We start from the raw sequence: 57671 nt of genomic DNA, 5'->3' as shown, positions 1-57671 counted from the left end.
GGCGGCGCGCGCATCGCCGAGCTGCTGGCGGCGCGATCCATGGACGACGGGTCCGTCGTCCATGGCGGTGAGCCACCGGCTCCGCGGTTCCGCGGCCGGATCCTCGGTGCTCTGCCCATCCGTATCCCGCCGCAGTCCCGATACGAGCCCTGACGGGCTCCGGCGGACTCCGGCCGATCGTGAACGGGAGCGTCTACGAGCCGGTGGTCCGTCCGCGTCGTCCGCCGACCCCGTGCCGTCGGCCGCCGCCCCGTTCCGCCCCCGCACCGGTGCCCGACGCGGGGGCGCTGAATCCACCGGGGACGAGACGCGGTGGCCCCACGGTCGGCGTCGCCGGCGCGGAGGGGGCCGGACGGTCGTGCGCCTCCCGCCCTCCACCCGCACCGGATCCCGCGGCCCGGCCCGGCTCGTGACCCGTGTCCGGCGCCGGGTCCGCGACGCGGGGCGGGGGCGGCGCCGCGCGGTTCAGCACGCGGGCGTGGGGCAGCAACGGGGCGCAGGCGGCGCAGACTTCGCTGAGGGTCCACACCTGGCCGACCACCGGGTCGTGCCGCAGGACGAGGACGACCGAGCCCGCGCAGGCGACCCGGGTGCCCTCGTGCAGCGCGCACCGCTGGCGACGGCACCAGCAGGCGGCGTCGGGATGCACCGCCGCCGCTCTGGCGTGCGCGGCCGCGTGGGCCACCGCGAAGCGGCGCAGGGCCGCGAGGTCCCGGGAGCGCGGCGGCATCACGCACGGCGAGGAGCAGGTGACCGACGCGGTGCGGTCCCGGTGCCCGACCACACGGATCGTCCAGCAGCGGCCCGGACGGCGGGCCGAAGGGGCGTCAAGGTACATAAGAGCCAAAGCACATGTCCTTCGTGGGGGAGGGCGATGAGCGGGTGAGCGGTCCGGGACGGGTCCCGCACGGCCCGGCGGAAGTGACCTCGCTCACAGCATGCCCGTGGCCCCCGCAGACCATTCGCGCCGTGCCCTCTCCGGCCGACGCACCGCCTGTCGGTCCGTACCCCTAAGCTCCCTCCATGAGCACAGCGGAACCCCACAGACGCGTCGTCGACGGCCGTTTCGAGCTGGTCGGGCGACTCGGCGGCGGAGGCATGGGCCTGGTGTGGCGGGCCCACGACCTGGCGCTGCGTCGGGACGTGGCCGTGAAGGAGGTGCGGCCCCCGGACCCGGATCTCGCCGAGTACGACCCCGAGGGCGCCCGGACGCTGCGCGAGCGCGTGCTGCGGGAGGCCCGCGCGCTGGCCCGCGTGCACCACCCCAACGTCGTCACGATCCACCACATCGTCGACGGTGGCGAGAACACGTATCCGTGGATCGTGATGGAGCTGGTCGAGGGCGGCTCCCTCCAGGACCGGCTCGACCGGGGCGTGATGACACCGGCCGAGGCCGCCCGCCTGGGCCGCGAGGTGCTGTCCGCGCTGCGCGCCGCGCACGCCGTCGGCATCGAGCACCGCGACGTGAAACCCGCCAACGTCCTGCTCCGCCCCGACGGGCGGCCCGTGCTCACCGACTTCGGCATCGCCGCCGTCCGGGAGTCCGCCGCCCTCACGGCCACCGGGGCCGTCATCGGCTCGCCCGACTTCATGGCGCCGGAACGGGTCAGCGGCAAGGAGGGCGGCCCCGCCGCCGACCTCTGGTCGCTGGGGATGCTGCTGTACGTCGCGGTGGAGGGCCACCATCCGCTGCGCAGGGCGAGCACGCTCGCCACGCTGGCCGCCGTGCTCGGCGAGGACGTGCCCGCGCCGCGCCGGGCCGGACCGCTGACGGGTGTCCTCACGGCGCTGCTCGTCCGGGACCCGCAGGCCCGTCCCGACGCGGCGGAGGTCGACCGGATGCTCGCGGCCGTGACCGGGGACGCACCCGATCCGTCGCCCTCGGCGTCGGTCCTGCACGCCCCGCAGACCTCCTACCCCCTCGCCCCGCCCGCGGCCGCCGACGTCACCCCCGCCCCGCCGCACACCACCGCCCCGGCCCGAGGGCGCCGCGCCCGGAGCCGGGCCGTCTCCGGGGCCGTCCTCGGCACGGCCCTGACGGGCGTTCTGGTGTGGACGCTGCTCCCGAACACGGACGACGGCGACACCGGAGGCGCGGCGACACCGACTCCGTCCGTGTCGCGGAGCGCCCGGCAGACGTCCTCCGGCGGCTCGTCCGGCGGGGTCGCCGCCGCGGAGAAGGTCGACCTGCTGAGCCAGGAGGGCCTCAAGACGACCGTGGCGAAGCTGACCACCGCCATGGGCGGGGCGAAGGTCACCAGCCTGGTGGTGTACGGGGAGTACGCCATCGCCGACGCCTCCGTCGTCGGCCACCCGAAGCTCTACGACCGGTACATGTACCGGGGCGGCGACGTGGCGGTGAAGGACGGGCCGGGCGGCACCGTCATGACCGGCGCGATCCCCGTCGACCTCGACGTCTACGACTGGGACGCCGTGCCCGCGCTGCTCGCCAGGGCCACCGAGCTCCTGGGCGTCGCCGAGCCGACGAGCCGCTACCTGATCGTCAACCCGGGCTCCACCATCTTCGACAGCGAGCCGACCATCAGCGTCTATCTCTCCGACGACTACGGCAGCGCCTACCTCCGGGCCGATGTGCGGGCCAGGGTGATCGAGACCCACCCGCGCGACGACGGCTGACCCCCGGCCCCCTATTCGCGGGTGAAGGTGCCGAGGCCGGTCTCGTCGAACGCCTCCACGGTGACCCGGGTGGCCTTGCCGTCCCGGTCGCCGTGGAAGGTGACGCCGGACAGTCCGACGGCGTTCTCGCCGACGGTCCGGAAGCTGAACGTGTCGCCGTCGTAGTGGGTCAGCCGGAACGTCGTCGGCATGGGGCCCAGCCGCATGGTCAGTTCGCCGCCGGACGTGGAGACGGTCAGCGGACCGTAGAAGTTGTTGGCGTACGTCCCGGTGTACGCGGCGTCGGGGCGGGCGGCGGCCGCGTCCGCGGGCGGCGCGGTGTAGTCGGTGGGCGAGATGGCCGCCTGGTCCTGCTGTGCGTAGATCTTCCCGATCAGGTTGAGCCAGTCGGCCGTGGCCTTCCCGTGTTCGGCGGTGTCGAAGAAGCTCTCCGCGATGGCGTCGGGGAGTCCGAGCGGCTTGCCGTTGGTGAGGACCACGATGCCCAGTTGCTCCGCGGGAAGCATGGTGACGTTGGTGTTCGCGCCGAGGGCGAAGGCGCCCGAGTGGCTCAGACGCAGGCGGCCCAGGTCGTCGTAACTCACGTTCCAGCCGAGGCCGTAGAAGCCCGTGCGGCCGGCCGGCGTCTGCGGAGGATTGGAGACGATCGCGGGGACGTGGGTGCGCTCGAGCTGCTGGGCCGGGATGATCTGCTCGCCGTCGAGCTTGCCGTTCGCCAGTTGGAGGCGCAGCCAGCGGGACATGTCGCGGGCGGTGGAGCTGGCGCCGCCCGCCGGGGCCTGGGCGTCGGCGTCGCGCACGTACTGGGCCCGCCAGGTGCCGTCGGGGGCCTTCACATGCAGGTCGGCCCGGTTCCGCGCGGCCTGGTAGTCGGCGAAGAGGGAGCTGGTGGAGTCCATGCCGGCGGGCTTGTAGAGAGTGTCCTCGGAGAGCTTCTCCCAGGTGGTGCCCTCGGCGTCCGCGACTGCCTGACCGGCCGCCGTGGGGCCGTAGTTGGTGTAGGCGTAGGAGGCGCGGAACGGGGCCAGTGGCTCGTACCGGAGGTGATTGAGGATGTACGTGCGGTCGTAGCCGAGGTCCTCCAGCAGATCGCCCGCGTGGTCGGGCAGGCCGCTGCGGTGCGCGAACAGGTCGGCCACCGTGACGTTCCGCGTCACCCACGGGTCCTTGAGGGCGAAGCCGGGCAGATGGGCGGCCACGGGATCGTCCCAGCCGATCTTCTCGTCGCCCTCGCCCACCGCTCCGGCGACGACGGTCGACGCCAGCGGCTTGGACAGCGACGCCAGCTCGAACACCGTGTCGGGGTCGATCGGGGCGGACCGGCCCTCGTGCCGGACGCCGAAACCCTTCAGGTAGACGACCCGGTCCTTGTACACGACGGCGACGGCGACCCCGGGCACGCCCGTCCGCTCCATCCCGTCCCGCACGATCCCGTCGAGCTTCCCGACGGCCGCGTTCACCTCCGCCGCCGTCAGCTGCGTGGGCGGCGCGGGCGGGGGAGCGGCGGCGAGGACACCGGGGACGAGCAGGAGCGCGGCCACCGCGAGGGCCGCCCGGGCCTTCCCTCGGTGGCGTGTCGTCGTCTGGCGAACACCCATGCAGACCATTGAACGCCTCGCCGGGGACGGTGTCCTGCCGAGTCGTGCGCGTGTGACTCGGGGTCCCGCCGCGCGGGATGTCGCCGACCAGCCCCGGCACGGCCACGGCATCCCGCGCGAGAGGCGGCCGGGCCTGCTGACGCCCTGCGCACCGCCGCCCGCACGGCGTCGCGGTGCGCGCGTCAGTGCGGTGCGCGTCAGTGCGGGAAGGCGCGCGGCTGCCGCAGCAGGGGGAGTTCGTCGCGGAACTCCTCGATGCGGGAGCTGATCTGCCGCATCAGGACCGTGCCGTCCAGGCGGTCGAGGTAGAGGTTGCGCCGGGCCAGACCGGGCGCGTCGACGCAGAAGTACAGCGCCATGAGCGGATTGACGAACAGCTTGCTGTCCTTCGTCCGCTTGGTGAACCGGACGTCGCCGAAGGCGCCGCGTACGGCGGCGGCGACGGATCCGTTGACGATGCTCGGGTGGCTCGGGGTGCAGGCCTGGGCGTCGGCCACGGCGTCCAGGTAGAGGGCCCCCTCGGGGCTCCGGTGCGACAGGGAGAACGCGCCGAGGTAGGCGTCCTCGCGGTCCAGCGCGGCCAGGTTCTCCAGGACCAGGGAGTGGTTCACCCCGTGGTGGGCGTCCACGCCGAAGCCCAGACAGGCCACCAGCCTCTGGGGGACGTCGTCGAGGTCGCGCACGGCGGCCAGACTGGCCATGTCCTCCTCAGGCGTGCCCAGCCCGTGCTCGTCGCCGCGCATCAGGATGTCCGTCCCGCCGTCCACCAGGACGACGGCGTCCACCCCGCCCAGGTGGTCGAGGAGCGCCCGGTAGGCGGCCCGCAGGGGTTCCACTCCGGTGCGCGGGAAGGCGTACACCGTCGAGGGGAGGTCGTGCCGGTCGAGCCAGCGGGCCAGGGTGTGCTCGGGGAAGTAGTCGCCGCGGGCGGGGAGGTCGGGGCGGACGGCCGCGACGTCCGGCTGGATCCAGACCTCGGAGGGCAGCCCGTACAGGTCGGCGAAGGAGAGGTTGGCCAGATGGACCTCCTTGCCCGCCGCACGCAGGGCGAACGCCAGCGGCAGGCCCGCGTACACGTCGAAACCGCCGCCCGCACCGGCGACGAGCACCCGGCGCGCGTCGCGCAGCCGGGTGAAGAGGGGAGGCTCGTGGAGGGAGAACACCCCGGGACGCTAACAGGCGTCGATCACGCGGCCCAACGGAAATAACGCCAACGGAAAATAACGACAACAGAGCTGAGCCGTAGGCGAGATGGGGTCCGGTCGCCGAGCACCGTGGCCGGAGTGGCCCGACGGTGCTCGGCGACCGAATCCCACGCCGGGACTACGCGCCGCTCTCCCGCAGCATGTCCTCACGCTCGACGATCTTCACGCGCTCGCGGCCCTGCGGCTCGCCCAGCGCCTTCTCCGCGGCGTCCAGCTTGTACCAGCCCTCCCAGGTGGTGAAGCGGACGTCGCGCTCGGCGAGGAACGCCTCCACTGCCGTCGGCTCGGGCGAGGCGGGCGCGTGCAGACGGCCGGCGGCGTGGTCGGCCAGCAGGTTCGACACCGTCTCGTTGGCGTCGCCCTTGGTGTGGCCGATGAGGCCGACCGGGCCGCGGCGGATCCAGCCGGTGACGTAGGTCGACTGGAGGTGGTCGCCGGACTCCTCTATGACGCGGCCGCCCTCGTCCGGGACCGTGCCCGAGTCGAGGTCCCAGGGCAGCTTCGGGAGCTTGTCGGAGAGGTAGCCGACGGCGCGGTAGATCGCCGTGACGTCCCAGTCCTTGAACTCGCCGGTGCCCTTGACGTTGCCGGTGCCGTCGAGGGCGGTGCGCTCGGTGCGCAGACCGACGACCTTGCCGTCGTCGCCGAGGATCTCGGTCGGCGACTCGAAGAAGTGCAGGAACAGCTTGTGCGGGCGGTTCCCGACGTCGCGGATCGCCCAGTTCTCCAGCGTCTTGGCGACCATGTCGGCCTGCTTGTTGCCGCGCCGCGTCGCGATCGAGCCGTCGTCGTAGTCGATGTCCTCGGGGTCGACGATGACCTCGATGTTGGGGGAGTGGTCGAGCTCGCGCAGCTCCATCGGGGAGAACTTCGCCTGCGCCGGGCCGCGGCGGCCGAAGACGTGGACCTCCAGCGCCTTGTTGGCCTTCAGGCCCTCGTGGACGTTGGCCGGGATCTCCGTCGGCAGCAGCTCGTCCGCCGTCTTGGCCAGGATGCGGGCCACGTCGAGGGCGACGTTGCCGACTCCCAGGACCGCGACCTTCTCGGCCTCGAGCGGCCAGGTGCGCGGGACGTCCGGGTGACCGTCGTACCAGGAGACGAAGTCCGCGGCGCCGTAGGAGCCGTCGAGCTCGATGCCGGGGATCGACAGCTCGCGGTCGGCCGTCGCGCCGGTCGAGAAGATCACCGCGTCGTAGAAGGCGCGCAGGTCGTCCAGGCTGATGTCGGTGGGGTAGTCGACGTTGCCGAAGAGGCGGACCTGCGGCTTGTCGAGGACCTGGTGCAGGGCGTTGACGATGCCCTTGATGCGGGGGTGGTCCGGGGCGACGCCGTAACGGATCAGGCCGAACGGGGCCGGCATGCGCTCGAAGAGGTCGATGGAGACACCCGGGTCGGCGGCCACATCGGACTTGAGCAGCGCGTCGGCGGCGTAGATCCCGGCGGGGCCGGCTCCGACAATGGCTACCCGCAGGGGGCGGGGCATGATCAGGTTCCCTTCGAGTGGCGACAGATCGACTCGGGGGAAGCCTAAACTAAGGCAAACCTTACCCGGTACGCGGGTCCGGTCTATGGACTCATAAGCATCATTTATGAGTGGAACGGCGGCCGACTCACCTCACGGCAGCGGCTGTTCGGCCCAGATGACCTTGCCCTTGGCGGTGTAGCGGGTGCCCCAGCGTTCGGTCAGCTGCGCCACGAGGAACAGGCCGCGCCCGCCCTCGTCGGTCATGGCCGCGTACCGCAGGTGCGGCGAGGTGCTGCTGCTGTCGGCGACCTCGCAGATCAGGGTGCGGTCGCGCAGCAGACGGACGCGCACCGGGGCGCTGCCGTAGCGGATCGCGTTGGTGACCAGTTCGCTCAGGATCAGTTCCGTCGTGAAGGACAGGTCCTCCAGGTCCCAGCGCGCCAGCTGCCGCACCACGGCCGCCCGCACCTCGCCGACCGCCGCGGGGTCCACCGGCACGTCCCACTCGGCGACCCGGTCGGCGCCCAGCGCCCGGGTCCGCGCGACGATCAGCGCGATGTCGTCGCCCGGGCGGGGCGGCAGAAGGGCGTCCAGGACCGCCTGGCAGGTCCCCTCCGGCGGCCCGTCGGAGCCCTGCGCCAGGGCGGTGCGCAGCAGCTCCAGACCGGTGTCGATGTCCCGTTCCCGGTCCTCCACCAGCCCGTCGGTGTACAGCACCAGCGAGCTGCCCTCGGCCAGCTCCAGCTCGACCGTCTCGAACGGCAGCCCGCCCAGACCGAGCGGGAGCCCGGCGGGCACCTCGAGGTACTCGACCCGGCCGTCGGGGTGCACCAGCGCGGGCGGCGGATGCCCGGCACGGGCGATCGTGCAGCGCCGCGAGACCGGGTCGTAGATGGCGTACAGACAGGTCGCCCCGGAAACGGCCGCGTCGGTGCCGTCGTCCGCCTCGTCCTGGTCGATGCGGGCCACCAGCTCGTCCAGCAGAGCGAGGAGCTCCTCCGGGGCCAGGTCCAGGGCGGAGAAGTTGTGCACCGCGGTGCGCAGCCGGCCCATGGTGGCCGCCGCGTGCAGGCCGTGGCCGACCACGTCGCCCACGACGAGGGCGACCCGGGCCCCGGACAGGGGCAGCACGTCGAACCAGTCGCCGCCCACACCCGCCTGCGCCGGCAGATAGCGGTAGGCGATGTCCAGGGCGTTCTGTTCGGGCAGGGTCCGCGGCAGCAGGCTGCGCTGGAGGGTGACCGCCATGCCGTGCTCGCGGGTGAACCGGCGCGCGTTGTCGATGGAGATCGCGGCCCGCGCCACCAGCTCCTCCGCGAGCACCACCTCGTCCGGGTCGAACGGGTCGGGCCGCTCCGAACGCCAGAAACTGACCACGCCCAGGATCAGGGACCCGGCCCGCACGGGCACGGTGATCAGCGAGTGGATGCCGAACTCCACGACCTGCTCGGTCCGTTCGAGGTCCTGGGCGCGCCAGCCCGTCGCCTGGGCGAGATGCGCCTCCAGCACCGCCCGCGCCTCGCCGAGACTGCGGCCCTGCGGGGCGGAGTCCACGAACCGGATCCGCTCGCCCACCGCGTACAGCGGCGCGCCCTTGCGGATCGCGCTCACCGCCGTGCGCCGCAGCGTGCCCCGTGCCCCCGGCTCCTCGCCCTCCAGGACGGCGTCGAACAGGTCCACGCTCGCGAAGTCCGCGAACCTCGGCACGGCCAGTTCCGTGAGCTCCTCGGCGGTGCGGGTGACGTCCAGGCTGGTCCCGATGGCCACGCCGGCCGCGTACAGCATGTCGAGACGCTCACGGGTCGCCTCCGCCCGGCCCGACAGGGCGCGCAGCTCGGTCGAGTCGCGCAGGGTGGCGACGCTGCCCGCCGGTCCGCCCGCCAGGTCCGTGGGCCGCTGGTTGATCGCCAGCAGCCGCTCCCCGACCAGGTGCACCTCGTCGGTGACCATCCGCCCGGAGGCCAGCAGTTCGGCGGTGTCCCGGTCGAGCCCCAGCTCGAGGACCTGGCGCCGTTCGGCGTCCGGGGGCAGGTCGAGCAGGCGCTGCGCCTCGTCGTTGGCGAGCAGCAGGTCGCCCTCGCCGCCGACGATGATCACCCCTTCCCGTACGGAGTGCAGGACCGCGTCGTGGTGCTCGTACATCCGGGTCATCTCGCGCGGGCCCAGGCCGTGGGTCTGGCGCAGCAGACGCCGGCTGACCAGCGCCGTGCTCGCCGTGGCCAGGAGGAGGGCCACCGCGGCGCTGCCGAGGACGAGCGGCAGCTGCCGGTCGGCGTTGCCGCCGACGTGCGCGGTGGTGATCCCGGACGACACGAGCCCGACCACGGTCCCGTCGGCCGTCTTCACCGGCACCACCGCCTGGACGAGCCGGCCGATGGTCCCGTCGACCTCCTCGACCACGATCCCGCCGTCCAGCGCCGGCTGGATGTTCCCGACGAACTTCTTGCCGATGCGGTCCGGTTTGGGATGCGTGTAGCGGATGCCGTCGGTGTTCATGACGACGAGGAAGTCCATGTCGGACGCCTTGCGGGCGGCCTCGGCCTTGGGCTGGAGCACGGCTGTCGGGTTGGGGGCGTTCAGCGCCTCGACGATGCCCGGCGAGTTGGCGAAGGTCTGCGCGACCGCGACGGAGCGGTTGCGGGCCTCCTGGGTGGTGTCGTGACGCACCTGGAGCAACAGCGCCACCACGGCGGCCACGACCACCAGCAGCACGATGACCACTTGGAGGACGAACACCTGTGCGGCGAGACTACGCCCGCCCATTGCGGACTCAGGCGTACGCCGGACCCGTGGGCCCCGGGGACGACGGGCCGGCCGGGCATCCGAGCGCCCCAGGAGTCGGACCATGTGCCATGTCTACACTGCCGGGCCGCGCGAGGCGAGAGGCGTCACGCACGGTCACGGGCCGTGTCCCGCACGCTTGCCGTGGGTGACTTCCGCCGCCCGCCGGGTGGCCAGCAGCAGCGCGATGTCGTCCGCCCGGTCCGCGGCCTGCCGGGCCGTCGCGGTGAGCCGGTCGGCGACGTCCGCGAGGGTACGGCCGGGAGGATGGCCGGCCGCGGGCCCACCGGCGTCGGTATCGGCCGCCGGACGCCCGTCCCCGGCCCCCGCCAGGGCCAGGCGCAGCGTCGTGATGCCTTCGTCGATGTCATGGCCGGGCCGCTCGACCAGCCCGTCCGTGTAGAGGGCGAGGATCGCCCCCGGCTCCAGGCGCAGCTCCGTCACCGGATAGTGGGCGCCCGGGTCCACCCCGAGCACCACGCCGCCGGCCAGTTCCACGACCTCGGTTCGGCCGTCGGGGTGGCGCAGCAGCGGCGGCAGGTGCCCGGCGCGGACCGCCCGGGCCAGACCGGTGGCCGGGTCGAGCCGGACGTAGCAGCAACTGGCGAACTGGCCGGGGTCCAGATCGATGAGGAGGTGGTTCGTGCCGCCCATGACCTCCTCGGGCGGCCGGTCGCCCAGCGCGAACGCCCGCACCGCGCTGCGCAGCTGACCCATGGTGGCCGCCGCCTGCACGCCGTGCCCCTGCACGTCCCCGATGACCAGGGCCAGTCCGTCCCCGGCCTCCACGACGTCGTACCAGTCGCCGCCCACGTCCATGCCCTCGGTGCCCGGCAGATAGCGTCCCGCGGTCTCCACGCGCGCGTGCTGCGACAGCCGGCGGGGGAGGAGCGCCTGCTGGAGCCCTCGGGCGAGGGCCGCCTCGGTGTCGTAGCGCTGGGCCTTCTCCATCGCGTGGGCGATCAGCCCGGCGAGCGCGGTCAGCACCGTGCGCTCCTCGGAGCCGAAGCTGCGTGGACGGTCGAAGCCGAGGATGCACGAGCCGACCGGGCGCCCCGAGGCGATCAGCGGGAGGAAGGCGCGGGCGCCCTCCGACGCGTCGAGCTCGATGCCCGGATAGGCGTCCGCCAGCTGCTCCATCGAGTCGAAGAAGAGCGGCCGGCCCGTGGTGAGGGTCTCCACGCCGGGCAGCCGGGTGTTCAGCCCCACCCCTTCGAAGGGGGCCAGGAAGCCGTCGGGGAAACCGGACTCCCACGCCAGGTACAGGTGCCGCTCCTGGAGCAGGTAGATGGCGAGCCGACGGCCGCCGAACGCGGGCAGCAGCTCCTGCATCACCACCGCCGACACCTGGCGGGCGGTCACCGCCTCCGTCAGCGCAATGGCCAGGACGATGGGCCGGTAGAACGGTGTGGTCGGGGTGGTGGTGTCGGGGGCGGGGGCGTCCGTCTCCGAGGGCTCGCGGGCCGTGTCGTCGGGCACGCGGTGCGCGGGGACCGCCTTGCAGGTGACGAGATCCGCGCCCGGGTAGAGGGACATGCGCAGCCAGTCGCCCTCGTACGGCCGGGGGATGGAGGAGGGGTCGGTGGTGACCGGCAGCCGCACATGGAAGTGCGCGGGCTCCGGCGACAGCAGGGCGCCGCGCAGATGCTCCTCGACCGTGGGCTGGTTCAGCCACGGCACGGCCTCCCACAGCGACCGGCCGACCAGCCGGTCCCGCGGCACGCCCAGAAGGTGCCCGGCCCGCGCGTTGGCGTAGACGACGAGCCCCAGCCGGTCGAGACAGAACACCCCCTCGGGGAGGAGGTCGGCGGCTCCGTCGGCGAGGGCGCCCGGGCCCGGATCGAGGAGCACGCCGGCGATGGGGCGGGGCATGTCGGCGGACTCGGCGGAGGCGTCGCCCGGCCGGGCCGCCACGCCCGTCGCGTCCCACAGCTCGAGGAGCCGCAGGCCGCCCTCGGTGGTGCGCACCTGGAGCGGCAGCGGCGGCGGACGGCCCCGGGCCGTCCGGTGCAGCAGACCCGGCAGCCGGTGGGCGTCCGTCGGGTCGACGGCCCGGGCCAGGGCGTCCAGCGTGCCCGGGAACTCGTCCGGCGGCAGACCGAGCAGGGTGCGGGCCTGTTCGTCGAGCGTGACGACGTCGGTCGCCGGATCCCAGGAGAACCGTCCGACGCGCCCGGGGGCCGGTCCGGCGGCCGGCGGCCGTACGCACAGCGGCTCTTTGTCCCAGGTGACGTCCACGCCGTCCGCCCCGAGCCGCAGCAGGGCCACGGCCAGGGCGTCCGCCACCGTCGTCAGCCGCTCACGCTCCGCCTGCACCTCCGCCGCGTCGGCCGTCGCCGGGCGAAGGACGGACAGCACTCCGAAGGACCGCCCGTCCGCCACGACGGGCACGTACAGCGAACCGAACTGGAAGGGCAGGCCCGCCGCGAGCTGTGCGTAGTGGCGCATCATCTCGGTGGCGTTGGCCAGTACCACCGGCACGCCCGTGCGGTACACGTCGGCCACCGGGAACGGCCGGTCCATGTGCACCCGCCACCAGGGGCGGAACAGCGGACCGGGCAGCCCCGCGAGGACCGCGAGGCGCAGCAGCCGGGACGTGGCCGAGCACAGGTAGACGCCGCCGGTGTGGCCGCCCGTCGCCCGCAGTGCGTCCGCCACGGCTCCGGTCAGCAGCGCGGGCGGTGGCCCGGACGTCTTCCGCTCGTTTCCGGCGCTCCCAGTCATTCGGCCCTACCTCGTCCGTGCGCCGCCGCTTGGGTGACACAGCAAGAATGCGCCACACCTGGCCGGATGTGCATCCGCGCGACCTCGGGGAGAACGGCCCCGGGCGGGGTAACCGGCACGCCATGAGCGAGATTCTGGTGGGCGCCTGCTCCTGGACGGACCGGGCGCTGGTCGCCGGCGGCTGGTATCCGGCCGGGCGGCGCGACGCGGAGGGACGGTTACGCCACTATGCCGAACGCTTCCCGGTCGTCGAGGTCGACGCGACCTATTACGCGCTGCCCGGTGAGCGCAACGCCCGGCTGTGGGCGGAGCGCACCCCCGACGGCTTCGTCTTCGACGTGAAGGCCTTCTCCCTGCTGACCGGCCATCCCACCCGGCCGGCCGTGCTGCCGCCGGGTCTGCCCGCCGACGTCCGTGGCCCGAAGGCCCTGGACGAGGTGTGGCGGAGGTTCACGGACGGGATCCTGCCGTTGCGGGACGCGGGACGGCTGGGCGCCGTCCTCTTCCAGTTCCCGCCGTGGTTCCGCCCCGGCGCCCGGGCCCACGCGTTCCTCGACCAGTGCGCCGAGCGCACCGCCGGGTGGCCGGTCAGCGTCGAGTTCCGGCACCCGGACTGGTGGCGGGGCGAGCGGGAGCACACGACGGCCGACCTGCTGCGGTCGTACGGCTTCGCCGCGGTCGCCGTCGACATGGACCAGTCCCTGCCGTCCGCCGTGCCACCCGTCACGCCCGTCACCTGCGCGCGGCTGGCGGTCGTCCGCCTGCACGGCCGCAGCCCGGCCTGGGGCACCGGCAGCAAGGAGGACCGCTTCCGGCACGAGTACACCGACGCCGAGCTCCGCGAGTGGGTGCCGAGGGTTCACGCGCTGGCCCGGCGGGCCGAGCGGGTGCACGTGCTCTTCAACACCTGCTGCGGCGACTCCGCCGTACGCGCCGCCGAACGCATGACCACCCTGCTCGCCCCCTGACCGGCCCGGCCCCGACCCACCCGGCCCCGACCGACCCGGCCCCGACCGACCCCGCCGACCTCCCCGCCGACAAACGGCTCACGGGCCTCACGGGAGCCCGAGCCCCACGGCGGGCGGCGCCCGGCTCGGGGTGTGGCCCGGTCGGGGCCGGGCCGGTGGCCGGCCTCGGCGAGCTGTCCGCCGACGAGCGGGCATCGAGGCGCGCGAGCACGCCGGCCGCGCCCGCCTCGGGGTGTGGCCCCGGCCGGGTCCGTCAGCCGGTGGTGGTGTGCAGGGTGCTCTTGGCCAGCTCGTAGGCCGGGAGCATCGCCTCGTGCTCCGCGGTGTCCATGCCGCCCAGATGCAGGACGACGGGACCCTCGGACGTGGTGACGGCGAACGCGTGCTCCTGCTTCGTCTCCTCGAGGAGCTCGCTCGTGGTCACGTACGCGACCTCGGTGCCGGTGATGTCGCCCGCCTTCACCGTGCTGTACCGCGCCCCGCTCGCCCCCTGCTCGGCGGCCACGAAATCCTCGAGCACGGCACGCGCGTCGGTGTCGCCCGGATCGCCGGTCCACACCCGCAGGAACCCGATCTTCCCCGCGGGCTTGGCGTCGACCTCGCAGGCCATGGTGACCGGGCCCTGGCGCAGGAAGGCGTCGGCGAGGTCGGCCAGGTCCCCGGTGGCGGCGGACGCCTCCTCGGCGTCGACGCCCTTGGCCTTCCAGAACTCGGCGATGTCGAAGGTGACGGGAAGCTCGCAGGCGGACCCGGAGGCCCCGACGGACCCTCCGCGCTTCGCGACCTTCGCGGTCGTCGTCGCCGATGCCCCGGACGCCCCGGTCGCGCCGTCCGTGTCGGCCTTCTCAGCCGCGCATCCCGTCATCAGCCCCGTCACCAGGGCAGCCAGCGTCAGTCCCTGCCCCACGTTCCCCACGGTCCCCGCCCCAAAGCGCACTGCTGTGTCTCCTCTCGGCGCCGGCGCGATACCGGCGGAGCACTGTAACCGAGGGGTGCGCGGCCCCCGCCACCGAGATTCGCCGACCAGGCGGCCGCGGCCGGGGAATGTCCCGGTCCCGCCCCGTGTTGTACCCCCTGACTGGCATGCACCGATCAGAGAGTGCGCGTCGGTATTGAGGAGGTCCCCATGGCCCGCAGCACGGCGCGCCCCGTCATCACCCTCAGGTCCACCGCCGGTACCGGTGTCACCTACGTGACGCGCAAGAACCGTCGCAACGACGCCGACCGGCTGGTCCTGCGCAAGTACGACCCCGTCGCCGGACGGCACGTCTCCTTCCGAGAGGCACGCTGAGGTCGGCGCCGGCCCGACAGGGCTGAGCGGCGCCGACCCGAGACGGCGGAGCGGCCGGGGTCCCGGACAAGGACCCCGGCCGCTCTCGCGCGCCCGTCGCGCGGACGAGTGACGTGCCGTCATATTCACGCGCGGCTGGGAACCCATAGCGGCATGAGCAAGACCGCGCTGATCGTCATCGACATGATCAACACCTACGACCACCCGGACGCCGAGCTGCTCCTGCCGTCGGCCCGCAAGGTGGTCCCGGTGGCCGCCGGTCTCCTCGACCGGGCCCGCCGCGCCGACGAAACCGTCGTCTACGTCAACGACAACTTCGGCCAGTGGCGCTCCCACCACGGCGAACTCCTCGACAAGGCACTCTCCGGCCCGCACGCCGGGCTCGTCGAACCGCTGGTGCCCGAGGAGGACTCGCTCTTCGTCGTCAAGGCACGGCATTCGATCTTCTTCGAGACCCCGCTGTCCTATCTGCTCCACCAGGAGGGCATCGACCACCTCGTCCTGTGCGGACAGGTCACCGAGCAGTGCGTCCTGTACTCGGCCCTCGACGCCCACATCCGCCACCTCGACGTGACCGTCCCCCGGGACGCCGTCGCCCATATCCACGCCGATCTCGCGGACGCGGCGCTGGCGATGATGGAGCGCAACATGGGGGCGCGCGTGTGCGACGGCGGGGATCTGTGGACCTGAACGACCGCCCGCCGCGAGCCGTCTGACGGACGGTCGGTTCGGCGCCGTACCCGCGATCTCCGGGTTCGGGCCCGGCCGGGGAGCGAACGGGGCCGTTCCGCAGGGGCACGGGCACGGGCGCACCCTTCCTCCGCTTCCCCGCTTCCCCGCTTCCGCGCTTTCGCGCTTCCTCCGCTCACTCCACGTCCTCCGTTCACCAAGGGGCACACCGCACATGGCCGAGTTGACCCGTCGCAGGCTCCTGGGCTCGACCGCGGGCGCGCTGGGCGCCGCCGCGGCCCTCTCCCTCCTCCCGCCGAGCGTGCAGAAGGCCGTCGCGGCCGGACCGTCCCGCCGCGGCTCGCTCGCCGACGTCGAACACGTCGTCCTGCTGATGCAGGAGAACCGGTCCTTCGACCACTACTTCGGCACCCTGTCCGGCGTGCGCGGCTTCGCCGACCCCGACGCGCTCACCCTCGACACCGGGCGCTCCGTCTTCTACCAGCCCGACGCCGAGAACCCCGCGGGCCACCTGCTGCCCTTCCACCTCGACACGCGTACCTCCAGCGCCCAGGCCATCCCGTCCACGAGCCACGCCTGGTCGGTGCAGCACGAGGTGTGGAACGGCGGCCGGATGGACCGCTGGCTGTCGGCCCACCGCACGGCCGACGGCGCCAACGCCCCCTACGTCATGGGCTACTACACCCGTGAGGACATCCCGTTCCAGTTCGCCCTCGCCGAGACCTTCACCGTCTGCGACCACTACTTCTGCTCGGTCCTCGGCCCGACCTGGCCGAACCGCCTGATGTGGATGACCGGCACCATCGACCCCGACGGCGCGCAGGGCGGGCCCGTCGTCCGCAACTCCGCCCCGACGCCGTTCAGCTGGACGACCTACGCCGAACGGCTCCAGGCGGCCGGGGTCGACTGGAGGGTGTACCAGCAGGAGGACGACTACGGCTGCAACATGCTGGAGCAGTTCGACACGTTCCGGAACGCGCGACCGGGCTCCGAGCTGTACGAGCGGGGCGTCCGGCCGCAGCCGGAGGGCACCTTCGAGGACGACGCCCGGGCCGACCGGCTGCCGACCGTGTCCTGGCTGGTGCCGCCGGGGCACCAGTCGGAGCACCCGGACTACCTGCCGGCGGCCGGCGCGGACTTCGTTGCGTCGAAGCTCGAGGCCATCGCGTCCCGCCCCGAGGTCTGGCGCAAGACCGCGTTCATCCTCAACTACGACGAGAACGACGGCCTGTTCGACCATGTTCCCCCGCCGACCCCGCCCGTGGACACGCCCGGCGAGTTCGTCGGCGGGCTGCCGATCGGCGGCGGCTTCCGGGTCCCCGCCATCGTCGTCTCGCCGTGGACCGTGGGCGGCTGGGTGGCCACGGAGCCCTTCGACCACACCTCGACCCTGCGGTTCCTGGAGAGACTCACGGGGGTCATGGAGCCCAACATCAGCGGATGGCGGCGCAGCGCCTTCGGCGATCTCACCTCCGCCTTCCGCTTCGCGTCCACCAGCGCGCTCGCGCCGGCGCTCCCCGACGACACGGCGGAGCAGCTGCTGAGGGCGAAGGAGGAGGTCGCCACCCTGCCCAGGCCCACGCTGCCGGGCGCCGAGCAGTCGTTCCCGGTCCAGGAGACGGGCCCCCGGCCGCAGCTCTGAGCCGACGAGCACGCCGCGCGTCGGCGCTACGCGACCAGGTCGGGCGGTTCTGCGCGCGTAGACAGCGGGCTGTCCTGCGGAAGGAAGAAGAGGGCGCAGATGCGCAGCGGTTCCGGCTCCCGGTTCTCCGCCATGTGCACGCCCCGCGGCCCCACCGGTTCGACGATGCATCCGCCGGTGCGCGTCACGCACTCGGATCCGTCCGCCAGGGTCCGGGTCAGGACGCCCGCCGTCACCACGGCGACGACCCGGCCCACGTGGTAGTGCCAGGGGAGCGAGTGGCCCGGCGGGATCTCGTAGTCGGCGACCACGACCCTGGTGTTCTCCGGCGCGGCCAGGGCGAGCCGTTCGGTGAGCAGGCCGTCGGCGAGCAGGGTCGGCACGGGTTCGGCGGTGGGGCGGGCCTCGACGGGCGACGGTCGGTTCACGCGGCGGTCGTCCGGGGCGGGCGGGGGCCGGGGGCGCCGGGGCCGGTCCGGCCCGCTGTGCGACCTAACCCGGCCGGGGTCATGTTCCGCTGGTCAGTGCGTTCCACGGCAGTGACATTAACCCACTTGAGTCACGGCGACGTGACCGGGTGTCATCGACCGCGCGGGTGACCTGCCGTCCCGCGCGCCTCCCCCGATCTCCGCAGGCAGGGCATCCGGCCGGAGGCGGGTCGCCATGTGAGGTAGACGGCTTCAGCGGGACTGATCCTGGCAGGCCTCCCTTGCGTCCTTCAGGGCGTGGATCGTAAGAGACATCGTGCGACGAGTGTTTGGGGGAGACCTTGAGCATCCTGCGTCCGGACGTGGAACGGCCCCGCGAAAGCCGCGCCGAGGACGAGCCGCGCCCCGGCCGTGCCGAGGGAGGGCAACGCGCCGGCCGTGCCGAGGACGAGCCGCGCGCCGGCCGCGAAGAGCGAGGGCGGCGCCCCGGCCGTGCCGAGGGCGGGCCGCGCCGCGGCGCGCTCGTCCGCACCGCCGCTTTCGTCGCCCGGACGCTGCGCGGCGAGTGGTACGGCATCGTCGTCGACCCCCTGCGGCAGTTGCGCCGCCGCGGGCCCGCGGCGCTGCTGCTGGCGTTCGTGGCCTGCGCGGGCGTGATCTTCTTCCACGCCATCGCCCAGCACCCCACGGGCGGGACGGTGGTGCGCATCCTCGGCGGGGTCCAGGGCGACCTTCCGCTGTGGCTGGCCCTGCTGCGCACCCCGGTCTCCCTGTACGTCCCGGCCCTCGATCTGCCGGTGTGGGCCGGCATCACCCAGCTGTTCCTCGCCTTCGCCCTGGCCGAACTCGCCCTCGGCCGCCGCAGGACCCTGCTGATCGCCTACGCGTCCACCCTGGCCGGCACCCTCACCGTGCGGGTGATGATGGCGATGGGGCCGGGATGGTGGGGGCTCGGACTGCCGCCGGAGATCGGCCAGGTGCTCGACACCGGCCCGTCCGCGGCGGTCGTCGGACTGTTCACCTATCTCTCGGTCGTCCGCCGGGCGCCCATCGTGTTCACGCTCACCGGCGGTTCGATGGTGTTCGAGTCGATCGCCAAGCCCAACCTCGCCGGCCGCGAACACCTCATAGCGGTGGCCGCCGCCGTCGTCCTCGGACTGCTGCACGAGCGGGGCCGACGTCGACGCCGGACCGCCACGAAGGTGCGGGACACGGCGTCCGCCTGAGATCTTGCTATGAATTCGTGGTGCGGTTGAACGCTCCTGAGTTCCCTTGCGTATAGGGCCGGGGGATCTCATGCCCATGGCCGCCGACGACGCGTAGGAGCACTCCTTGGTACAGAACAGGCGCAGACGCCAGACGGGCGGGCGACGCGCGACTTTCGCGGCGCTGGCGCTCATCATCGGCGGCGGTGGGCTGATGGGGGTGAACGTCTACGCATCGGCCACCGAAGACGGTTCCGACGGCAACTCCGCACAGGGCGGCAACAGCGCCGTCACCATCGACTGTCCGGACGTCGGCAGCAAGCTGACCGACGTCCCGGAGCAGGCCTCGCCCGAGGTCGCCCGCGAACTCGCCCTGCTGGACGAGCAGATCGCCGCCGCCTACCGCCGACTCCAGGAGTCCGCGGAGTCGGTGCGGCAGGACGCCGACTTCGCCGACAACGAGGTCATGAACCCGTTGAAGGAGACGCGCGGCGCGACGATCCAGCGCATCGCGGACTCCATCGACCGGGCCGGCGACCGCCCCGAGGGTCTCGAGGACCTCGCCGGCTGCACCCTGCGCGCCAACGACGACCAGGCCGACGAAGGCGCCGACGGCAGCGGCGACGAGAACCAGAACGGCGATCAGCAGGGCGACGACCAGAACGGCGACGGAGACCAGCAGGGCGACGAGGGCCAGCAGGGCAACGGCGGCCAGGCCGGAAACGGCCCCGTCGCAGCGGACTACGCCGACATCAACGCCGTCCAGCCGACGCAGCAGACCCCGGACCCCAGTTCCGGCCCCTCGCGCGGCACCTTCGTCACCAGCTGCGGAGTGAACGCGAACGGCGTGTTCAACTCCGACAACGTGATCGTCGCCCCGGGTGTCACCAACGGCGCCCACCACTTCCACGACTACGTCGGCAACCAGTCCAACGACGCCTTCGCCTCCGACGACGACCTGGCGAACGCGGGCACGAGCTGCGTCGACCAGGGCGACAAGTCCACCTACTACTGGCCCGTGCTGCGCCTTCAGAACGGCAACCAGGAGCAGGACGCGCAGAAGCCCGGCGGTGGCATCGAGGGCAACGCCGGCGAGATCGTGACCCCCAAGGAGGTCACGCTCACCTTCGTCGGCAACCCGCGTGAGAAGGTCACCGCCATGCCCCGGCTGCTCCGGGTCATCACCGGCGACGCCAAGGCGTTCGTCAACGGCACGGCCAACGCCAACGCGTCCTGGAGCTGCACCGGCTTCGAGGACCGGCAGCTCAAGGACAAGTACCCGCTCTGCCCGTCCGGCAGCGACGTGGTGCGCAGCTTCCGTTTCCAGAGCTGCTGGGACGGCAGCAACATCGACAGCGCCAACCACCGCACCCACGTGGCCTTCGCCGCCGCCGACGGCACCTGCCCGAACGGCTTCAAGGCCGTTCCGCAGCTCGTGCAGCGCATCGTGTACGACGTCGACGCGCCGAGCCTCCAGGACGGCGGCAAGACCACTCCGCTGTTCGCGGTGGACTCCTTCCCGGAGCAGCTGCACAAGCCGGTGACCGACCACGGTGACTTCATCAACGTCTTCGACGAGGGCCTGATGCGCGACATGGTCGACTGCATCAACGACGGCCGTACCTGCGGCGCCGGCACCGGTGGCGGCGACAACGGTGGTGCCGACAACGGTGGTGCCGACAACGGTGGCGGCGACAACGGTGGCGGCGACAACGGTGGTGCCGACAACGGTGGTGCCGACAACGGTGGCGGCGACAACGGCGGTGCCGACAACGGCGGTGCTGGCAACGGCGGTGCCGACAATGGTGGCGGCGACAATGGCGGCGGCGAGGGCACGCAGGAGCCGTCGCAGGCCCCCGAGGCGCCCGCGACCACCGAGCCCGACAAGGGCGGCAACGGTTCCGGCGGCGCCTCCGCGACCACCGAACCCCGCGTCTACACCAAGCCCTCCGCCAAGCCCTCCGCCAAGGCGGCCACCTCGGCGCCCGCCGTCGGCTCGGGCGGCGAGATCGGCTCCCCGGCGACCGCGGCCCCCGCGGCAAGCCCGGAGCAGTCGCAGACCCCGGCCGGCACGGGAGACGACACCGTCACCCCGGGCGGGACCGAGCCCCAGGCGGTGCAGGGCGGCCTCGCCGAGACCGGCGCCAACCTCTGGCCCGCGGCCGCGGGAGGGCTGCTGGTGATCGCCGGCTTCGGCGTCCTGTTCCGCAACGCACGCCGTAAGTACTGAGATCCCGTAGGGAGATCCAGCCACTCCACCGAGGGCCCGTCGGACTGCCGACGGGCCCTCCGTGCGACCCAGGAGTCCCCGCGCCCTCGTACGGGTGCTCCCGCACACGAGCCATCGCCCCCGCGCCGACCCGCGCGGTATACGTCGTCCGAAGTGCGCGCGACGATGGGAGACCCATGGAGCACACGGCGTCCACGCAGCACACGGCGTCCACGCAGCACACGACGTCCGGGGACTACTACGACCTCGGCACCCACGGCCGGTCCGTGACGACCTCGTCCGCCGAGGCCCAACTGTGGTTCGACCGCGGACTGGTCTGGTCGTACGCCTTTCACCACGAGGAGGCCGTCGCCTGTTTCGAGGCCGCGGTCCGCGCCGACCCCGACTGCGCCATGGCCCACTGGGGCATCGCCTACGCGCTCGGCCCCAACTACAACAAACCGTGGGAGTTCTTCGACGAGCAGGACCTCGCCCGGACCGTCGCCCGTACGCACGAGGCCGTCGAGCTCGCCCACCGGAAGGCCGGGGCCGCCACCGCCGTCGAACGGGCCCTGATCGGCGCGCTGCGCGCCCGCTATCCGCAGACCCGCCCCGCCGAGGACTGCTCGGTGTGGAACGAGCCCTACGCCGACGCCATGCGGGCCGTCCACGAACTGGCCCCCGACGACCTGGACGTCGCCGCCCTGTACGCCGACGCGCTGATGAACCTGACCCCCTGGCAGCTGTGGGACCTGCGCACGGGCCGGCCCGCCGAGGGCGCCCGCACCGCGGAGGCGAAGGCGGTGCTCGACCGCGCGCTGGCCGACGGGGCAGCGGCCGCGCATCCGGGCGTCCTGCACTTCTACATCCACCTCATGGAGATGTCACCGACCCCCGAGGCCGCCCTTCAGGTCGCCGACCGGCTGCGCGGCCTGGTCCCCGACGCCGGGCACCTCCAGCACATGCCCTCGCACCTCGACGTGCTGTGCGGCGACTACCGGCGCGTCGTCACGGACAACAGCGCCGCGATCACCGCCGACGAGAAGTACCGGGCGCGCTCCGGCGCGATGAACTTCTACACGCTGTACCGCGCGCACGACTACCACTTCAAGATCTACGGCGCGATGTTCCTGGGCCGGTACCGGACCGCGCTGGAGACCGCGGAACGGCTGGAAGCCTCCATCCCGGAGGAGCTGCTGCGGGTGCAGAGCCCGCCCATGGCCGACTGGCTGGAGGCGTTCCGCACCATCCGCTTCCATGTGCTGATCCGCTTCGGCCGCTGGCAGGACGTCCTCGACGTGCCGCCGCCCGCGGACCCGGTCCTGCACAGCGTGACCACCGCGATGCGCCACTACGCCCGTGGCGTCGCGCTCTCCGCCACCGGCCGGGTCCCCGAGGCCGAGGCGGAGCGTTCCCTGTTCCGCTCGGCGGCCGACCGGGTGCCCGAGACCCGGATGCTGTTCAACAACACCTGCCGGGACATCCTCGCGATCGCGTCCGCGATGCTCGACGGCGAACTGGAGTACCGCAGGGGCGACCACGACCTCGCGTTCGCCGCCCTGGAGCGGTCCGTCGAACTGGACGACCGCCTCCCCTACGACGAACCCTGGGGCTGGATGCAGCCCACCCGGCACGCGTACGGCGCCCTGCTGCTGGAACAGGGACGGATCGAGGAGGCCGAGGCGGTCTACCGCGCCGACCTCGGGCTGGACGACACGCTGCCCCGCCCGTCCCAGCACCCCGGCAACGTGTGGTCACTGCACGGCTACCACGAGTGCCTGGTCCGGCTGGGCAGGACGGGCGAGGCGCGGATCGTGGCCCAGCAGCTGAAGTTCGCCACCGCCCTGGCCGACGTACCCGTCCGGTCGTCCTGCTTCTGTCGCCTCGACGCCGACCCGGACGACGTCCCGGGCACCGGCACGGACGACGACACGGGCGCCGGCACCGGGACCTCGCTCACATCAGGGTGCTGCAACATGGACAATTGATCGAGATCGTCGGCGCTGTCGACGCGACTGAGGGGGCCTCGGAGCATGGCGGGCGCACGGTGAACGAGACGCGTGGGAAGAAATGGCCGCTGCCGCACGTCGGCCCGGCGCAGCGGGACGCCGTCGCCCGCGCGCGGGGCTGGGCCCGGCTCGCCCTGGTGCTGGTCGCCGCGTGTGTCGCGGTGGTGATGGCGGGTGCGGGATCCGGCGGCTGGCTGGTCCTGTTCATCGGGTTCGTCTTCCTCGCGCTGGCGGGGGCGGGCGTGTGGTGGATGCTGGCGCACCGGGGCGGAGCCCGGCTGCTCGGCGGGCTGGTGGCCGTCACCGCGCCGGTCGGCGTGGTGGTGCTGTACGCCCTGTCCGGCCTGTGGCCGGTCGCGGTGGGCGCGCTCGGGCTGTGGGCGGGGGCCCTGGCCTCGGCCCGGGCGTCGCTGCGCAGCGTGCGCCGTCCCAAGGGCATGCACGGCCGGAAGACCCCGCCGCCGCGCCGCCCGGTCCTGATCATGAACGTGCGCTCGGGCGGCGGCAAGGTCGTCAAGCACGGCCTGATCGAGCGCGCCGAGGCGCTCGGCGCCCGGGTGGTCGTGCTCGGGGCCGAGGACATCTACACCGATCCGGAGGCGGAGGCCCGCCAGGCCGTCGCCGAGGGCGCGGACCTGCTCGGCGTCGCGGGCGGCGACGGCACCCAGGCGCTGGTGGCGGCCGTCGCCGCCGAACACGACGTGCCCTTCCTGGTGATCGCCGCCGGCACCCGCAACCACTTCGCCATGGACCTCGGCCTCGACCGCACCGACCCCACCCGCAGCCTCGACGCCCTCACCAACGGCGTCGAACTCCGCGTGGACCTCGGGGACGTCGGCGGCCGGGCCTTCGTCAACACCGTCTCCTTCGGGGCGTACGCGGAGATAGTGCAGAGCCCCGACTACCGCGACGCCAAGGCCGCCACCGCACTCGACCACCTGCCCGACCTGCTCCAGGGCGAGGCCGGCCCGATCCTGGACGTCCAGACGGACGACACCCATGTGCACGCGCCGCAGGCACTCCTGGTCAGCAACAACGCCTACGCGCGCGCCGACCCGCTCGGCGGCGGACGCCGGCCCCGGCTGGACGCCGGACTGCTCGGGGTGATCGGCGTCCGGGTGGAGGGCGCCGCCCAGGCCGCCGAACTCGCGCTGCTCGGCGAGCGCGCGGGCAGCATCACCTCGGTGACGTCCCGGCGCGTCGTCGTCGACGCGGACCGCAGGCGCATCGCGGTGGCCGTCGACGGCGAGGCACTCGAACTGGCCACCCCTGTCGTGTGCACGGTACGGCCGGCCGTGCTGCGGGTCCGGGTGCCCCGGCACCGCCCCGGCGCGGCCTACGCGCCCCCCACGGTCGACTGGCGGCGCATCGTCCGCCTCGCGCTCGGCCATACCGACTCTCGTACGATCAAGGAGGCCTACGATGTCTGACAGCCTGCCGAAGCTCCCCGCCTCGCATCTGGTCCGTGACCTCGCGACCATGGACCAGGCGCTGTACGAGACGGTCACCGTGACCAGAACGCCCACTCTGGACAGCGCGCTGCGCCGGCTGTCCGCGGCCGCCGACCACTCCAAGCTGTCCTTCGGGGTCGCCGCCGGGCTCGCCCTGTGCGGCCGCCGCCCGCGCCGTGCCGCCGTGCTCGGGGTCGCGGCGATCGGGGTCGCCTCGGCCACCGCCAACCTGCTCGGCAAGAAGCTCGTACGCCGGCCGCGACCGCACCGCGCCGAGGACTCGCCGTTCCCGGGGCGGCACGTGCCGATGCCGCAGTCGGCGTCCTTCCCGTCCGGGCACACCGCCTCGGCCGTCGCCTTCGCGGCCGCGGTCGGCCCGACCCTGCCGGTCTCCGCGGTGCCGCTGGGCCTGCTCGCCTGCGCGGTGGGCTACTCACGGGTCCACACCGGGGTGCACTACCCGGGCGACGTCGTGGCCGGAGCGCTGCTGGGCACGGGCTCGGCGGCGCTGGTCCTGGCGCTCACCGCCCGTAAGGGCGCCTGAGAGCGCCGGGAGGCCTGAGCGGGCCTTACTCCCTGGCGCAGTGGAGGAACAGGTGGGGTTCCGGCACGGCCTCGGGATGGTCGGGGGTGAACAGCACGTTCTCCTCGGCCAGCACGGTCAGGCCGGCCCCGGTGACCATGTCGACGAGATCCGGGCCGGCGAAGCTGGTCACCCGCACGGGCTGCCCCATGAACACGGCGTCGACGCCCGCCACGTCCAGCGGCACGGTGGCGAGCGCGAGACTGCCTCCCGGCCGCAGGGCCCGAGCCAGCCGCGCGACCAGCTCGGACTGCTGCGCCCGGTCCAGTTGCAGCAGCGAGAAGTAGACGCAGACAGCGTCGAACGAGCCTTCCTCCAGCGGAAGTTCACGTGCGTCGAGGCAGCGGAACTCCGCCTCGGGCACCTGCCGGGCGGCCAGCTCCACCATGACAGGGGAGACGTCGACGCCGAGGACATGATGGCCCGCCCGGGCCAGGGTCTCGGCCGTCGGCCGCCCCGTCCCGCTGCCGACGTCCAGCACCCGGCCGCCCGGGGTGAGCCGCCCCAGCAGCCACTCCAGGGATCTGCGGTGCGCCTCCGAGTGCGCGAACGCCTTCTCGTACACGGGCCCCAGCGCGTCGAACACCCGCGCCGCACGCTGCCCGCCGTCCTCGCCTACCAAGCCGGTTCCCTTCGTGGGGGTGTGTGAGTCCCGCGCCGTCATGGTGCACCGGTCAGGGTCTCGCGTTCCGGGAAACGGCCGGAATCGTATTTTCCACTACCGTAAGTAACATGATGCAATCCTCTCGACGCGGGCCCTACTGGTGAGTAGCCAAGCCCCCGGGTAACCGTCGCTTCGTTCGGAGGACCCCCATGCCCTCGCTTGAGGACGCCCTGCAAGAGTCCCGTACCGCCTATGAGGAGCACGTACGCACCTGCCGTCAGTGCCATTTCGACATGTCGCCGTGCGCCGTCTCCAAGCACCTCCTGCGCGCCTACAACAACGCCCGGCGGGCTCAGTCGCGCACGAACTCCGTGATGCGCTGAGGGCGTCGGCGGCTCACCCCGCCGACCTGGGCACGGTCACTGTCAGTTCCCGGATCTCGTAGCCGCCGATCTCGTCCTTGAACGACACCCGCGGCCTGCCGGACATCCGCAGACCGTCCAGCGCGAAGAGCCGGCTGAGCAGGACGTCCGCCTCCAGGACGGCGACAGCGGCGCCCGGACAGCGGTGCGCGCCGTCGCCGAAGGCAAGCCCCGCCGGCCCCGGCCCGGGCCCCGGGTTCCACGACCGGCCGGGCCGCAGCAGGTCCGGGTCGCGGCCCACGGCGTCCGGGTCCGCGTTGGCCTCGTCGACGAAGACGGTGAGCAGCTCACCGGGGCCGATCGACGCCTCCCCGACCCGCATCGGCGCGGTGGCCCGGCGGGACAGGCGCCCCACGACGGGTTCCAGCCGCAGGATCTCCCGGAGCAGTTCCAGCCGCTCCGGCTCCTCGGCCGAGCGGTACCGGCCGAGGAGCTCCGGGTCGTCGAACAGGTGCCAGGCGGCGACGCAGATGAACTCACGGGTGGTGACCATGCCCGCAGCCGCGTACGTCAGGCACTCGCCGAGGATCTCCGCGCCCGAGCAGCCCTCGGCCAGCAGATGGGAGATCAGGTCGTCCCGCTCCCCTTCCCGCTTCCGGTGGGCGTGGATCGCCGGGCGGACGTCGGCGAGATGGATGCGCAGCCAGTTGGTGTTCTGGCGCAGCAGCCAGTAGAGACCCCGTGGGCTCGTGAACCCGGGCTGCCCGAACTCCTCGGGGAAGAAGCGCTCCAGCCGGGACTTCAGACCCGGGCGGCTGTGGGTGAGCCCGAGGATGTCCCTCACCACCTCGATCGCCATGGTGAAGCTCAGGTCGGACAGCTGCGCCGTGCCGGCGGCCCGGAGCACCGCCGTCTGCTCCTCGGCGACCCGTGTCATCAGCTCGCGGTAGTGCTCGTCCACGTGCCGGGGCGTGAAGAACCGGGCGGTCTGCCGCCGCTGTTCGCGGTGTCCGGGACCGTCCTGGTAGAGCACGGGACGGCGGACGCGCGCCGGCAGCTTCTCCACCGTCTCGACGCCGAGTCCGGCCTGCACCGTGTCCGTGGCGCGCAGCACCTCACGGGCAGCCTCGTACCCACGGACCTCCCATGTCCCGTCCGCGCCACGGTGAACCGGACAGCCCGGCCGGCCGGGCCCCCGCTCGACCTTGCGCACACTCTTCCGCGCGTCCCCCATCGGGCCCCCTTCGCCGCACCGGACGACAGTGTCGCCGCGACGACCGCCCGCGCGATGCGCCTTTACCGGCCATGCGCGGGCGGGAGGGGCGCGGGCCCCTCCCGCCCGGCAGGTGTCGCCGGAAACTCAGGCGGGCCGGACGGCGCCGCGCAGGGCGCCCTCCCCGAACGGCAGGATCGCCTCCTCGCGGATGTACGTGCCCGGACCCGGGGCGTGGATCATCATGCCGTTGCCCGTGCACAGGCCGGTGTGGCTGAGGTCGTCGAAGAAGAAGACGAGGTCGCCGGGGCGGAGTTCGGCCAGGCTGATCCGGGTGAAGGCTTTCGCCTGGTCGATGGCGGAGCGCGGCAGCGTCACCCCGGCGGCGCGCCACGCGGCCTGCGTGAGGCTGGAGCAGTCGTAGGACTCCGGTCCGGTCGCCCCCCACACGCACGGTCGGCCGATCTGCGCCCGGGCGAAGGCGAGCGCCTTGTCCGCCTTCCCCAGGTATGCCGTACCGGTGGTGCTGACCGTGACATCGGTCGGGGCGACCGCCGGGAGGACGGCCTCGGGCAGCGGGGCGGCCGGGGCCGCTGGACCGGGGGAGGCGGGGTATCCGGCGCCTGCGGTCAGTACGTCGGCCGCGGGGGCCTGGTAGCTCGGCATGGGCGCGGAGGGAGCGAGAGCGGATGTCGCGTAACCCGAGGTCGTGTACCCCGAAGTCGCGTAACCCGACGCCGCTGTGGTGAAGTCGAGTTCGGACGGCGGATAACCGGGTGCGGGCGCGACCGGGGCGGCGGCGCCGGTCGCCATGAAGCCGGACTCCGGTGCGGGCAGACCGAGTTCGGGCACCGGATAGCCGGACGGCGGTGTGGTGAAGCCGAGTTCCGAGCTCAGGTGGTCCGGAGCGGGCGTCGCGGAGGGCATGGGGAAGGCGAAGGCGGCTTCGGGTGTCGTGAACCCCGACACCGGTGCGGCGAAGCCGAGTTCACCTGTCGTGAGGAGCCCGTCCGCGCCCAGGGGTGACGTCGTGTCGGGAGCGGCGGCGGACGGCCGTCCCGCCCACGCGGCGGTGATCTCCGCGCGGAAGGCCTGCTGCTCCGCGGTGTCCCAGGGCTGCTGGACCGGCTGCGACCCGGCCGGCTGCGTCCCGACCGTGGGCAGGACGGTCGTGGGCTGAACGGATGGAGGCAGGGCGGGCGCGGGCAGGGAGGGCGCGGGGGCGGCCGGCGCGGGCAGGGACGGCATGGGCAGGGACGGCATGGGCTGGGCGAGAGCCCGGGCCAGCACCTCCCGCGCGGTGACGAGCTTCCGTCCGATCTGCTCCTTGGCGTTCTTGAGCGAGGTCTGCCGGTCCGTGGGGGCGGAGGCGGGGGAAGCGGCCTGAGCGGGGACGACGGCCTGGGTGGGCACGGCGGCCTGGGTGGGGACGGCGGGCAGCAGGGCCCTGGGCGCTTCCTGGCGCGGCTCGGGGGCCGCGGGGAGAGCGGCGACGGCACGCGTGGTCAGTTCCGGGACGCGTCGGGTGGCCGCTTCCAACTCCCGTACGCCAGGGCTGTCGGCGGGCCGCTCCGGAGCGCTCGCCGGACGGGCGGGCCGGGCGGGGCGGGCAGGCCGGCGGTCGGCCGGCAGTACGGCGGGCGTCACCGGACCGACCCTGCCGCGTGCCATGTCGAACCACTGCTTGGCCACCGCGTCGAGCGACGGATCGGAGGACCCGCGCCCGCTGTTGGCGACGGACGTGACCGTCCCCCGGGTCCGGCTCGACTGGGCGCGGGTGATGTTGTAGGAGCCCGTGTCGGACTCGGCCCGGTCGTAGAGCGAGTTGACCCGCTGCTGGATCTCCGCCCGACTCGGCTCATCGGTGTTGCTGCCTGGGGAGCGCGGGCTGCGATCCGTCGCCATGGAAGACGTACTCCTTCCGTCCTCCGCCTGCCACTAGGCGGCGGAATCCGGGCGACCTTGTTGCCAGGTGCCCCCAAGCCCCCTGCCCTGACGGGCAGTCGTACGGCTTGGGCGTCAACTTAACCAACTTGTGAGGCTGGCGTGAAGATTGAAGCGCCAAATGTCCGATACGTATTCGTGACCTTCGTCTCTTGCGGCCGTCACCAGGTTTGCTCGCCGCACGGACCGTCGTGGGCCGGTCACGAACGGGGGTCGGCCGCCTCGGCCTCCGGACGCCGGGCGTGGCCCGCGTCGTCCTGGGCCAGCAGTGACAGCAGGGCCGCCACGCTCAGGCCCGCCTCGGCCGGGTGGCGCAGCACCTTGTCGGACTCGACCCGGTAGGCGTTGCCGCGCCCCTCCCTGGTATGGGAGAGGTAGCCGTCCTGCTCCAGGTCCGCGATGATCTTCTGAACGGCCCGCTCGGTGAGCCGGCAGTGGGCTGCCAGGTCCCGGATGCGGGCGCTGTGATTGTCGGCGATGGCGGCCAACACGCGGGCGTGGTTGGTGAGAAACGTCCATCCGTTGTGTGACTCGGGCACTCCGTCCATGGGGCGATTATACGGCTGGGTATTCACGTATTCAAAGGCCGGAACTTTATTTCGTGTATCTGTTGACGTGTGACGGGTGGCGGGGTGAGTCTGGAGGAGACCAGTGGACTGACCGGGGAGGCGGTCATGCCGGAACGAGCTTGTGACGCGAACGCCGAAGGCGGAGACGCCCTCGCCGGCGCGGAGGTGAGCGGTGGGCTTCCGTTTCGGCCCGGTCCCGTCCCCGAGATCGCCGTCCGTCCCGACGGCGACCGTGTCGTCGTGGCGGTGCGGGGCGAACTGGACCTCGATGCGGCCGAGCGGCTGGCACAGGCTCTGCACGCGGCGCTCGGCGCGTCGGTGGGCGGCGTGGAGCTGGAACTCGGCGGCGTCGAGTTCTGCGACTGCTCCGCCCTGAACGTGTTGCTCGATCTGCACGAGCGGAGCCTGGAGCTGGGCAAGGCGGTCGCCCTGCGCACGCTGAGCCCCGCGGTCGAACGGCTGCTGCTCCTCACCGGCACCCGGATGCTGTTCGACGCCCCCGGCGGCGCTCCCGGCTCCCGCGGCCACGGGGACGGCGGGGGCGAGGCGGACCGTGGTGACGTGCCGGCCCGAGCCCCGGACCACAGCGCCCTGGAGGACCTGCGCATCGAGGTCGTCCAGCTGCGGCGCGCCATGCAGACCCGTCCGGTGATCGACCTGGCCCGGGGCATCCTCATGGCGTCCTTCGGACTGGGCGTCGAGGAGGCATGGCGGGTGCTGGTCCTGGCCTCCCAGAACACCAACACCAAGCTGTACCACCTCGCCCGCGACCTGGTCGCCGCCGTACGGGGCGAGCCGCCCGCGGACGCCGTACAGGAGCAGGTGGCCGCGGCGGTGGCCAAGGTCAGGTCCGAGGCCCCCTCGACCTGACCGGACGAGGGGACCGAGCGTGCCCACCTCTGGGCCCGCGCCTCCGGGAGGCGGCCCGGTCGACGGCTCGATTCCGCTTCCGGGGGCGCGGTCGGGTAGAACTGGCCGACATGCGCGTTGACTACGAACCCGGGTCCATGGGCGCGGGAGCCTTCTACCGACTGCTCACCGCCGTCGTCGTACCCCGGCCGATCGCCTGGGTGTCGACCCTGGCGGCGGACGGCACCACCGCCAACCTCGCCCCGCACTCCTTCTTCACCGTCGCCTGTACCGACCCGCCGATCGTCCAGTTCACCTCCGTCGGACGCAAGGACTCGCTGCGCAACGTCGAGGCCACCGGCGAGTTCGTGGTCAACTTCGCGTCCGAGCCGCTCTTCGACCGGATCAACGCCACCGGCACCGACTTTCCCGCGCACGAGGGCGAGTTCGACGCGGTGGGCATCGAGCGGGAGTCCTCGCTGCGGGTGAAGCCGCCCCGCGTGGCCGCCTCCCCGGTGGCGCTGGAGTGCCGGCTGCACTCCACGCTCGGCATCGGCAACTCCACGCTCGTCCTCGGCGAGGTCGTGCACGCCGCCGTGCACGAGGACGTCATCGTCGACGGACACCCCGACATCCGGCTTCTGCGGCCGCTGGCCCGGCTGGGCCGCAACGAGTGGGGCACCGTCGGAGAGATCCACGACCGGGCCCGTATCGCCTACCGCGACTGGCCGCCCTCCTGACCCGTCCGCTCCTATGATCGAAGCATGACCAGATCCAGTGAGGGATCCAGCACGAGATCCGCGACGAAGGCCGCGACACGAGCCGTGATCGAGGGTGCCGACGCCGACGGTTCCTGGCGTTCGCTGTGGTCGAGGAACTCGGCGCTGTCGATCGGCTCCGTCGACTCGTTCCTCTCCATCGGTTCCGTGGGCAGTTCGCTGTCCGTCGCCTCGATCGGCAGTTTCCTGTCCGTGGGATCCGTGGGCTCCGCCGCGTCCTTCGTCTCCGCGGGCTCCTGGCTGAGCGCGGGTTCGGTGCTGTCCGCCCGGTCGACCGGCTCGGTACTGTCCTGGCGCTCCCGTGGCGGCCTGTGCGCCGTCGGCACGGCGGCGGTCACGGTCGCCGGGGCGGCCCTGCTGTACACCCGGGCGTCCGGCCGGAGCCGTACCCCGTGCTGACGTGAGCCGTTCCTGATCGCGCACGAGGCCGGCCGGCTGACCCGGTCGGCGACCCGGCCGGGTCAGCCGGCCGCCGGCAGCTCGTCCCGCGCCCCGCGCCACTCACGTGGGGAGCGCCCGTAGGCCGTGCGGAAGACCCGGCTGAAATGGGCCGGGTTCGCGAAACCCCAGCGCTGGGCGACCGCCGACACCGTGGGAGCCGTCGCGTCGGGCCGGCGCAGTTCCCGGGCGCACCGCTCCAGACGGCGCTTCTGGATCAGCCGGGCGACCGTGATGCCCTCGCCCTCGAACAGCCGGTGCAGGTAGCGCACGGAGATGTGGTGCGCCGCCGCGACGGTCGCCGGGGAGAGGTCCGGATCGCCGAGGTTGCGGTCGATGTGGTCGCGGACGCGCAGGACGAGATGGTCTCCCGGGTTCGGGTCCGGCGACGCGTCGTCCTGGGTCCGCTCCTCGACCAGGGTGGCGAAGAGGCCCACGACCCCCGTGGCCAGCCGGGTGGCGACGGCCGGGGCGCAGGGCGGGACCGAGGCGGTCAGCGAGGTCAGGAAGTTCACCAGCAGGGCGCCGAAGCCCGCCGTCCCGGCGATCGCGGTCCCGGTCACCCGGCGCAGGTCCTCCTCCGGCAGGCCGAGCGCCCGCCGCGGCAGATGGACGACCCGGGCGGCGAAGCGTCCCGGGAAGTCCAGGGAGTACGGCCGTCCCGTGTCGTAGACCATGAGGTCGCCCTCGTCCACGAAGGCCCGCCGGCCGTCCTGGACCAGGGTCGCCGTGCCCGCCGTCTGGACGCCGACCGCCACGCAGGCGACGGCCGGGGCCGCGACGGTGAGGTGTGCCGGTGTGCGGCTCATGCGCTGCGCGTCGGCCTCGATCGTGGCGATGCGCAGGTATCCCAGCCGCTCGATGGAGACCCGGCCCTCGAACGGGCCGTCGTGCCGTGCGGTGACGGCCATCGGCACCAGCGCTCTGCCCAGCGCGTCCCGCCAGTGGGCGAGCCGCTCCCCGTCGGGCACCGCAGCAGTCGTCAGCACCAGGGCCACCTGGCTCTCCTCTCCACCTGGGCGAAACCGGCGGAGAGCGGGCGGACGGCGGCCCGTTCTCCCCGCGGTCATCAGCCAACCAGTGGTCCCCGGCGGGCTCCAGGCAGGAAGCAGGCAGAAACGCGGACCGCGCCGGTGCGGTCGTCCGCTGTGCGCTGAGAGAACAGCGCGGTGCACTCCGGGACAAGACACGGGGAGTCCCCGGGAGCAGGATGGGCGGCACGGCGAGGGGCCTCGTCCGTCGACGGCGCGCGCCGCCCCCGCCCCTGTCCCCGTGTCGCGGCGGACCGGGGACGGGGCGCGGGGTCAGGGCGCGTCGAGACGGGCGAGGAGGTCGCGGGCCTCGGCGACCGACCGCGGGTCGGCATGGACACCGAGGGAGACACAGCGCGCGAAGGCCGCGTGGGCCTGTGCCGTACGTCCGGCGGACAGCAGCGCGTTGCCGAGGTGGACGAGCTGACGGCTCTCCAGGGCGGTGTTGCCGCTGGCCCGGCAGATCGTGACGGCGGTGGTCAGCTGCTCCACCGCCTCCGTCCAGCGCTCCAGCACGCCGAAGCTGCTGCCCAGGCCCGCGTGCAGCCCGATCCGGGTGATGTCGGCGATGTGCGGTTCCAGCCGGTCGCTGACCTGCTCCAGGAAGGCCAGCGTGTCCTGGTAGAACGCGTGCGCCTCCTCGGTGAGGCCTTGTTTCGCCAGGACGATGGCACGCCCGTGCCGGGCCTGGAGGCCACCGTGCAGGTCACCGACGGTTTCGAACAGGTGGGCGGCGCGCTGCATGTGGTCGGCGGCCGGACCGAGGTCGTCGATCTGCTGAAGCGCCCAGCCCTGGTACATGTGGGCCCAGGCCTGCTGGCCTGCGTCGCCCGCCCGTTCCGCCGCGGCGAGGGCCTCGGCGGAGCGCAGCAGACTGTCCTGATGGCGGCGCTCGCACACCAGGAGCGCCCAGGCGTGGTAGTTGAGCTGGGTCGCTTCCAGGACCGGATCGCCCAGCGCCTGCGCGCAGCGGGCGGCCGTGCCGAAGACCTCGGGCCAGTGTCCCCAGAAGATCCACTGGTCGGAGAACCAGTGCAGGGCCTCGGCCACCTCCACCACGGTCGCGTGTTCACCGGCGGCCTCGGCCGCGCGCAGAGCGGCCGGCCAGTTGTCGCCCTCCGCCTGAAGCCACGCGCGGGCCAGGCTCGCGGTCGACAGGTCCACCGTTCCCCGCCAGGTGGACGGCGGAGCCCCGTGGCCCGGCTCGAACCAGCGACCCGCGACGACCGCGGTCTCCAGCAGCCAGCGGAACAGCTCCGTGCGGGCCCGGTCCACGTCCTGCGCGCTCTCCTCGGCCTCCAGCCGGGTACGGGCGTACAGCCGCAGCAGGTCGTGCATCCGGTAGCGGTCCCCGTCCGTCCCCAGCAGCCCGGTCTCGACCAGCTCCTCCAAGGTGTCCTCGGCGTCGAACACCGACTGACCGGTGAGCCGGGCGGCGCCGGGTGCCGCCGTGTCCTGGCCGGGTACCAGGGCGAGACGCCGGAACAGCCGGGCGGCCGCGGGAGTCAGCTGGCGGTAGGACAGGTCGAAGGCGGCGGCCACCCGTACGTCCCCGGCGGCCAGCGCGTCCAGCCGCCGCTCCTCGACGGCGAGCCGGTCCGCGAGCCGGCGAACGCTCCAACCGGTGCGGGTGGCGAGCCAGTTGCCCGCCACCCGCAGGGCGAGCGGCAGGTGCCCGCAGCGCTCGGCGACCGCGCGCAGGGCGGCCGGATCGGCGGCCGCCCGATCGGCTCCGACGAGGGAGGTCAGAAGCTCGTCGGCCGCCGAAGGGTCCAGTTCGCCGAGCGGCAGCCGGTGCACACTGTCCAGCCCGGTCAGCATGCGACGGCTCGTCACCACCACCATGCCCGCCCCCGCGGCCGGCAGCAGCGGACGCACCTGCCCCTCGTCGCGCGCGTCGTCCAGGACCAGCAGGCAGCGTCGTTCGGCCAACAGCTGCCGGTACAGCGCCGGGTGGCCCTGCGGGCCGGCCTGGGCGAGGTCCCGGTCGGCCACCTGAAGTGCCTTCAGCACCCGCAGGACCAGTTCGGCGGGACCGGGCGGATCGTCGTCGGTGCCGCGCAGGTCCAGGACCAACTGCCCGTGCGGGAACCGGTCGGCGAGACCGCGGGCCGCGTGCAGCGCCAGCGTCGTCTTGCCGGTGCCGGGCGGCCCGGACACCGCCACCACCACCGGCTGGGCGGCGGCTTCGTGCTCCGCGAGCGCCGCCAGCCGCGCCAGTTCCCCTTCGCGGCCCACGAAGTCGTCGACGCCTCGCGGGAACGCCCGCACCCCCACCGGGCGGTAGCCTCCGTCGCGCCCGGACCGCGCGGCCGCGAGGAGTCGCTCCCGCGGCGCCTCGGCCAGGCCCAGACCGTCCGCGAGCGCGGCGACCGTCCGCCGCTGCGGGGCCGCCCGCCGCCCGCGCTCCAGGTCTCCGATGCCCCGCACGCTGACGCCCGACGCCTCCGCCAGGCCCTCGATGGTCTGCGACGCGGCCAGCCGAAACTCCCGCAGCAGCGCCCCGAACGCCGCCTGCTCCCCGCTCAACCCCGCCCCTTCGTACCGATCCACACCGACATGCCCCCGCCGTCGCCCCCGGGCATGATCATCGGAATTCTAGAAGAGCCGGGACGCCCGGGCCCGCGCCGACCGGCATGCGGACGGGGCCCTGCCGTGGTCGCGCACGGCGTTGTGCCGTCCTTCCCCCGACGCGGACGGCGTTGTCAGTGGTCGCCGGTAGGTTCGTCTTCGTCGCCGCCGATCCGGCGCGACAACCCCCCTGTGCCGCGCCGATTACGGCGTGCGGAGCCCTGTGCCGCAAAGGAGCTGGTGCGTTGTCCGACTGGGAGAATTCGAGTACGGCCCGGGTGGTGCCGCCCGCACGGCCCCGCAAGCTCGCCAAGGTCCCCTTCGTCGAACTGGCCGACGGACGCCTCCAGGGTGTGGTCTCCAGCGGCTCGGACATCGAGCGGGTGTACGTCTCGTCGGTCGCCGCCGGCACCTACGCCTTCGCGTGCAGCACCAACAACAACCGTCCCTGCGGCGGCGCGCGAGGCTCGTTCTGCAACCACATCCGCGCGCTGATCACCGAGGCCGTGCTCCAGTACGGCGTCGCCCGCGTCGCCCGCTACCTGCGCGTCGAACCCACGGGCGCGGAGCCCGACGCCGCCGCCCTCACCGCCGCGATGACCGCCGCCCACCCACCGCAGGCGGACGGCAAGGCGGCCGCCGCACCCGTCTTCAGCCGGTTCCTGCGCCACCTGGCCTACCTGGAGCTCCCGCCGGTCACCGTCCCGCTCCCGGAGCTCCAGTGGTTCCCGCCGACCCGGGCGACGGACGGCCCGCAGGCCGCCCCGAGCGAGCGCGGTACGGGCGCGGGGGAGCGCGCAGGCCTGCTCACGGCGCCCGTCGAGGGACTGGACGAAGCCCTGGCGGCGGTCGACGCCTTCGACCGGACCCTGGCCGCCGGCCTGCTGCGCCCCCGCCCCGAACGGGTGGACGATCTCACCGTGCTCGCCCGCGCCGTCGCCGGCAGCCCGCTGGCCGCCCGGGTCACCGAGGCCGCCGAGAAGGCCGCGGGCGGCGCGGCGGGCGAGGACCACTTCGTCACCCTCGCCGCCGCCCGTACCGCCCTGCTCGGTGCCGTCCACGACGCGCTCACGGCCGGCGTTGACGAGGTGACCGGCCGCACACGCGAGGAGCGGACGGCCGAGGCGCCCGCCGCACGAGCGTCGGTGAACCTGCCGGCAGCTGCCCGCACCTGGCTGTCGGACCTCGCCCGCGCCGGCTGGCAGGGCATCGACCACGAGCTGGCCGGCGGAGCCGCCCCCATCGTCTCCGCGATGCTGCCCGACCCCGGGCTGCGCCGCCTGGCCACCCTGCTGGACGGATTCGCCGCCGAACTCGCCGCCTCCTGCCCCGGCGCGGCCCTGGACAGGATCCCCGCGCGCCGCTGGGGCGACCTGTGGTCCCGCGCCCTGCTGCTGACCCTGCCCGGCGCCGCCGACCGGCCCGCCCTCGCGGCCGCCACCGGCCGTCTGCTGCCGCTCGGCCTCGACCTGCACGAACACGCCACCGCCGCGCAGGCCCAGGTCCACGCGGTGTTCGAACCCGCCGACGGCGCCGCGCCCCGACTGGTCCGCGCGAGCGTCTCGATGCCCAAGCCGGACACCGTCGTCGCGGCGGGCGTCTGGCAGCTGCTGCGGCCGCACCTGTCGCTGCTCACCGCCCTCGGCGAAGGCCGGGCCATGCACCTCGACGCCATGCCCCTCACCGACGAGGGCGACCTCATCTGGGACGACGCCCTGGCCCGTGCGGGCGAGCCCGCCGATGCCCTCGCCACCGCACGGGTCGTCCTGCCGACCGCCACCGCCCTGCCCACCGCGCCCCTGGACCGCCACCCCGCGCGCATCGCCGAGCCGGTGTTCCTGGAGGGCTACGACCGCCAACAGGACGGTGACGCGATGACCTTCACCGTCGCCGGACACACGCTTCCCGTCGACACCGACCGCATCCCGACCGCGAGCCCGCTCACGCCCGAGGCCGTCGCGGCCTCCCGCGCCTGCGTCGGCCTGCTGCGCTGGGACGGCGGCGGCTTCCGTCTCCAGCCGCTCGCCGTGGAGACCACGGTGCGCAAGAAGGCCGTCGCCCTCCACGCGGGCGCGTGGGCCGGCGGCACCACCGACAAGAGCGGCGTCCGGGCCGAGAAGGCCGCCACCGACGCCGTGACCGTCCTGCGCGAGCGAGCGGGAAGGCTGCTGCGGAAATGAGCGACCCCATGTCGGAAGCCGTTCCCGACGACAACCGCCGCCAGGTCCTCTACTGGCGGCTGCTGGCCCGCCTCTTCGACCCCGAGGAGCAGGCCGGTCTGGAATCGGCGAGCCTCGCCGTCGTCGAGGACATCGGACTGCCGTCCGCGCTGCTGGACCCGCAGACCTCCGTCGACTCGATCGTCCAGCGCCACCCGGAGCTGGCCGCGGAGTTCGACGGATTGATGGTTCCCGACGCGAACGCGCACGCCGACGCCGACGCCGAGACTGTGGCCGACGGCGACGCGCGTGATCGTGCGGCGGAGGTGCGGCGCGCGGCACTCGTGTCCAAGGTGCTGCTGAACGTCTTCTCCACCGGCTTCGGAGCCGTCAGCGCCGGACAGCTGTCCCGCTGGCAGAGCGACACCGGCTGGCTGGAGCGCGCGCTCGGCAGCCGGCCCGGGGAATTGCGCGGCGGTCGTGGCCCGGGAGCCGGGGCCGGCGAGCTCGTCCCCGGTCTCGGCCCGGAGCTCGGCGGCATCGAAGCGGACCTCGTCCGGCGCATGCATCTGCGCGAAGTGCTCGCCGACCCCGAGCTCGCCGCGCGGCTCACCCCGAGCATGTCGCTGATCGAGCAGTTGCTGCGCGACAAGAGCAACCTCTCCGGGGTCGCCCTCGCCAACGCCAAGTCGCTGATCCGCCGCTTCGTCGACGAGGTCGCCGAAGTGCTGCGCACCCAGGTGGAGAAGGCCACCGTCGGCGCCGTCGACCGCTCGGTCCCGCCCAAGCGCGTCTTCCGCAACCTCGACCTCGACCGCACGATCTGGAAGAACCTCACCAACTACAGCCCAGCGGAGGAACGCCTCTACGTCGACCGCCTCTACTACCGCCACACCGCGCGCAGGACGACACCGCAGCGGCTCGTCGTGGTCGTGGACCAGTCGGGCTCGATGGTCGACTCCATGGTCAACTGCACCATCCTGGCGTCGATCTTCGCCGGACTGCCCAAGGTGGACGTGCACCTCATCGCGTACGACACCCGTGCCATCGACCTCACCCCCTGGGTGAACGAGCCGTTCGAGGTGCTGCTGCGGACCAAGCTGGGCGGCGGCAACGACGGCCCCGTGGCCATGGCCATGGCCCGCCCGAAGATCGCCGAGCCCAAGAACACCGTGCTGGTGTGGATCTCGGACTTCTACGAGTTCGACCGCTCCCAGCCGCTGTTCGAGGGTATCGAGGAAGTCCACCGCTCCGGCGTGAGGTTCATCCCCGTCGGCTCGGTGACCAGCTCCGGCCGGCAGGAGGTCAACCCCTGGTTCCGGGAGCGGTTCAAGACCCTCGGCACACCGGTGATCTCCGGCCACATCGACAAGCTCGTCCACGAACTCAAGACGTTCCTCACCTGATCCGCCCGCCCCCCGACACACGCACCTCCTGGAAAGGCCCTCGATGACCGACCTGCTGCGCGCCCCCGCCGAGCTCAAGTACGCCGAGGAACTCGACTGGCTGGAGTCGATCGACGACAACCCCAAACCGTTCTCCTGGCGGCTGTCCCCGAAGATGGTCCGGCTGTTCGTCCTGGGCTCCGAGCGCGCCGACGGCCTCGACCGGGAGATCGCCCCGAAGTGGTTCGGCGACCGCAGCTTCGTGGAGCGCTCCATCGTCACCCTCGCCTCCGACCGGGGCCTGCTCCTCATCGGCGACCCGGGCACCGGGAAGAGCTGGCTGGCCGAGCTGCTGTCCGCGGCGATCTCCCGCAACTCCACGCTGGTCGTGCAGGGCACGGCGGGCACCACCGAGGACCACATCAAGTACTCGTGGAACGTCTCGATGGTCATCGCCAAGGGCCAGTCACGCGAGTCGATGATCCCCTCGCCGATCATGACCGCGATGGAGGCCGGCTCGATCGGCCGCTTCGAGGAGCTCACCCGCTCCACCAGCGACGTCCAGGACGCGCTGATCTCGATCCTCTCCGAGAAGTACATCTCGGTCCCGGAGCTGGGCAGCGACCAGGACAGCGACAACATCGTGTTCGCCAAGCCGGGCTTCTCGGTCATCGCCACCGCCAACAGCCGGGACCGGGGCGTCAACGACCTCTCCTCGGCACTCAAGCGCCGCTTCAACTTCGTGCGCATCCCGGTGGTGACGAACAAGAAGAGCGAGGCGGAGATCGTCCGCTTCCGCACCGAGGAACTGCTGCGCCGCCACCGGATCGAGCTGGACGTCCCGCCGACCCTGCTGGACGTGCTGCTGCGGAGCTTCGCCGACCTGAGGGCCTCCTCGGCCGCCGCCGGCAGCGACGACGAGAAGCTGGAGTCAGCACTGTCCACGGCCGAGCAGATCGGTGTCCTCGAGGACGCCGTCCTGCACAGCAACTTCTTCGGCGAACGCGCCCTCACCGCCCACACCCTCGCCTCCTCCCTCGTCGGTTCCCTGGCCCGGCGCGCGCCGGAGGACCTCGCCATCCTCAACAAGTACCTGCACGGCGTCGTCGAACCGCGCAGCAAGGAGGAAGGGGGCTCCTGGCCGGAGTTCCTCGAGGGCGGCCGCGAAGCGATCGCGACCCTGTCGTGAGCGGGACCCCCGAGGGTACGTTCACCGCCCTGCGCACCCAACTCCAGGACGCCGCCGCCACGTTCGCCGACGGTCCCGCGGCCCTGGAGGGCATCCTGCGGGGCATCGTCGACGACGTCGAACGCGCGGTGGGCGAACCCCTGGAGATCTTCCCCGTCTGCCACCACTCCCCGGCCTCGGCCATCGCCATGGCACGCCGACTGCGCGAGAAGCAGCCCAAGGTGGTCTACCTCGAACTGTGCGAGGACATGGCGCCCCTCCTCACCGAGCTGCGCAACTGCCGTCTGCCGGTGGCGGTCCAGTCCTTCGCGAGCGAGATCGAGGGCTTCCCCGCCGACTGGGCGCCGCTCTCGGTGGTCGCCCCGGTCACCGAGGCCTCCGCCGAATACCAGGCCATCGCCTACGCGCTCGACACCCCGGGCGTCGAACTCGTCCTCGTCGACCGCTCCTCGGACCATGTCTTCCAGTGGGAGACCGGCCCCGACGGCGAAGGCGACAGCGACGGCGATCCCGACGCGCCGGAGGCGGCGGAGCAGACCGCCCTGCACGGCGACGCCGTCGGCGTGGAGATCGGCGACCTGCGCCCGCGCTTCGCCGAACTGGAGGAACACCTCCTGCGCCACGGCCGGGTACGGCACTGGTCGGAATGGTGGCACCAGTACGTCGAACTGCCCCTCGGCGACAGCGACCACGACACCTACCGCCAGGTGATGCTGCTCATCGGCAGCCTCTTCCGGCGCCTCGCCCCCGGCGACCCCCGCAAGGCGGTGGTCGACGAGGACCGCGAGCGGTACATGTGGACCCGGATGCGCGAGCATCTCGCCGCCACCGGCACCGACCCCGCCGACTGCCTCTACGTCTGCGGCGCCTTCCACGCGGCCAGCCGTGTCGCGGAGTTCGGCGTGCACGGCAGCGACACCTTCACCATCAGCCCGCCGAGCGGCACCAAGTGGCGGCACGGCCTGATCCCGTCCAGCCACGGCGCGATCGAAGCGCAGTTCGGACTGGCCGCGGGCTCGGTGTCCATCGCCGCGTCGGAATGGACCAAGAACCTCAGGCGCACCGGCGTCCGCCCGTTCCGCCTGGAGGGCCAGGCAGGCACGAGGAAGAGCACGAAGCCGAGGAAGGCCCTCGCCCCGACGGCCCCCGCGTCCGTCGTCCCGGCCGCCGACCGGCTCACCGGATTCCTCCAGCGGCCGCCCGCCCTCGACGCCCTCGACGAGGCCGAACTGCTCGGCTGGTCCGTGGAGATCGTGCGGGCCGCGCGCCGTAGCGGCTACCTCGCCTCCACCGCCGACGCCATCGCCGTCTTCGAGACGTCGATCCTGCTGGCCGGAATGCGCGACCGCGCCAAGCCGACGCCGTACGACTTCCAGGACGCGGCTGTCACCTGTATCGAGAAGGACGCCGTACCGGGCCGGCGGGACGTGGGCCGGCTGGTCGAGATCATGATGGGCGGCGACCGCGTCGGCCAGGTCGGCTACGACGCGCTGCCGCCGCTGGCCCGCGACGTGCACGACCGGCTGGCACCCCTGGACCTGAAACTCCAGCAGCGCGGAGTGCAGCGCGCGCTGCTGGACATCGCCGCGCGGCCGGAGCTCGGACCCTGCTCCGACCTGCTGTGGATGCTGCGCCGGCTGCTGCCGCCGGGCGCGGCCCGGCCCATCATGGGCGAACGCCGCCTCGGCGAACAGTCCATCCAGGAGTCCTGGGACCTGGCCCTGGGCACCCACCAGCGCGCCCTCATCGAGCTGGGCTACGAGGGCGTCAGCATCGAGCAGGTCCTCGAACAGCGGTTGCGGCGCGCCGCGTACGCCCCGCAGGCCTCCGCGGCGCAGGTCCTGGAGGCCGTCGAGGACGCCACGCTCTACCTGCGCAGCCGCCGTCTCGCCGACGAGCTCGGCACCCGGGCCCTGGAGGTGCTGGCGGGCGAACGCAGCGTCGACGGCGCGCCGGAGGTGCTGCGCCGGGTCCGTCGGCTACTGGCCCACTACCGCACCGCCGAACCGGTGCTCCCGCCCTGGATCGAGTCCTTCGTCAAGACCGGCTACGCGCACTACTGCACCCTGCTGCCGACGGCGTTCACCGACGACGACGCGACCGTCCGCCAGGTCGCGGCGATGCTGGGCTTCCTGTTCGGCATGGAGGGCCTTGCGCTGTCCCTGGGCTGCGACCGCACCCAGCTCGAACTCGCCCTCGCCCAGTCCCACCCGACCGAGCCGTCGCGCACCGCACTGCTCTGGGCGGCACAGACCCACCTGGGCACCCTGCCGAGGGCGGCACTGCGGGCGCGCTGCGCGGAACTGCTCGGCAACCCGCTGGTGGTGCCCTCCTACCCCCGCTATCTCAGCGGGTTCGTGCACGCCCTGGAACCGGTCCCGGGCCTGGCCGACTTCGTCGTGGAGGCCGTCTCGAACGCGTTCGCCCGGCTCCCCGACGCGGTGCTGCTGCCCTGGCTGCCGACCCTCATCGGCACCCTGCGGGCCGGCGGCGCCGAACAGGCCCCGCTGCTGATCCGCGAGGCGGGCCGGCTCTTCCCCGCGCGGCTCACCGAGCTGGACGCCTGGGTACCTCCGTGGCGGCTCCCGCAGGGACCGCCACGCCTGCCGGTGGAGTCGGCGGCGAGCACCGCGGGCGGCCTGCCGCTCCTCGCCGCGCACCCGGCGACCTGCGACGCGTTGGCGGACCTGCTGGGCTGCGACGGGACGTGGGAGGGTCCCGCTGTCGGGCCGTCCGGAGCGGCCCTGCTCGCCCGGTATCCGCAGACCGCACGAGCGTGGGAGGCGCTACAGGCCGTCAACTGACCGGCAGAGCCCTCACCAGGGCGCGGAGGGTGCTCTCGGCCAGGGCCGGGTTGGCGGCGGCGTGATGGGCCAGCTCCTCGTCGTCGAGGAGCCGCTCCAGCAGGGAGGGCGGCAGGTTCGGGTGGCGGGCGAACGCCGCCCGGACGGCGGGTTCGGGGTCCCGGGTGAGCCGTGCCACGGTGGCCGGCGCGGTCCCGGGGTCGCGGGCGGCGAGGGCCCGGACGGCGGGGTCCTCGTCGCCCGCGTGGACGGCGAGCCCGTGCGTCGGGAAGTGGGGCCGGGTGACGAGGTGGGCGCGCTCGGGCCCGGTGTACTCCAGGAAGCTGCGCAGCAGGAGGGCCGCCGGGACGTCCGGTTGGTTCTGGGCCAGCAGGACGCGGACGCCGAGGTCGTCGTCGGCGGCCAGTCGGGCCACGAGGTCGGGCGGCAGGGTGCTCTCTCGCGCCGCCTCCCGGCGCAGCATCGGGTGAGCGGAGAGCGCGTCCCGGCGGACGGCCTCGGGGTCCCGGGTGGACAGCCGCTCGGGGTAGTGGCGGAACGGCTCGTCCAGGGGGACCTCGTAGTCGATCGCGGCCCTTTCCTCCTCGGTCCAGGCGGGATGGACGGACACCGACAGCCGTACCTTCGGGTCGGGATCGGCCGCGAGGGCACGGAGCTCGTCGCGGTCGAGGTCCGGGTGGCGGGCGACCGTCCGGCGTACGTCGGGTTCGGGATCGGAGACCAGCGCACGGCGTTCGACGGGACCGAGGTCCGTGCGGCGCGCGATGTGCCACCGGACCTCCGGGTCGGGATCGGCGGCCAGCAAGGCCACGACGTCGGGCGGGAGACTCGGGTTGCCCGCGATCATCCGCCGGTCCTCGGGACCGGCCGGAGCGGTGAGGACGCTGTCCACGACGGCCCTGCTGAGAGCGTCGTGGAGCAGTGCGCCGGTGCGGGAGTGGCAGGACGAGTCGGGCAGCATGCTCTCCACCCACACCGGATCCTCGTGGCGCAGCAGGTCCTGCGCCCGCCGTCGCACCTCGTCGTCGGGGTCCGTCAGCAGTGCGGCCCGCGTCTTCGGGTCCTGCCATCCCCACATGCCGACCCCCCAGGCGCGGACCTTCGCGTCCGGATGCGTGGCCATGGAGCGGCGCAGCGTGAGGGAGAACTGCCGGTAGAAGGTGCCGCCCAGGTGCTCCGGATCGAAGGTGTTCATCATGCGGACGACGGCGTCGTCGGGCAGCGGCCGGGGCTCGGCGTGATCGGTCACCCGGGGGGCGTCGGCGAGATGGGCGCGCACGAACCAGTGCGGATCGTCCACCAACCGCACTCGCTGGGCCGGGTCGACGTGAGGATTGCGGGCGAAGAAGCTGCGGGTGAGGTGGTCGGGATGTTCGATGACGGCGTCCACGACCGCCTCGGGCAGCACCCGGTCCCGGCACAGCACCATCCGTACGGCGAGCGGCGCCTCGGCCAGCAGGTGCAGCAGGACGTCCTGCGGAGCCGAGGGGTTCAGGGCGACTCCGGCCAGGCGCCGGGTGGCGAGATCGGCGTCCTCCCAGATCTGCTCGGGTGTCGGCATGGTCGAGTTCCCCCAGGTCACGAGTGGGCCCCCTGTCGAGGACAGGGGGCCCATGACCTTAACCGCCCGGCCGGATCGAGGGCCAGGCGTCCGTGCTACCGGCGCCCGTGGCCGACCGTGAGGACGCCGTCGACCTTTGCCGGGGTGCCACCGCTGTAGACCACCTCCCCGCCGGACTTCTTCCAGATCTTGATGAGGAAGGTGTCCGGGCCGTCCGTCGTGGTCACGCGGAAGCCGTAGCCGCTCTTGCCGTCGACCGTGCCCGAGCCCTGTATGACGGCCGTGGAGCCGGAGACGACGAGCCAGTCGAGGCCGGTGGAGCGGAACTTCAGGCGGGCGGGCCTGAAGTCGAAGGTGACTCCTCCGGCCGGGGCGGTGGCGCCCGGCAGATAGCCGGCCGTGAGCGAGAACAACGCCCGGCCCGTCAGCTTCGGGCCGACCTTGGCGGTGACGGCGCCCGCGCCCACCACGGGTCCGGCGGCACGGTCGTACACGATCAGCTCGGGGAGCGTCGTGGCGGACGAGGCGCCGTCGTCGTCGGTGACGGTGATCACCGGACGTCGGATGCCCGCGGAGGTGTAGGTGTGCTCGGCCCGGCAGCCGGACGAGGTGACCGTGCCGGTGGTCGGCTTGCCGCCGTCCTTCCAGTCGACCACGCAGGTGTGGGTGTCGGCTGTGCCCGGGTCGCCGAATCGCGCGGTGACGGCCGTAGCGCGGCCGGCCGGCACCGGGCCCGACGGGCCGGTCGCGGACGTGAGGGACGGGGCCGCGTTCGTCACCGTCACCACGGCCGAGTCGGTGCTGTGGCCGCCGGTCAGGGTGACGGTGTAGGTGCCGTCGTCCGCGCAGGTGACCGTGGTGCGGACGGCGGCGGGGTCCTTCACCGTGCAGGGCGCGCCCTGCTCGACGGTCCAGCGTGCGCCGCCCGCTCCGGAGACCGTGCCGTTCAGGGCGAGCGCGGCGCCCTCGACGCCCTGGACGTCCGGACCGGCGTGGACGACGGTGACCGGGTCGATGCTCGTGAGGGTGGGCACGACCTTCTCGATCAGGCCGTCCGCGTCGAACTCCAGCTTGTCGACGGTGGTCTCGCGGTGGGTGCCGTCACCGCCGGGGATGGCGAAGCGGTGGTAGGCGATGTACCAGTCGTCCGTTCCCGGCACCTGGACGACCGAGTGGTGGCCGGGGCCCTTGATGCCGAGGGAGAGGTCCTTCTCCAGGATCACACCGCGCTTGGTCCACGGGCCGGTGGGCGAGGGGCCGGTGGCGTAGGCGACGCGGTAGTTCTCGTCCCGGGTGTCGTTCTCCGACCACATGAAGTAGTAGGTGCCCTTGCGCTTGACGACGAAGCTGCCCTCGTTGTAGCCGCTCGGGGTGATGTCGGTGACCTTCGAGGCGTCGAAGGAGACCATGTCGTCGCCGAGCGGGACGACATAGGCGTGGCCGTTGCCCCAGTAGAGGTACGACCGGCCGTCGTCGTCCGTGAAGACCGCCGGGTCGATCATCTGGCCGCTGTACTGGCCGGCCTTGAGCAGCGGCTTGCCCAGGGCGTCCGTGAACGGGCCGGTGGGCGAGTCGGAGACGGCGACACCGATGTTGGCGTCGGCGCAGAAGTAGAAGTAGTACTTCCCGTTCTTCTCGGCGATCGTCGGCGCCCACGCCCTGCTGTCCGCCCAGCTGACGTCCGGCCCCAGGTCGAGGATGACCCCGTGGTCGGTCCAGTGCACCAGGTCGGTCGACGAGTACGCCTTGAACCGCGTACCGCTCCAGCCCTCGAAGCCGTCGGTCGTCGGGTACATGTAGAAGGTGTCACCGAAGCGCACGATGTTCGGGTCGGCGTTGAGACCCGGCAGCACCGGACTCTTCATGATCAGCGCCGACACGGTCCAGGTGCGCTTGGCGCCGTCCGAGCCGGTCACCTCGTACGTCACCGGCTTGCTGAAGTCGTGCACGCTGCCCGAGGCGGGGCTGATCGCCGCGCCGTGCGCGAGGGTGAACTCCGGTGCCAGCGCGGAGAGGTCGGTGCCCTCCTTCAGCGGCAGTGTGACCTTGCTGTTCGCGTTGTCCAGGAGCGCGTCGACCTTCAGCGCGGGGTGCGTCGCCCTGGCGATGCCGGCGGTGTTGCCGCTGAGCTCCATGACCTCCGCGGCCGACAGGGCCCGGTCGTAGACACGGAAGTCGTCGACCTCGCCGGCGAAGTACGGGTCGCCCGCGTACAGGGAACGCCCGATGTAGCCGGTGTAGTCCTTGTTCGCGTCGTAGAGCTCGGACGGCTTCACGGTGGTCGTCGTGCGGGCCGCCTCGACGCCGTCGACGTAGAGGACCATCGTGCCGGTCGAGCCGTCGAGGGTGACCGTGACGTGCCGCCACTCGCCGGGGGTGAGCTGCGAGCCGGCCGTCAGCTTCGACTCCGCCGACCAACTGGCCTTCGTGATCGCCGAGTACAGGCTGGAGCCGCCGTTGGAGGGGGTGGCGAAGAGGTACGTGTCGCTGTCGGGTCCGAGCCCGAACAGCCACTGGAAGGATGAGCCGCCCTTCCACTTGGCGTACGTGGACACGGTGACGCTGTCGGCGCCCTTCAGCACGCCGTTCGGGATCTTGACGTAGGGGGAGGCGGCGGAGTCGCCGGACATCGTGAACGAGCCGCCGTCCACGCCGGTGCCGAAAGCGGGCGTGCGGACGTAGGTGCCGTGGTTGCCGTGGCCGCTGGAGTCGACGGCGATGTTGCCGGACGTCTCGTCGAAGCCGTAGTGCAGCAGCAGGTCGGCGGGCACGTCGGCGCCCTGTTCGGAGACCGTCACCCGGGCCTGGACGGGAAGCGCGGCGCCGTCTGGCAGGCTTCCGGTCACCGTGAACGTGCCGGCCTGCGCGTACGCCGAGGCCGGGACGTCGTCCCAGGCCACCGCCACCGGGCGGGCGACGCCGTCGGCGTAGGTGGCGATCACGGTCGCGGGCAGCACCGGGGCCTGGCCGATCCGTGTCTTCACCGACACGTCCTCGACGCTCTCGACCAGCTGGTCCGGCTGGTAGGCGCGCAGCAGCCGGTCGTACTCGGCCTGGGTGACCGGCAGGACGGTGCCGTGGCGCGGCTTGGCCGGCAGGTCGTAGTCGGTGGACGGGGTCCAGACGCCGGAGGCGAGGTCCGTCGTCTCGAACGGGAGGTAGCCGCGGCCGCCGAACTCGTCGAGGAACGCGTACCACTTCTCCTCGGTGTTGGACTTGAACACCAGCGGTCCCTCGGCCGCGTTCATCGCGCCCTTGCCGATGCCCTCGGCGACCGCGTCCCAGGAGAGGTTCAGCAGCGAGTCGCTCTTCTCCTCGAAGATGAACTTGCTGTTGGGGGTGGAGGAGGTGTTGTTGCGCTCGTCCTTCGACAGCCGGAAGTACGTGCCGTCGTGCTGGATCACCGTGGAGTCGATGACCGAGTAGCCGCGGTCGATCCAGACCTTGGGCTCGCTGAACGTGTAGAAGTCGCGGGTCGTGGCGTACATCATCCGGTTGTACGTGTCGCCGGAGTGCGAGGCGTTGTCGTACAGCTTCGACGCCCAGAAGACCACGTACTCGCCGAGGCCGCTGTCGTAGTACGCCTCGGGCGCCCAGGTGTTGCCGGCGCTGTCGGGTGAGACCTTGACGAGGCGCTGGTCCGTCCAGTGGACGAGGTCGGTGGACTCCCAGACCATGACGGACTTGCTGCCGGTGCGCTGGGCGGCGTCCCAGTCGCCGTTGCCGTAGATCCTGAGGTCGGTGGCGATCTGGTAGAACTTGTCGCCCTCGGGGGAGCGGATGATGAACGGGTCGCGCAGGCCCCGCTCACCGAGGGTGGAGGTCAGGACCGGCTGCTCGTCGTTGAGCTCCCGCCACTTCAGCGGGTCGTTGCCCTTGCTGAGCGCGGCGTAGAGCTGCTCGCCGTTCGCGGTGCCCTCGCCGGTGAAGTAGCTGAACATGTAGCCCTTGAGGGCTTCCTTCACGGGGAGTTCGGGGACCTTCGCGGTGAACACGCGGGTCGCCTTCGCCTCGCCCTTGGTGACGGTCGCGGTCAGGTCGACGGTGGCGGCGCCGGTGCCGTGCGCGGGGCGGTGGACCACGCCGTCGGCCGAGACGACGTCCGCTCGCGCGGAGGCCCAGGTGACGACGGTGCCGTAGGAACCGTTCGTCGGGAGGCTGAGGTTGCCGCGGACGTCGTCGAGGTTGTGGACCGCGAGGGCGTCGGCGGCCTGCCGGGCGGCGGTCGCGTCGTCGAACGCGGCGAGGACCGTGACGTCGAACGACTTGGTGGCCGTGACCGTCCCCTTCCTGAGGGTCGCGGTGAGCGTGGCGTGACCGTCCGGCTCGCCCGCGGCGGGACGGGTCACCTTGCCCGCGTCCGACACCAGGGCGCTGTCGTCGCTGGCCCAGCTGATCGTGGCGCCGCCGGCCGTGCCGGTCTTCGGCAGGTCCAGGTCGGCGACGACGGCGCCGGTGTCACCGAGGTCCAGGGCGGCCTTGTCGTCGGCGACGCCCTGGGTGGCCACGGGGAGGGCGAGTTCCTCCACGTCGGAGGCGGGCAGCGCGTGGTCGTACACCCGGAAGTCGCGGATGTCGCCCTTGAAGAGCTTGTCGCCGGAGTACACCGACTTGCCGAGGTAGTTGGCGGTGGTGATGCCGGAGCCGATGGCGCCGGGGGTGATGGTGACCGAGGTGTTGCGGGCGACCTCGACGCCGTCCTCGTACAGCACGCCGGTGGTGCCGGACTGCGTGTACGTGAGGTGCTTCCACACCGAGCGGGTCAGGTTGTGGGAGTCGGCGGGCTTGGTGGTCTGCTCCGTCGACCAGTTGCCGGTGGCGATCGATGTGCGCAGGGAGTTGCCCGTGGTGAACAGGTAGCCGTTGCCGTTGCTGCCGCTGGAGTTGCCGAAGCCGTAGAGGAAGTACGGCGTGGACTGGGCGGCGTCGATCCGCACGTCCATGGCGACGCTGATCGCGTCCATGCCCTTCAGCACGTCGTTCGGCATCTTGACGTAGGTGTCGGAGCCGTTGAAGGCGAGGCCCTGGCCCGTGGACGACCAGCCGGCGGTGCCGGCAACCGTGCCGTCGCGGCCGTGGCCGGAGGCGTCGGTGACCGTGCTGCCGGACGTGGCGTCGAGCTTGTACCAGAGGGCCAGGCCGGCGGGGACGTCGTCGGCCTCGTCGGCCTGGACGGGGGCCGCCGCCCCGACGAGGCCGACGAGCAGGGATACGGCGGTCAGTGCGGCCACTCGTCCGGCCCCCCGTCTCGCGCGGTCGCCGAGTCGATGTCTGTGCGTCATGGGGGACCGCCGTTTCAAGCGTGTGACGTGATGTTGCGAGAGTGTCAAACGGTGTGGACAGCCGCGTCAAGAGTTCTCGAACAATGTCCGACAGGTCGAACATGAGGGGGTGGCCCGCAAGGGCCTTGGCTCAGCGCCGTGTTGACGACTCCAGCCAGGCGGTGAGAGCCCACCACCAGTGCAGGGCGGCCGGCGGGCCGCCGCCGCCGCGGTTGGTCGAGCCGCCGCCCGTTGTCCAGGAACGCCCGCAACAACCTCAGGCAGCTGCTGTCCCGGATCCGGTTCTCGCGGGTGAGGACGTTGAGGCGTACGGCGATCAGCGGTCCCGCGCTCGAGTCGAGGATCCGGTGGATGGCGGCCGTCCGGCTGAGCGCGGCGGGATCCACGGCCACCGCTCCCTCGAGGGCACCTTCCTCGGCGGCTGCCTGTTCTCCGGGCGCCGGGCGGGACGGGCCGCCGCGGCGGCGACGGCGACCTGACCGGGCGTCGAACGCCGTCGAACGCCGTCAAATGTAGTCGGGCACGGTCCGATCGAGCGAGACATGGGCCGAGTGGCCCGACTCACATGGCCAACCCGGTCACGCACCGACACGATGGTCCTCGTCACCGCCAGGCTGAAGGGGTCCCGGATGTTCCGCAAGGTGCTGGTCGCCAACCGTGGTGAGATCGCGATCCGTGCGTTTCGCGCCGGCTATGAGCTGGGCGCGCGCACGGTCGCGGTCTTCCCGTACGAGGACCGCAACTCACTCCACCGGCAGAAGGCCGACGAGGCCTACGAGATCGGCGAGCAAGGGCACCCGGTGCGCGCCTATCTCTCCGTCGAGGAGATCGTCGGCGCCGCGCGCCGGGCGGGCGCCGACGCCGTCTACCCAGGCTACGGGTTCCTCTCCGAGAACCCCGAACTGGCGCGCGCCTGCGAGGAGGCGGGCATCACGTTCGTCGGCCCCGACGCGCACATCCTCGAACTGACCGGCAACAAGGCGAGCGCCGTCGCGGCGGCCCGCGCGGCGGGCGTGCCCGTCCTCGGCTCGTCCGCGCCCTCCAACGACGTCGACGAACTGGTGCGGGCCGCCGAGGAGGTCGGCTTCCCGCTGTTCGTGAAGGCCGTCGCCGGCGGTGGCGGACGCGGCATGCGCCGCGTCGAGGACCCGGCCGTGCTGCGCGAGTCCATCGAGGCGGCCTCCCGCGAGGCCGCGTCCGCCTTCGGCGACCCCACCGTCTTCCTGGAGAAGGCCGTCGTAGACCCGCGCCACATCGAGGTGCAGATCCTCGCCGACGGCGAGGGCAACGTCATCCACCTCTTCGAACGCGACTGTTCGGTCCAGCGCCGTCACCAGAAGGTGATCGAGCTGGCCCCCGCGCCCAACCTCGCCCCGGAGCTGCGCGACCGCATCTGCGCCGACGCGGTCCGCTTCGCCCGGCAGATCGGCTACCGCAACGCGGGTACCGTCGAGTTCCTCCTCGACCCCGCGGGCAACCACGTCTTCATCGAGATGAACCCGCGCATCCAGGTCGAGCACACGGTGACCGAGGAGGTCACCGACGTCGACCTCGTCCAGGCCCAGCTGCGCATCGCCTCCGGCGAGACCCTGGCCGACCTCGGTCTGTCCCAGGACACGGTCACCCTGCACGGCGCCGCCCTCCAGTGCCGGATCACCACCGAGGACCCGGCCAACGGCTTCCGTCCCGACACCGGCCGCATCAGCGCCTACCGCTCGCCCGGCGGGTCCGGCATCCGCCTCGACGGCGGCACCACCCACGCGGGTACGGAGATCAGCGCGCACTTCGACTCGATGCTGGTCAAACTGACCTGTCGGGGCCGGGACTTCGAGACCGCGATCAAGCGGGCCCGGCGGGCCGTCGCCGAGTTCCGGATCCGGGGTGTGTCCACCAACATCCCGTTCCTCCAGGCCGTCCTGGACGACCCGGACTTCCAGGGCGGGCGCGTCACGACGTCGTTCATCGAACAGCGCCCGCACCTGCTCACCGCACGCTCCTCGGCCGACCGCGGCACCAAGCTGCTGACCTACCTCGCCGACGTCACGGTGAACAAGCCGCACGGTGAGCGGCCCCAGCTGATCGACCCGGTCACCAAGCTGCCGTCGGTGCCCGACACCGAGCCGCCCGCGGGCTCCCGCCAGCGCCTGGTCCACCTCGGGCCCGAGGGCTTCGCCCGCCAGTTGCGCGAGTCGCCGACCATCGGCGTCACCGACACCACCTTCCGCGACGCCCACCAGTCCCTGCTGGCCACCCGCGTCCGTACCAAGGACCTCCTCGCCTCGGCCCCGCTGGTCGCCCGGACCCTGCCCCAGCTGCTGTCCCTGGAGTGCTGGGGCGGCGCCACCTACGACGTGGCCCTGCGCTTCCTCGCCGAGGACCCGTGGGAGCGGCTGGCGGCCCTGCGCGAGGCCGTCCCCAACATCTGTCTCCAGATGCTGCTGCGCGGCCGCAACACCGTCGGCTACACGCCCTACCCGACCGAGGTGACCGACGCCTTCGTCCAGGAGGCCGCCGCCACCGGCATCGACATCTTCCGCATCTTCGACGCGCTCAACGACGTCGGCCAGATGCGGCCCGCCATCGACGCCGTACGGGAGACGGGGACGGCCGTCGCCGAGGTCGCCCTGTGCTACACCTCCGACCTGTCCGACCCGAACGAGCGGCTCTACACCCTCGACTACTACCTCCGCCTGGCCGAGCAGATCGTCGACGCGGGCGCCCATGTGCTGGCCGTCAAGGACATGGCGGGCCTGCTGCGCGCCCCGGCCGCCGCGAAGCTCGTCTCCGCGCTGCGCCGCGAGTTCGACCTGCCGGTGCACCTGCACACCCACGACACCGCGGGCGGCCAGCTCGCCACCTACCTGGCCGCGATCCAGGCCGGCGCGGACGCCGTCGACGGCGCCGTGGCCTCCATGGCGGGCACGACCTCGCAGCCCTCCCTGTCGGCGATCGTCGCCGCGACCGACCACTCCGAGCGGCCCACCGGCCTCGACCTCCAGGCCGTCGGCGACCTGGAGCCGTACTGGGAGGGCGTCCGCAGGATCTACGCCCCCTTCGAGGCGGGCCTGGCCTCCCCGACCGGACGCGTCTACCACCACGAGATCCCCGGCGGACAGCTCTCCAACCTGCGCACCCAGGCCGTCGCGCTCGGCCTCGGCGACCGCTTCGAGGACATCGAGGCGATGTACGCCGCCGCCGACCGCATCCTCGGCCACCTGGTGAAGGTCACCCCGTCCTCCAAGGTGGTCGGCGACCTCGCCCTGCATCTGGTCGGCGCCGGAGTGTCCCCGCAGGACTTCGAGGCGTCGCCCGACCGCTACGACATCCCCGACTCCGTCATCGGCTTCCTGCGCGGCGAACTCGGCACCCCGCCCGGCGGCTGGCCCGAGCCGTTCCGCAGCAAGGCGCTGCAGGGGCGTACCGAGGCCAAGCCCGTCCAGGAACTGAGCACCGAGGACCGCGAGGGCCTGGAGAAGACCCGCCGCAGCACCCTCAACCGGCTGCTCTTCCCCGGCCCGACCCGCGACTTCGAGGCCCACCGCCAGGCCTACGGCGACACCAGCGTGCTCGACAGCAAGGACTTCTTCTACGGTCTGCGGCCGAGCAAGGAGTACGCCGTCGACCTCGAGCCGGGCGTCCGGCTCCTGATCGAGCTCCAGGCCGTCGGTGAGGCCGACGAGCGCGGCCTGCGCACGGTGATGTCGTCCCTGAACGGCCAACTGCGGCCCATCCAGGTGCGGGACAAGGCGGCGGCCTCCGACGTACCGGTGACCGAGAAGGCCGATCGCGCCAACCCCGGGCATGTCGCCGCGCCGTTCGCGGGCGTGGTCACACTGGCGGTCGCCGAGGGAGACGAGGTGGAGACCGGCGCGACCGTCGCCACCATCGAGGCGATGAAGATGGAGGCCACGATCACGGCCCCGAAGGCCGGCACGGTGTCCCGGCTGGCCATCAACCGGATCCAGCAGGTGGAGGGCGGCGACCTGCTCGTCGAGGTGGGGTGAGTCCGGCGGCCGCCGGCGTCACTCGCCGGCGGCCACGTACCGCCCGTCGTACTCGTCCTCCTGCTCCTGCTCGGAGAGGTCGACCCGCACCCCGTGGGGCTCCAGGGTCTGCCGCACCCGCTCCATCATGGCGTCCGACATGAAGTGGTGCGAGAGGTCCAGCTCCTGGAGGTGCAGCAGGGGCTGACCGGACAGGAGGGCCTCGGCGCCGGCGTCGCCGAGCGTGCCGCGGCCCAGGTGCAGGGCCGTGAGGCGGGCGACGACCGGCGCGGAGGCGACGGCGGCGGCGATCTCGTCCTGGATGTCTGCGTTCTGCAGCCCCAGCCGGCGCAGCGCGGGCCACCGGGAGCCGTCCAGGACCGGCGCCAGGTCCGCCACGGTCGTGCTGCGGCCGTACCCCTCGTCGCCCAGCCACAGGTCCAGGTGCTCCAGCGCGGGCAGCTCCGAGTCCGCGAGCCCGTGCACCACGTGGGCGGGCAGCCCGCCGTTCTCGAAGCGGAGGATGCGCAGCCCCTCATGACGCAGGGGCCTGAACTCAAGCCCCATGCCGCCGCCGAAGCCGCCGCCGGATCCGCGCACGGCGACCTCCTCCAGCCTCGGGAAGGGGGCCAGGAACTGGCTGACGTCGTCCTGGTAGATCCACGAGAGCTCGGACTCCTCGCAGTCGAGGTCCGCGAGGTAGAGGGCCCGAAGGCCCGTCAGCCGGTCCGCCGCCGCGGCGAGCTGCTCGGCGGTCTCGCGAGGGTCGGCGGCGTCGTTGTCCGTGCCGTAGGCGCCCGCCCCGAGGACCAGGGCCCGCACGCGCGCCGGGTCCACGGTGTCGAGGAAACGGCCGAAGCAGGCGGCGTAGTCGTCCTCCCCGTTCTGTTCGTGCCAGGAGAGCTTCCAGGCGACGGACTCCGGATCCGGAAGGGTGGCGGGGCCCTTGCCGGGCAGCGGGAAGTCGTACACCGGCAGGCCGTGCAGTTCCGAGAGGTGGCCCAGAGCCATGGCAGGAACCTTCCGAGAGCGGGTGGTGGCCGGGCGCCTCACGCGCGGCCCGTGCGCCGTACTCTCCACCAACCCCCACCGACGGCGCCGCGGGACGCGTTGCCCGCGGGGGCAGCAGGTCTGCCCTCGCGTCCGGTGACGCGGGACGGGCCACCCGCTAACGTCCGCCCGTGAACAACTGCACTTTTCCGCAGCGGCCGGTGACCCACCGTCAGGAGCTTGCCGCGTGAGCGACGAGCAGACCGTCGAGACCCCTCCGCACGAGGCCGTCACCGCCCCGGAACCACCCGCCCCACGCCCCCGTCGGCGCGGCCCCGGCCCCTTCACCCTCCTGGTGCTGCCGGGCCTGGTCACCCTCACCACGGTCGCCGGGTTCCTCGCCCTGACCGGCGGACTCCCCGACGACTGGAGCGCCGGGGAGAGCACCCCGCAGGACGCCGCCGGCGGCGTCAACGCGACCTACGGACCCTGGCTGCGCAAGTCCGCCGACGCCTGCACGGTCGTCGCCCCGTCCACCCTCGCCGCGCAGATCGAGCAGCTCACCGGCTGGAGCAACGACAGCGCGACCGCCTCCGGCCCCCAGGGCGTCGCCGCCTTCACCGCCGCCGACTGGAAGACCTGGGGCAAGGACGACGACGGCAACGGCCGCTCCTCACCCAGCGATCCGGCCGACGCCATCATGGCGCTCGGCCGCCAGGACTGCTCCCTGGCCGAGAAGGTCACCGACCTCAGGACCGACGGCGCCGTCAACGGGGACCTGGTCGACCTCACCCTCGCCGCCTACGCGGTCGGCACGGACGCCGTGACGAAGGCGGGCGGCGTCCCCGCCTCGGCGCAGACCTACCTCAGCGAGGTCAAGGCCCTGTTCGCGAAGTACGAGGCCTTCGACCGGGAGGACGCCGGAGGCGGTGGCGTCCTGGCCGACGCGATCCTGGCGCCGCCCGTCACCACCCTCACCATCACCTCCCCCTTCGGCTCCCGCGAGCACCCCCTCACCGGCGTCACCAAACTCCACACCGGCGTGGACTTCGGCGCACCGCAGGGCGCCCAGGTCTCCGCCGCCCGCGCGGGCACGGTCGTCTTCGCGGCCATGACCACGGCCTACGGCAACCGGGTCGTCGTCGACCACGGCACGATCGAGGGCAAACGGCTCCAGACGACGTACAGCCACCTGTCCGCCATCGGCGTCACCGTGGGGCAGACCGTGCAGACCGGGACCCCGCTCGGGCGGGTCGGCTCCACCGGCCTGTCCACCGGCCCCCATCTGCACTTCGAGGTGATCTACGACGGCTACTACGCCGACCCCCAGCCCTGGCTGGCCCTGAACGGCTGACGGCACGTCACGAGGGGGGGCGGCACGGCCGGCTCAGAGCTTGAGTCGACTGCCGACCGACCGGGCGACCTCGGCATGGGAGAGGTACTCCACGATGCTGTGGGCCCGGTCGCGGGCGTTGATGACGGCGAGGTCGGTCAGGCCGTCCGCCCAGTCGTCGGCCAGCGGGCATCCGATGGCGACCGCGTCGTTGGGGCACCACACGTTGAACCAGTCCGCCACCGTGTCGGGACGCTTCGGCCCGCCCACGAGGAGCCTGCTGTACACACTGTCCAGGCCGAGAGGACTGCCGGCCGTGGTCAGGTGGACGACGCTCACCCCGGGGGACAGCCGGGTGGTGAGGTCCAGGCCGACGACCGTGCCCAGGCTGTGGCTGACGAGGACCACCTCGCCCGAGTCCGGCATCGCCTCGAGCACACAGTCCAGGACCTCGTCCCGGACGGGCCGGGCGTCGTCGAGGTACGCGGCCACGTCACGGAAGATCAGGGCGATGGCCCAGGCGTCGAGGTCGCTCCTGGCGGACAGCCAGCTCAGCCGTTTCTGCAGGACGCCGACGATGTCGCCCAGGCCGAAACCCTCGGTGGCCAGTTGCCGCTCCGGCGGCATGTCCCACTTCACGGCCGCCTCGCCGATGATCTCCTCGTACACCGCGCGGGCGGACGGAGTGGAGGGGGCGACCACCTCCGCCGCCGTGGCGGTCGACGCCTCGACCACGTGCGGGACGGCCTCGTGCGCGGTGAGGGCCTGCGCCAGCCTGTCGCCGTAGTAGGGGAACCAGACGTCCGCCGGGTCGACGGTCGCGAGTCCGGCGCGCACGAGCCCCTGATTGAGCCCGGCCGCCCATTCGCGGCGCAGCTTCTCGGGGTCCTTGCCCTCCTGGGAACGACCGTGCAGGAACACCAGGTGCCGGTCGCCGCCGAACGCGCCGTCCCGGGCCCGCAGACCCGCCCGCACGGCGGCCCGTTCGGGGGCCCGCTCGGGGGCCGCGGGTGGCGCGGCGACGACGGGCGCCGGGGCGGGAACGGCGGCGGCCCGCCCCTGGCTCAGTCCCGACTCGGGGCCCAGGTCGTCCAGCGGGGACGGCGGTGGGGAGGTGCGCGGCAGTGCGGCGAGGTGCTTCAGGATCGAGCTGACGCGCACGCCCTCGTTGGCCACCCAGTCGATGGCGTCGTCGCCGTCCCCGGGGCGCCAGACCTGCCCGTCCTGGCGCAGGACGCGGCCCTTGTCGTCCGTCCTGGGCACCCCGCTGTGATGGAGCGCGACGACCTCCCACTGGTCGTTGAAGACCGGGGATCCGGAGTTTCCGGGCTCGGTGTCCGTCTTGTAGTGGAGGAAGTCGTCGAGGCGCACCTGGAGCATGTTGTCGCGTACGGCGATCTCCTTCAGGCGGCCCATCGGGTGGCCGATGACGTTGACGGGCTCGCCGATCACCAGCTTCCCCGTCTGGGCGCTGAGCCGGTTCCAGCCGAACGTCCCCCCGGGGGGTCGCCCGTCCGGGCCGGGAGCGACGAACACCAGCGCGAAGTCGAGGCGTTCGTCCGCCGTGAAGAAGGCGTCGGGGTCGAGTTCCAGCCGCGTCGGCGGCTGCGGTGTGTTGTCGACGGTGACCTGTGCGTCGAACTCCACGAAGCACTGCCGGGAGACGTTCGCGTCGGTCAGCACATGATGGTTGGTCATCAGCAGGCTCGGCGAGACCAGGAAGCCGGTGCCGAGCGGCA

General features: G+C 72.8%; 40 protein-coding genes and 1 pseudogene (2 of these 41 running past the window's edge). 23 read left to right on the top strand and 18 right to left on the bottom strand.

Translation table 11 applies throughout. From position 1 onward, the window contains the following. Nucleotides 1-153 carry the 3' end of a roadblock/LC7 domain-containing protein gene (locus ACIRPU_RS33610; protein ID WP_403874151.1) on the top strand. Its footprint begins 333 nt before the window's first position, so the window shows 153 of its 486 coding nt (coding positions 334-486); the start codon falls outside the window, past its left edge; the stop codon is at nucleotides 151-153. 40 nt (nucleotides 154-193) lie between these two features. Here ACIRPU_RS33610 and ACIRPU_RS33605 read toward each other — a convergent pair whose 3' ends face one another. After that, nucleotides 194-838, bottom strand: a complete 645-nt coding sequence (locus ACIRPU_RS33605; protein WP_403874149.1) for a hypothetical protein — start codon at nucleotides 836-838, stop codon at nucleotides 194-196. Nucleotides 839-1023: 185 nt separating this feature from the next. Between ACIRPU_RS33605 and ACIRPU_RS33600 the strand changes: the two genes are divergently transcribed. Further along, complete coding sequence (locus ACIRPU_RS33600; RefSeq protein ID WP_403874147.1) at nucleotides 1024-2637, top strand: serine/threonine-protein kinase; 1614 nt, start codon at nucleotides 1024-1026, stop codon at nucleotides 2635-2637. Nucleotides 2638-2648: 11 nt separating this feature from the next. On the opposite strand, the gene ACIRPU_RS33595 is transcribed toward ACIRPU_RS33600, so the two are convergent. The 5 genes from ACIRPU_RS33595 to ACIRPU_RS33575 all read right to left on the bottom strand — a co-directional run bounded on the left by ACIRPU_RS33595 (nucleotide 2649) and on the right by ACIRPU_RS33575 (nucleotide 12410). Then, nucleotides 2649-4244, bottom strand: a complete 1596-nt coding sequence (locus ACIRPU_RS33595) for a serine hydrolase (RefSeq protein WP_403874145.1) — start codon at nucleotides 4242-4244, stop codon at nucleotides 2649-2651. 188 nt (nucleotides 4245-4432) lie between these two features. Continuing rightward, a complete protein-coding gene (locus ACIRPU_RS33590) occupies nucleotides 4433-5398 on the bottom strand; it encodes a DUF1152 domain-containing protein (RefSeq protein ID WP_403874143.1) in 966 nt (321 codons plus the stop codon). 160 nt (nucleotides 5399-5558) lie between these two features. Continuing rightward, nucleotides 5559-6923 (bottom strand): FAD-dependent oxidoreductase, encoded by a 1365-nt coding sequence (locus tag ACIRPU_RS33585; protein WP_403874141.1) that lies wholly within the window; start codon nucleotides 6921-6923, stop codon nucleotides 5559-5561. A gap of 132 nt (nucleotides 6924-7055) precedes the next feature. Further along, nucleotides 7056-9752, bottom strand: a complete 2697-nt coding sequence (locus tag ACIRPU_RS33580; protein WP_403874139.1) for a SpoIIE family protein phosphatase — start codon at nucleotides 9750-9752, stop codon at nucleotides 7056-7058. Between the two features lie 51 nt (nucleotides 9753-9803). After that, nucleotides 9804-12410, bottom strand: a complete 2607-nt coding sequence (locus ACIRPU_RS33575) for a SpoIIE family protein phosphatase (RefSeq protein WP_403874137.1) — start codon at nucleotides 12408-12410, stop codon at nucleotides 9804-9806. 122 nt (nucleotides 12411-12532) lie between these two features. Between ACIRPU_RS33575 and ACIRPU_RS33570 the strand changes: the two genes are divergently transcribed. Next, a complete protein-coding gene (locus ACIRPU_RS33570) occupies nucleotides 12533-13378 on the top strand; it encodes a DUF72 domain-containing protein (protein ID WP_403874135.1) in 846 nt (281 codons plus the stop codon). Between the two features lie 253 nt (nucleotides 13379-13631). On the opposite strand, the gene ACIRPU_RS33565 is transcribed toward ACIRPU_RS33570, so the two are convergent. Further along, nucleotides 13632-14294, bottom strand: a complete 663-nt coding sequence (locus tag ACIRPU_RS33565; protein ID WP_403874169.1) for a lipoprotein — start codon at nucleotides 14292-14294, stop codon at nucleotides 13632-13634. A 210-nt stretch (nucleotides 14295-14504) separates the two neighbouring features. Between ACIRPU_RS33565 and rpmG the strand changes: the two genes are divergently transcribed. The 3 genes from rpmG (at nucleotide 14505) to ACIRPU_RS33550 (ending at nucleotide 17001) form a co-directional block, all read left to right on the top strand. Then, nucleotides 14505-14669 (top strand): 50S ribosomal protein L33, encoded by a 165-nt coding sequence (gene rpmG, locus ACIRPU_RS33560; protein ID WP_020129621.1) that lies wholly within the window; start codon nucleotides 14505-14507, stop codon nucleotides 14667-14669. 153 nt (nucleotides 14670-14822) lie between these two features. Continuing rightward, nucleotides 14823-15359 (top strand): isochorismatase family cysteine hydrolase, encoded by a 537-nt coding sequence (locus tag ACIRPU_RS33555; RefSeq protein WP_403874133.1) that lies wholly within the window; start codon nucleotides 14823-14825, stop codon nucleotides 15357-15359. Nucleotides 15360-15573: 214 nt separating this feature from the next. Then, nucleotides 15574-17001, top strand: coding sequence for an alkaline phosphatase family protein (locus ACIRPU_RS33550; RefSeq protein WP_403874131.1), 1428 nt, complete (start codon nucleotides 15574-15576; stop codon nucleotides 16999-17001). Between the two features lie 26 nt (nucleotides 17002-17027). Here ACIRPU_RS33550 and ACIRPU_RS33545 read toward each other — a convergent pair whose 3' ends face one another. Then, entirely contained in the window at nucleotides 17028-17429 is a 402-nt protein-coding gene (locus tag ACIRPU_RS33545; RefSeq protein WP_403874129.1) for a cupin domain-containing protein, read from the bottom strand. A 341-nt stretch (nucleotides 17430-17770) separates the two neighbouring features. On the opposite strand from ACIRPU_RS33545, the gene ACIRPU_RS33540 reads away from it, so the two are divergent. The 5 genes from ACIRPU_RS33540 (at nucleotide 17771) to ACIRPU_RS33520 (ending at nucleotide 24847) form a co-directional block, all read left to right on the top strand. Then, complete coding sequence (locus ACIRPU_RS33540; RefSeq protein WP_403874127.1) at nucleotides 17771-18655, top strand: hypothetical protein; 885 nt, start codon at nucleotides 17771-17773, stop codon at nucleotides 18653-18655. Nucleotides 18656-18848: 193 nt separating this feature from the next. Continuing rightward, complete coding sequence (locus ACIRPU_RS33535; protein ID WP_403874167.1) at nucleotides 18849-20864, top strand: DUF1996 domain-containing protein; 2016 nt, start codon at nucleotides 18849-18851, stop codon at nucleotides 20862-20864. A 176-nt stretch (nucleotides 20865-21040) separates the two neighbouring features. Then, a complete protein-coding gene (locus ACIRPU_RS33530; protein ID WP_403874125.1) occupies nucleotides 21041-22831 on the top strand; it encodes a hypothetical protein in 1791 nt (596 codons plus the stop codon). Nucleotides 22832-22890: 59 nt separating this feature from the next. Beyond that, nucleotides 22891-24282: a diacylglycerol/lipid kinase family protein gene (locus ACIRPU_RS33525; protein WP_403874123.1), complete on the top strand. Its 1392-nt coding sequence runs from the start codon at nucleotides 22891-22893 to the stop codon at nucleotides 24280-24282. After that, a complete protein-coding gene (locus ACIRPU_RS33520) occupies nucleotides 24275-24847 on the top strand; it encodes a phosphatase PAP2 family protein (RefSeq protein WP_403874121.1) in 573 nt (190 codons plus the stop codon). Before ACIRPU_RS33525 ends, ACIRPU_RS33520 begins: the two co-directional genes overlap by 8 nt. A gap of 25 nt (nucleotides 24848-24872) precedes the next feature. On the opposite strand, the gene ACIRPU_RS33515 is transcribed toward ACIRPU_RS33520, so the two are convergent. After that, a complete protein-coding gene (locus ACIRPU_RS33515; RefSeq protein WP_403874119.1) occupies nucleotides 24873-25550 on the bottom strand; it encodes a class I SAM-dependent methyltransferase in 678 nt (225 codons plus the stop codon). 149 nt (nucleotides 25551-25699) lie between these two features. On the opposite strand from ACIRPU_RS33515, the gene ACIRPU_RS33510 reads away from it, so the two are divergent. Next, a complete protein-coding gene (locus ACIRPU_RS33510) occupies nucleotides 25700-25873 on the top strand; it encodes a hypothetical protein (RefSeq protein WP_355702947.1) in 174 nt (57 codons plus the stop codon). Between the two features lie 13 nt (nucleotides 25874-25886). Here ACIRPU_RS33510 and ACIRPU_RS33505 read toward each other — a convergent pair whose 3' ends face one another. The 3 genes from ACIRPU_RS33505 to ACIRPU_RS33495 all read right to left on the bottom strand — a co-directional run bounded on the left by ACIRPU_RS33505 (nucleotide 25887) and on the right by ACIRPU_RS33495 (nucleotide 29557). Then, a complete protein-coding gene (locus ACIRPU_RS33505; protein WP_403874116.1) occupies nucleotides 25887-27086 on the bottom strand; it encodes a cytochrome P450 in 1200 nt (399 codons plus the stop codon). Between the two features lie 126 nt (nucleotides 27087-27212). Further along, the gene (locus ACIRPU_RS33500; RefSeq protein ID WP_403874114.1) at nucleotides 27213-28970 is read right to left on the bottom strand and encodes an NlpC/P60 family protein; all 1758 of its coding nucleotides are present in this window, start codon (nucleotides 28968-28970) and stop codon (nucleotides 27213-27215) included. A 239-nt stretch (nucleotides 28971-29209) separates the two neighbouring features. Next, entirely contained in the window at nucleotides 29210-29557 is a 348-nt protein-coding gene (locus ACIRPU_RS33495; RefSeq protein WP_403874112.1) for a helix-turn-helix transcriptional regulator, read from the bottom strand. A gap of 126 nt (nucleotides 29558-29683) precedes the next feature. Between ACIRPU_RS33495 and ACIRPU_RS33490 the strand changes: the two genes are divergently transcribed. The 3 genes from ACIRPU_RS33490 to ACIRPU_RS33480 all read left to right on the top strand — a co-directional run bounded on the left by ACIRPU_RS33490 (nucleotide 29684) and on the right by ACIRPU_RS33480 (nucleotide 31605). Next, complete coding sequence (locus ACIRPU_RS33490; RefSeq protein ID WP_403874110.1) at nucleotides 29684-30448, top strand: ANTAR domain-containing protein; 765 nt, start codon at nucleotides 29684-29686, stop codon at nucleotides 30446-30448. Nucleotides 30449-30558: 110 nt separating this feature from the next. Further along, entirely contained in the window at nucleotides 30559-31167 is a 609-nt protein-coding gene (locus ACIRPU_RS33485) for a flavin reductase family protein (protein WP_403874108.1), read from the top strand. Between the two features lie 24 nt (nucleotides 31168-31191). Beyond that, entirely contained in the window at nucleotides 31192-31605 is a 414-nt protein-coding gene (locus ACIRPU_RS33480) for a hypothetical protein (RefSeq protein ID WP_403874106.1), read from the top strand. A 62-nt stretch (nucleotides 31606-31667) separates the two neighbouring features. Here ACIRPU_RS33480 and ACIRPU_RS33475 read toward each other — a convergent pair whose 3' ends face one another. After that, a complete protein-coding gene (locus tag ACIRPU_RS33475; protein ID WP_403874104.1) occupies nucleotides 31668-32642 on the bottom strand; it encodes a helix-turn-helix domain-containing protein in 975 nt (324 codons plus the stop codon). Nucleotides 32643-32948: 306 nt separating this feature from the next. After that, the gene (locus ACIRPU_RS33470) at nucleotides 32949-35204 is read right to left on the bottom strand and encodes an ATP-binding protein (protein ID WP_403874102.1); all 2256 of its coding nucleotides are present in this window, start codon (nucleotides 35202-35204) and stop codon (nucleotides 32949-32951) included. Nucleotides 35205-35491: 287 nt separating this feature from the next. Between ACIRPU_RS33470 and ACIRPU_RS33465 the strand changes: the two are divergent. The 5 genes and pseudogenes from ACIRPU_RS33465 to ACIRPU_RS33445 form a co-directional block, all read left to right on the top strand. After that, nucleotides 35492-35989, top strand: a pseudogene (locus ACIRPU_RS33465) (hypothetical protein); the annotation flags it as partial. A gap of 60 nt (nucleotides 35990-36049) precedes the next feature. Beyond that, entirely contained in the window at nucleotides 36050-37426 is a 1377-nt protein-coding gene (locus tag ACIRPU_RS33460) for a hypothetical protein (RefSeq protein ID WP_403874165.1), read from the top strand. An 8-nt stretch (nucleotides 37427-37434) separates the two neighbouring features. After that, nucleotides 37435-38811 (top strand): VWA domain-containing protein, encoded by a 1377-nt coding sequence (locus ACIRPU_RS33455; protein ID WP_403874100.1) that lies wholly within the window; start codon nucleotides 37435-37437, stop codon nucleotides 38809-38811. 43 nt (nucleotides 38812-38854) lie between these two features. Then, nucleotides 38855-39979, top strand: a complete 1125-nt coding sequence (locus tag ACIRPU_RS33450) for an AAA family ATPase (RefSeq protein ID WP_385562591.1) — start codon at nucleotides 38855-38857, stop codon at nucleotides 39977-39979. Continuing rightward, complete coding sequence (locus ACIRPU_RS33445; protein ID WP_403874098.1) at nucleotides 39976-42783, top strand: hypothetical protein; 2808 nt, start codon at nucleotides 39976-39978, stop codon at nucleotides 42781-42783. The genes ACIRPU_RS33450 and ACIRPU_RS33445 overlap by 4 nt, the downstream gene beginning before the upstream one ends. Here ACIRPU_RS33445 and ACIRPU_RS33440 read toward each other — a convergent pair. Both ACIRPU_RS33440 and ACIRPU_RS33435 read right to left on the bottom strand, forming a co-directional pair. Continuing rightward, nucleotides 42776-44344: a hypothetical protein gene (locus tag ACIRPU_RS33440; RefSeq protein WP_403874096.1), complete on the bottom strand. Its 1569-nt coding sequence runs from the start codon at nucleotides 44342-44344 to the stop codon at nucleotides 42776-42778. The genes ACIRPU_RS33445 and ACIRPU_RS33440 overlap by 8 nt on opposite strands. A gap of 95 nt (nucleotides 44345-44439) precedes the next feature. Further along, complete coding sequence (locus tag ACIRPU_RS33435; RefSeq protein ID WP_403874094.1) at nucleotides 44440-49626, bottom strand: family 43 glycosylhydrolase; 5187 nt, start codon at nucleotides 49624-49626, stop codon at nucleotides 44440-44442. A 347-nt stretch (nucleotides 49627-49973) separates the two neighbouring features. Between ACIRPU_RS33435 and ACIRPU_RS33430 the strand changes: the two genes are divergently transcribed. Further along, nucleotides 49974-50105: a hypothetical protein gene (locus ACIRPU_RS33430; RefSeq protein ID WP_403874172.1), complete on the top strand. Its 132-nt coding sequence runs from the start codon at nucleotides 49974-49976 to the stop codon at nucleotides 50103-50105. A gap of 150 nt (nucleotides 50106-50255) precedes the next feature. After that, entirely contained in the window at nucleotides 50256-53630 is a 3375-nt protein-coding gene (locus ACIRPU_RS33425) for a pyruvate carboxylase (RefSeq protein ID WP_403874163.1), read from the top strand. 18 nt (nucleotides 53631-53648) lie between these two features. Here the strand turns inward: ACIRPU_RS33425 and ACIRPU_RS33420 are convergent, their stop codons facing one another. After that, nucleotides 53649-54620 (bottom strand): STM4015 family protein, encoded by a 972-nt coding sequence (locus tag ACIRPU_RS33420; RefSeq protein ID WP_403874092.1) that lies wholly within the window; start codon nucleotides 54618-54620, stop codon nucleotides 53649-53651. Nucleotides 54621-54846: 226 nt separating this feature from the next. Between ACIRPU_RS33420 and ACIRPU_RS33415 the strand changes: the two genes are divergently transcribed. Beyond that, nucleotides 54847-55953, top strand: a complete 1107-nt coding sequence (locus tag ACIRPU_RS33415; RefSeq protein WP_403874090.1) for a M23 family metallopeptidase — start codon at nucleotides 54847-54849, stop codon at nucleotides 55951-55953. Nucleotides 55954-55986: 33 nt separating this feature from the next. Here ACIRPU_RS33415 and ACIRPU_RS33410 read toward each other — a convergent pair whose 3' ends face one another. After that, a protein-coding gene (locus tag ACIRPU_RS33410; protein WP_403874088.1) for a trypsin-like serine peptidase crosses the window boundary here: on the bottom strand, nucleotides 55987-57671 show its 3' portion. Its footprint extends 358 nt past the window's final position; only the last 1685 of its 2043 coding nucleotides appear in the window; the start codon falls outside the window, past its right edge; its stop codon occupies nucleotides 55987-55989.

It is taken from the genome of Streptomyces sp. NPDC102259, assembly GCF_044766465.1.
Classification (GTDB): Bacteria; Actinomycetota; Actinomycetes; order Streptomycetales; family Streptomycetaceae; genus Streptomyces.
This window is presented reverse-complemented; position numbering and strand designations above follow the sequence as displayed.

Bases quoted from the DNA above. Each gene is read 5' to 3' on its own strand.
- ACIRPU_RS33605 (WP_403874149.1), bottom strand. From the start codon at position 838: ATGTACCTTGACGCCCCTTCGGCCCGCCGTCCGGGCCGCTGCTGGACG.
- ACIRPU_RS33600 (WP_403874147.1), top strand. From the start codon at position 1,024: ATGAGCACAGCGGAACCCCACAGACGCGTCGTCGACGGCCGTTTCGAG.
- ACIRPU_RS33595 (WP_403874145.1), bottom strand. From the start codon at position 4,244: ATGGTCTGCATGGGTGTTCGCCAGACGACGACACGCCACCGAGGGAAG.
- ACIRPU_RS33585 (WP_403874141.1), bottom strand. From the start codon at position 6,923: ATGCCCCGCCCCCTGCGGGTAGCCATTGTCGGAGCCGGCCCCGCCGGG.
- ACIRPU_RS33580 (WP_403874139.1), bottom strand. From the start codon at position 9,752: ATGGTCCGACTCCTGGGGCGCTCGGATGCCCGGCCGGCCCGTCGTCCC.
- ACIRPU_RS33575 (WP_403874137.1), bottom strand. From the start codon at position 12,410: ATGACTGGGAGCGCCGGAAACGAGCGGAAGACGTCCGGGCCACCGCCC.
- ACIRPU_RS33570 (WP_403874135.1), top strand. From the start codon at position 12,533: ATGAGCGAGATTCTGGTGGGCGCCTGCTCCTGGACGGACCGGGCGCTG.
- rpmG (WP_020129621.1), top strand. From the start codon at position 14,505: ATGGCCCGCAGCACGGCGCGCCCCGTCATCACCCTCAGGTCCACCGCC.
- ACIRPU_RS33555 (WP_403874133.1), top strand. From the start codon at position 14,823: ATGAGCAAGACCGCGCTGATCGTCATCGACATGATCAACACCTACGAC.
- ACIRPU_RS33550 (WP_403874131.1), top strand. From the start codon at position 15,574: ATGGCCGAGTTGACCCGTCGCAGGCTCCTGGGCTCGACCGCGGGCGCG.
- ACIRPU_RS33535 (WP_403874167.1), top strand. From the start codon at position 18,849: ATGGGGGTGAACGTCTACGCATCGGCCACCGAAGACGGTTCCGACGGC.
- ACIRPU_RS33530 (WP_403874125.1), top strand. From the start codon at position 21,041: ATGGAGCACACGGCGTCCACGCAGCACACGGCGTCCACGCAGCACACG.
- ACIRPU_RS33520 (WP_403874121.1), top strand. From the start codon at position 24,275: ATGTCTGACAGCCTGCCGAAGCTCCCCGCCTCGCATCTGGTCCGTGAC.
- ACIRPU_RS33515 (WP_403874119.1), bottom strand. From the start codon at position 25,550: ATGACGGCGCGGGACTCACACACCCCCACGAAGGGAACCGGCTTGGTA.
- ACIRPU_RS33510 (WP_355702947.1), top strand. From the start codon at position 25,700: ATGCCCTCGCTTGAGGACGCCCTGCAAGAGTCCCGTACCGCCTATGAG.
- ACIRPU_RS33505 (WP_403874116.1), bottom strand. From the start codon at position 27,086: ATGGGGGACGCGCGGAAGAGTGTGCGCAAGGTCGAGCGGGGGCCCGGC.
- ACIRPU_RS33500 (WP_403874114.1), bottom strand. From the start codon at position 28,970: ATGGCGACGGATCGCAGCCCGCGCTCCCCAGGCAGCAACACCGATGAG.
- ACIRPU_RS33495 (WP_403874112.1), bottom strand. From the start codon at position 29,557: ATGGACGGAGTGCCCGAGTCACACAACGGATGGACGTTTCTCACCAAC.
- ACIRPU_RS33490 (WP_403874110.1), top strand. From the start codon at position 29,684: ATGCCGGAACGAGCTTGTGACGCGAACGCCGAAGGCGGAGACGCCCTC.
- ACIRPU_RS33485 (WP_403874108.1), top strand. From the start codon at position 30,559: ATGCGCGTTGACTACGAACCCGGGTCCATGGGCGCGGGAGCCTTCTAC.
- ACIRPU_RS33480 (WP_403874106.1), top strand. From the start codon at position 31,192: ATGACCAGATCCAGTGAGGGATCCAGCACGAGATCCGCGACGAAGGCC.
- ACIRPU_RS33455 (WP_403874100.1), top strand. From the start codon at position 37,435: ATGTCGGAAGCCGTTCCCGACGACAACCGCCGCCAGGTCCTCTACTGG.
- ACIRPU_RS33450 (WP_385562591.1), top strand. From the start codon at position 38,855: ATGACCGACCTGCTGCGCGCCCCCGCCGAGCTCAAGTACGCCGAGGAA.
- ACIRPU_RS33440 (WP_403874096.1), bottom strand. From the start codon at position 44,344: ATGCCGACACCCGAGCAGATCTGGGAGGACGCCGATCTCGCCACCCGG.
- ACIRPU_RS33435 (WP_403874094.1), bottom strand. From the start codon at position 49,626: ATGACGCACAGACATCGACTCGGCGACCGCGCGAGACGGGGGGCCGGA.
- ACIRPU_RS33425 (WP_403874163.1), top strand. From the start codon at position 50,256: ATGTTCCGCAAGGTGCTGGTCGCCAACCGTGGTGAGATCGCGATCCGT.
- ACIRPU_RS33420 (WP_403874092.1), bottom strand. From the start codon at position 54,620: ATGGCTCTGGGCCACCTCTCGGAACTGCACGGCCTGCCGGTGTACGAC.